Origin of the sequence: Chryseobacterium indologenes (assembly GCF_001295265.1) — a bacterium.
GTDB lineage: Bacteria > Bacteroidota > Bacteroidia > Flavobacteriales > Weeksellaceae > Chryseobacterium > Chryseobacterium indologenes_A.
The window spans coordinates 1-57,671 of sequence record NZ_LJOD01000016.1; the positions used below are offsets into that span (position 1 = coordinate 1).

The following is a 57,671-nucleotide window of genomic DNA, read 5'->3' on the forward strand; positions in this document are numbered from 1 at the left end:
TTAATCTGCGCATTGATTCCTGCCGCTAAAAAGAGGAGGACTGCTAAAAACCAGTTTCTAAATTTCATTTTACTTTTCATTAAAAATTTTGAGAATACGCTTCGTTTTCTCACTTTTTGCATATCTTCTGTCTTGTCTTAGCGGAATAACTCCGAGAACGGAATTACTGTTGTCGCACAGGATCCAGATTTTTTGCCTCGCTAAAATAGATAATTTTTCGTCCCTAAAAAACTTAGAGACTTTCTTTTTGCCTGAAAATCCCGAAGGATAAATTTCATCACCGTCCTGTTGTTTTCTTAAATACACTGGGAACTGAATTTTTTCAGCATCAAAATCCCAGCTAAAATTATTATTGATTCCGTCAATATCTTCAATATAGCCTTGAAGATTGATGGAGAACAAGGCTTCATTACGGTCAATATTTTCGGCAAGAATGATTTCTTTTCGGACTTCCGGTTTTGGCGTCAGACTGATAAAAATGAGTTCACCTCGGCTGATGGTCAACTGATACTCTTTTGAAAAAAAAGAGCTTCCGTTTTCAGCTTTAAAAATTTTGGCAATTTCATTTTCCTGATCGAAACCATATTTTTTTAAAATCTCAAACTTCACGAAATCACTTTCCAGATCAAGTTTTTCCTTTGATAAGATTTTATGGTCGGGGTTAAATACGGTGAGCTTATTTTCAATGTCCTGAATCTGTTTTTCAGCAAAATCTTTGGTTTGGTTAAGATAATACAGGCTTCTTTTGAAATTGTCAAGGAAATGATCATTTGTTTCCAGAAGCTTCGGAACAATCTCATTTCTGATCTTATTTCTCAAATAATCACTTTTTTTATTGGAGAGGTCTTCCCGAAAAGCAATACGGTTTTCCTCAGCAAACTGATAGATTTCGTCTTTTGTAATATTCAGAAGAGGACGCAGGATCTGGTTGTCATTCGCAGGAATTCCGCTAAGGCCTTTAATGCCGGATGCTTTGGATAAATTGATGATGAAAGTCTCCAGCTGGTCATTTAAATGGTGTGCAGTTACCAGAAAATCAAGCTGCTCCCGTTCTTTAATCTTTCTGAAAAAATCATAGCGGAGCTCCCTGGCCCAGAGCTGAATGGAATTTTCGGGTTTAGTGTCTTTTTCTGAAACTTCATAAAGATGAAACGGAATGTGATTTTTCTCACAAAAATCCTGTACCGTTTTCCGGTCAAGATCAGAGTCTTTTCCACGTAGTCTGTAATTGATATGGGCAACATGAATTCTGAATTCCGGATTCTGAATTTCAGCGCTGAAATCCCTGAACAGCGAAGCTAGCACCATTGAATCTGCGCCGCCGCTCACAGCTATAAGATAACTGTGTTTTTCCGGATGGCTGACCAGGTTTTTCAACTCATTTTTTAAACTTATTTTTTCCAAGACTTCGTTTAGGAATTTCTTTTATGCAAAGATAATCCATATAATTCAATTGAATTTCCCTAACTTTGATTCGTCTAAAAATGATTACTTATGAAGATTTTTAAAATTTTAGCAGTTTCTGCAATGGCGCTGGGATTGACATCTTGTGTCAGCAAAAAGCAGTATGATGCTTTGAGCACAAACTATAAGCAGTGTATTGAAAATATTGGAGAAAGACAAAGGGAAATTCAGGATTTAAAGTCTCAGAATTCAGCATTGGCCGGTGAAAACAATCTGTTGAAAAGCCAGCACGATGCTTTAAAATCATCTTTGGATGCATGTCTGTCCAATACAGGAAAAAGTTCGGCTAATATTGATAAACTGGTAGGAGAAATCAATGCTTCCAACTCGTATATCAAACAGCTGATCTCCAGCAATGCTAAAAATGACAGTCTGAACCTTGCATTATCCAACAAGCTTAAAAGATCTCTTGATAATGTAGCAGATGATGATGTACAGGTAAAAGTACTGAAAGGAGTGGTTATGATCTCGCTTTCAGATAAAATGCTATACAAAACAGGAGACTACAATGTATTACCTGCAGCTCAGGAAGTATTAGGAAAAGTAGCAAAAGTGATCAATGATTACGATAAATATTCTGTACTGATTGAAGGAAACACAGATAATGCTCCGCTAAATTCACCTAACCTGCCTAAAGACAATTGGGATCTTTCGGCATTGAGAGGTACCGCTATCGCGAAAATATTACAGACGCAGTTTGGGGTAGATCCTGCAAGAATTACAGCGGGAGGGCGTTCTGAATACAATCCTAAGGCAACGAATATGAGCGTTTCCGGAAGAGCGGAAAACAGAAGAACAGAGATCATCATTATGCCTAAACTTGATGAATTCATGAAGCTGATGGATATTGCTCCTAAGAAATAATAGAGATAACTTAAAATAAAAACAGATCCTGAAGAAATTCGGGATCTGTTTTTTTAATCAAATTAATTCTTCTTTTTTCAATAATGAAATAATTCGCTGCAAAAATGAGCTGGATATTTCGGTTTTAGTTTTCTTTAATGAAGAAACCGCTCTGCTGGTTGGCTTTGCGGTCTTCTGATTCTCTTGGTTAATTTGTTTTTCAGCCACATTCATTGTTTTTCCTTTAGTGTTTTTACCCTTTGTTCTTTGCAAATGTATCGTTATTATCAATAGCAGGGTATCCGTGTTTTTACGGTATTTTCACCGTGACTACCCCTGTGTCTTGATGAACAGCCCCGGAATAGAGGATTATTCTTAGATTTTAAGTACATTTGAATAACAAAAAAATTGCAGCATGAGCTTTTTCGAAGAAAAAAATCCTGAAATGGACCGGTATCTGGAAACCCACGCTTCTTCAGAACCTGAAATTTTGAAAAAATTAAGAAGAGAGACCTATCAGAAAACAACACAGCCTCACATGATCTCCGGATATCAGCAGGGAAGACTTTTAACCATTATTTCCCAAATCATGAGGCCTGGGAATATACTTGAAATAGGAACCTTTACAGGATATGCTACCTTATGTCTGGCCGCCGGATTATCCGGTGAAGGGAAAATAACAACGCTGGATGTTAATGAAGATCTGGCCTATCTGCCGAAAAAATATTTTGAAAACAGCGAATATGCCGGTCAGATTGACTTCAGGCTTCAGGATGCAAAAGAATTTCTGAAAGAAACAGATGAATTTTTTGATCTGGTGTTCATTGATGCCGATAAAGAAAACTATGCTGAATATTTCAGACTCATTAAACCGAGAACAAAATCAGGCTCCGTAGTGTTGTTTGATAATGTTTTGTGGTATGGAAAAGTTTTAGAGGAAAACCCTAAACAAAAATCAACACAGTCTATTAAAGAACTGAACGATTTAATTGCAAAAGATGATGATTTTGAAAATCTTATTTTACCTTTGCGGGATGGAGTAAATTTCCTTCGCAGGAAGTAATTAAAAGATGTAGAGATTGGAGAAGTCAGAGAGGTTATATCTCCTGAATTATTCAATTTCTTAACTTCTAAATGAATAAAATGAACAAAGGAATTTGTATAGTCACTGTAGCACCGGTACGGGCAGAAGCTTCTGACAAAGCGGAAATTGTTACGGAAATATTGTTTGGAGAAAGTGCAGACATTCTGGAGGTGAATAAAAACTGGACCAGAATAAAAATGCATTATGACGGATATGAAGGATGGATGGACACCAAACAGCTGAAACCTGTAACGGACGAAGAACTGGAAAAAAGAAAAATTACCGTAATTACTGAAGATTTTTCTTCCGTGTTGACAAACGATGGAAAAACACTGCTTTCCATGGGCTCAGAAGTTGAATTTCCTGCAGTTGCTTCCAGAAGGAGTCATGATCTGCGTGAAAGCATTGCTCTGGCTGCTAAAGAATTTCTGAATGTTCCGTATCTGTGGGGAGGCAAAAGTTTTTTTGCTGTAGACTGTTCCGGTTTTACACAGCTGGTATATAAAATTCATGGCATTAAGCTTCCAAGAGATACTTATCAGCAGGCAGAAGTAGGAGAGCCTTTAACTTTTGTTGAAGAAAGTCAGCCCGGAGATTTAGCATTTTTCGAAAACCCTGAAGGGAAAATTATTCATGTAGGCATCATGCTGGACAACCAGAAAATTATTCATGCTTCAGGAAAAGTAAGAATTGATATTTTAGATTCTACCGGAATCTTCAATAAAGAAATGAATAAGCACACTCATAAGCTGCGGGTGATTAAAAATGTACTTTAGACTTTAAAATAAGCCTGAAATGGAACATATTCTATTGACTGCTTTCGATATTTTAAATTTTGGACTGGTTATCTTCTTCTGGAGATTCACTCTGAAGCAGTACAAAACGCTTCCGGAAAAAATTCCAGTTCATTTTGATTTTTACGGAAAAGCAGATCATTTTGGCGGACGTAAGTTTGCCTTTTTGATGCCGGGAGTGGCATCTGCTTTATTTATAGCCATCACTTTTATAATAAGGTATGCAAATGCTGTTAATTTTCCGGTAGAAATTACTGAACAGAACAAAGATGCCCAGTTTCTGATTATGGAAATCTTTGTCCGATGGATCATTACTTTGGTATTACTGATTCTGATGAATCTACAGGATTATATGTTCCGTTATACATTGGATGAAAATGTAAAGCCGCGGGTTCCGTTTGGAGGGGCTATTCTGGCTATTTTCGGAAGTATGATCATCGTGTTTATTTTTATTGGTTTGTTTAAATGACGTCCTCTCAATATCTTCAAAAAATTAATTTTTAAAAATAATCGAGATGTCTTTCCTTTATAATCTGTTTGTCAGTCTTCTTATCTTCGGAATGAAGGTTTTCTCTTTATTTAATGATAAAACTAAAAAAGGAGTTGATGGAAGAAAAGAATCTCTGGATAAAGTAAAAAGAGCTTTTTTACCTTCCGATAAAGTTATCTGGATGCATGCCGCCAGTCTCGGAGAGTATGAGCAGGGACTTCCGGTTTTAGAAAAGCTGAAAGAGAACTATCCGGATCATAAAGTTCTGGTGACTTTCTTTTCACCTTCCGGTTATGAAAATGTGATTAAAAAGAAACACATTGCAGATGTAATATGCTACCTGCCCTTTGATAAAAAAAATGCTGTAAAAGACTTTATATCACAATTCAATGCTGAACTATTTTTTACGGTGAAGTATGATTATTGGTATAACCTTCTGTCTGAACTTAAAAATAAAGGAACTAAAATCTATGTGGTTTCCGCCCTGTTTTATGAAAGACAGTCCTTCTTTACATCTTATGGAAAATGGTTTGTAAAGCAGCTAAAGAAGAATATTGACTGGTTTTTTCACCAGACCCCGTTCTCTATGGCGCTTGCCAAAAGCATAGGACTTACAAATTCTTCTGTAGCGGGTGACACGCGATTTGATCGTGTAAAACAGCTTAAGGTGCGTGATAACCATGTAGAATATATCAACAAATTTATCGATGGAAAACAAGCCGTAGTTTTTGGAAGCAGCTGGCAGGCAGAAGAGAAGATTGCAGCAACGGTTTTCAGAAAAAATGCAGACCTGAAACTGATCATAGCTCCTCACGAGCTGAAAAGGGTAGAATATTTAAAGAACATCTTTCCTGATGCTTTGGTATACAGTGAAATTAAAAACGCTGAAGCAGCTGTAAAAGAATCTCAGATTTTAATTATAGACAGCATCGGATTGTTGTCAAAACTCTATTCCTATGCAGATATAGCAGTCGTAGGCGGAGGTTTCCATGATGCAGGGCTTCACAATATTCTCGAAGCAGCAACATTTGGAATCCCGGTAGTTTTTGGAAATCACTACAAAAAAAATCCGGAAGCAGATGACCTGATTGCTGCAGAGGGAGGAAAGTCTTTTTCTGAAGAAAACGCAGCCGCAGACTTTGTTCTATTCCTTCTAAATAATGAAGAAGAGCTTGAATCAATGTCTCAGAATGCCGGAAAATTTGTGGAAGAAAAGCCTAATTCTACAGAACTTATCCTTCAGAAAATTTTATTTTAAAAATCCTTGGCTTTTAATCCCTTTCATGATCTGTTCAATATTTTCCGGAATGCTTTCACAGTCGCGGAGCCAGTTCATATCCAGGCCGTTGTTGGTGGATAATTTCAGCAGGTAATGATTTTCTTCTATACCGGATTGGGTTGTTCTCAGAAAGTCATCAATTTCCAGCCAGTAATCTTCATCCAGTTTTTTAGCAAGTATCAGGGCTTTAAATACCTTATTGATGATATAAAGGTATAATTTATACACATGGTCAAACCTTTGTCTGCTGAGATCATCATTATACTCTAAAATTTTGTTGATAAGAAGCAGATTAAGCGAGACATCCCCAAATTTATCGGTGGTTATTTTTACATGCTCAGTGATCTCTGCACTTATTTTCCGGATGACACTCAGGAAATATTTGGAATTGCCGATGTATTTGGAAGCCAGAAGAACTTTTTCCGCAACGCTTTCTTCCATGGCATTCCTTTTATCATCCGTAGTTTCCGGATCAATCAGTTCAAAATATAATTTTTTAGACAGAAGCTTATCTTTCTTCAGCAGTCTGAAAATAAGCCGGTCTTTTTCTATATTTGAGAAAGCACTCAGTGCCGCTTTGAATTCTTTTGAATACTCCATCAGTTGAAAATTTTAGAATACTTAAGGAATCCGTTTACAGCCCAGTTGGCGGTATAATAGAGGGATTTTATGGTAGAGAATTCCATGAAATCCTTATACACAAGATACTGATCAATAATGATGTTTTTTTTCTTTCTGGAAACGCTGTTTTCGCGCATTCTGTATTTGGCCAGGGTCTTTTTTAAGGGCTTGCCTTCCGGGATTACTTTTAAAAGGTTCAGCCACATCACATGGTCTTCCCGCTTGCTTTTAATAGGGAAGAAAAACTTACCGACTCTCTGGGTGTCATACATTGTAGAAACCGGAGCCAGTCTGCAGGTTTTCAGAAGATTGGAGAACGTAACAATCTTGTCTGCTTCAAAATCTTTAAGTACAGGCTCAAGCTGTTCATTACACCTTGAATAATTACAGTATACAAGCTCTGCATGATGTTCCTGCATATAACCGGTCATCGTTTCCAGATATTCAGGATACCAGTAATCATCAGAATCCAGGAAGGCAATATATCTTCCCGTGGCTCTTTCAAGGCTTTTATTTCTGGCATTTCCAGCTCCTCCGTTTTTCTCCAGAACTTGTAGCTTTATTCTCGGATCGGTATATTTTCTGATGATTTCAACGGTGTTGTCCCTGGATAGGTCATCAGTAATCAACCATTCCCAGTTCTGATAGGTTTGGTTAAGAACAGACTGTATCGTTTCTTCGATAAATTCTGCAGAATTGTAACAGGGAGTAATGATGGATACAAGATCTTGCATTTGTGTCGTTATATCGTTCAAAATTATAAAAATTTCTTTTCATACAGATGCCATGAAGCAATTCCTACTCCAATCACAACAAACATACATACAAAACTCATGATGTACGGATTGTAATCAGCAAAAAGACCTGTTGTTTGAAATACCCTGATGATAGGGAAATGAAATATATAGATTCCGTAAGTGAAATCCCCATACTTGCCGAAATTATTCAGGAATTTAAAAGAGTAGGCAATATACAGCACAATGATGCTGATCATGATAGGAGAGAATAGTTTTATGCTGAAAAACAGATCAATCCATACCGTAATTATAGCGATGATGAAAAGAGTATTCTTGTGTTTGATGAACTGATCAAAATTAAAGTAGATCAGCATTCCTCCAATGAAATAGCACAGTGATCCCGGCAACTGCTTGGACATTGAAATTTTCCCTGCCATTTCAAAATAATTGAGATAGATAAGCGAAAGAAAATACAATACAATCAGACTGGTATTTCTGTATTTATTATTTTTCCCGAATAGTAAAAACATCAGAGGAACGGCAATGTAAAAGCACATTTCTACTTTCATGGTCCATAGCGCTCCGTTTACAGCCTGATTGCCGAAGACTCCCGGAAGCCATGGAGCTTTAAAATTCAGGAAAAGGGAATTCCAGAACAGATATTTATAAACCTGGGTATTACCAAAATATTCCGAAAAAGAAAGGGTGCTTACCAGACTGAGGAGGATAGCACAAAGAAATACAACCAACAGGTACGCGGGAACAATCCTGTTAAATCTTTTCTTTGCATAGCTTTTCAGACTGGATGATCTGTCATAGCTTCGAGCAATTAAAAATCCGCTGACCACAAAAAACGAAAAAACAGCAATTTCTACGGGGCTGTTTTCTAAAACAGAGAGCTCTTTGGAGAAGCTTAATGCCCCGAGGTGACCAACAAAGACTATGAAGGCAAGGAGAACACGGATAAAGTCAAAATTATTTTTCGTTATGTTTTGCATTTTTTTTCTTTGCTACAAAAATAACTTTTTTAATAGAATACAGCTGTTTCAGCAGGTTCAATATTTATTAAATAAGGTAGATTTTGATCTGTCTTATACCAGAATTTGCAGAAATATAGAATTGTAAAATAATTTTTCACAAAAAATAGTAATATAAATCAAAAAAATTATAATTTTAGCGCTTGAAAATTTGAGTATATGAAGAAATTAGCATTACTATTTGCAGGTTTATCATTATTTGTAGCTACAGGATGTAATAACGACAACGATAATGAAATGGAATATCCGCTGGTAGGCGTATGGCAGCCATACAAAGAAGTTGTTACCACTATAGAGACAGGAGAAACTCCGGTTTCAGACGAGATTACGTATACCACCTGTCAGAAAGATTCCAGATGGAGATTCAATACGGAGACCGTAGGAAAAAGAACAGACTGGGGAGATTCTGCAACCCCGGGGCAGTGTGCTATATCATCAGACCGTAATTTTACGTACACCTATGATAAAAGTGCCAAAACAGTGATCATTAAATATCAGGGAACTGTGGAACCTGATAATGGAAAAATCATTACTCTTAATGAAACTACCCTGAATCTTGCGATCAGAGAAAATACAGAAAATCCAAATGTATTTAAGACAAGAACATATACTATGAAGAGAATTCCTCAGTAATAATATATTTTACCATAACATAAAAATCTCATCTCCGGATGGGATTTTTTTATGAAATAAAGTAAAGGAATAAAAGTCGCGAATGAGAGGCTGGAAATCATCGCTCTGCATTGGGGTAAATGCGTCTCCTGCAATTAATTAAAAATTAAATCTCCATTTCCTTTAAAATCATTATTTTTGTGAATCCTGATTTCAGAACTCAACAATACCTGAAATCCGGAGTTTAACATATAATATCTATAATAAAGTGTTTTACGATCATCAGCAGATAGAAAAAAAGTGGCAGAAATACTGGGAGGAAAATCAGACTTACAAGACTTCCAATAACACAGACAAACCTAAATTTTATGTTCTCGATATGTTTCCGTATCCATCCGGGGCCGGCCTTCACGTGGGGCATCCGCTGGGATATATTGCATCAGATATTTATGCGAGATATAAAAGACATCAGGGGTTTAATGTGCTCCACCCGGTAGGTTATGACAGTTTCGGTCTTCCTGCTGAACAGTATGCCATCCAGACAGGGCAGCATCCCGCCGTAACTACTGAGCAGAATATCAACCGATATGAAGAGCAGCTGAAAAAAATCGGGTTTTCATTCGACTGGAGCAGAGAAGTGAGAACTTCCGATTCTTCCTATTACAAATGGACCCAGTGGATTTTTATCCAGCTGTACCATTCATGGTATAATAAAGATACAGACAGAGCCGAATCTATTGATACTCTGATCCGTCATTTTGAGGAAAAAGGAACAGAAGGATTAAATGCCAATCAGAACGATGAATTAAATTTCACCGCAGAAGAATGGAAAAATGCTTCTGATTTAGATAAAGAGGACATTCTTTTAAATTACCGTTTGGCTTACAGAGCTGAAACAACCGTAAACTGGTGCCCGGCTTTGGGAACAGTACTGGCTAATGATGAGGTAAAAGACGGAAAATCTGAAAGAGGAGGATTTCCGGTATTCCAGAAAAAAATGATGCAGTGGAGCATGAGAATTTCTGCTTACTCTGAAAGACTATTACAGGGACTTGCTACTTTAGACTGGCCGCAGCCTTTGAAAGATTCCCAGGAATACTGGATCGGAAAATCCCAGGGAGCGCAGGTGAAGTTCCGGGTAGAAGGACATAATGAGTTTGTTGAGGTATTCACCACAAGACCCGATACTATTTTCGGAGCAACTTTTATGGTATTGGCTCCTGAAAATCCTTTAGTGGAAATTATCACTACAGATGCACAAAAAGCAGAAGTAGATGCTTATATAGAAGAAACTTCCAAAAAAACGGAGAGAGATAGAATGGCTGACGTGAAAAACGTGAGCGGTGCTTTCACTGGAAGTTATGCCGTTAATCCGTTCAGCGGAGAAAAAATGCCAATCTACATTTCAGATTATGTGCTGATGGGCTATGGAACAGGAGCTGTAATGGCTGTTCCTGCACATGACGAAAGGGATCACAGATTTGCAAAGAAATTTAATCTGGAAATTAAAAAAGTTGTAGAAACTGAAGAAGATGTTCAGGAGAAATCATTTGACTCTAAAGATTCGGTTTGTGTAAACTCTGATTTCTTAAACGGTCTGAATTATAACGATGCCAAATCAAAAATAATTTCAGAGATTGAAAATAAAGGAATTGGCCACGGAACCACCAACTACAGACAGCGTGATGCTATTTTCTCAAGACAGCGTTACTGGGGAGAACCTGTTCCTATATATTATAAGGATGGAATGCCTTACACTTTGCCGACTTCTGCTTTGCCATTGGAACTTCCTGAAGTTGAAAAATATTTACCGACTGAAGACGGAGATCCTCCATTAGGAAACGCAAAAACTTTTGCATGGGATGAGGTAAACCAGAAGGTTGTTGCTACAGATTTAATTGATGACAAAACGGTTTTCCCTTTAGAATTATCTACAATGCCGGGATGGGCAGGAAGCTCATGGTACTTCCTTAGATATATGGATCCGAATGATCAGGAGGCCTTTGTTAAAAAAGAGCTATCAGATTATTGGGGGCAGGTAGACCTGTATATAGGAGGAAGCGAACATGCTACCGGGCACTTGTTGTATTCCCGTTTCTGGAATATGTTCTTAAAAGACAGAGGATATATCAGCCATGATGAACCTTTCCAAAAACTGATCAACCAGGGGATGATTCTTGGGATGAGTGCTTTTGTCTACAGAATTGACGGAACTAACCAGTATGTTTCTAAAAATTTAGCGGGAAATTATTCAACACAGCAGATCCATGTTGATGTATCCTTATTAAAAGGAACTTCAGATGAATTGGATACCGAAGCTTTCAAAGCATGGAGACCGGATTATGCTGATGCCGAATTCATCCTGGAAGACGGGAAATATATCACAGACCGTGAAGTAGAAAAAATGTCCAAGTCAAAATACAATGTAGTCAATCCTGATGACATCTGTAATGAATACGGAGCAGACGGTTTAAGATTGTATGAAATGTTCCTTGGACCATTGGAGCAGTCTAAGCCATGGAATACCCAGGGGTTAAGCGGAGTTTATGGTTTCCTTAAAAAATTCTGGAACCTGTATTTCAACGGAGATGTTTTTGAAGTTTCTGATGAAGAACCTTCAAAGGCAGAATATAAAGTTTTACACACCCTAATAAAGAAGGTGGTTTACGATATTGAAAACTTTTCTTTCAATACATCAGTATCGTCATTTATGATTGCTGTGAACGAGCTGCAAAAAATAAAATGCAACAAACGCAATATTTTAGAACCATTAGCCGTTATCATCTCTCCATATGCTCCGCACATCTGTGAAGAACTTTGGAATTTGCTGGGGCATAACAATTCTATTGAATTTGAAAAGTTCCCGGTATTGAATGAAGAATATCTGATTGAAGATGAAATTGAATATCCGGTAAGTGTAAATGGTAAAATGAAGTTCAAAATTTCACTTTCAGCTCAATTATCTGCCAAGGAGGTAGAAGATTTGGTGATTGCAGATGTAAAAATGCAACAGATTTTAGAAGGCAAAACCCCTAAAAAAATCATTGTTGTGCCTCACCGCATTGTGAATATCGTAATTTAAAAAAAAATTAACATTGGCAAATTAAAAAAAATGAAGGGCTTATTTTTTTAAGTTTTTAACCCAAATGTTAAAATTGGGGAAAATAAATAAAATTTTTAAAAATAATTATTATATCGAAATCGTATTAAATTTTCTTTATCAAAAAAAAGCAAAATGTTTATTTAAGACTCTTGCATTTTAATTAATTTTGCCTTTAATTTACACCCTGTAAAAATTTAAAACAATATAATTTAGTTAAATATGGAAATGAATGTTTCAAAAAATGATGAGCAAGTAGTTGCTAGAAAAGCAGGAGGTTTAAATCCAGCTGTTATTATTCCTATTCTATTTGCTATAGGAGTATGTATTTATTTATTCGTTCTTGGAAGCCCAGGAAACTTTAAAGATGCAGAGAAACTAGGAAGCGGATCTGTAGCTTTTTCAAGTGTTGAAGGAAAAGACATTCACCCAGAGTCGTTTTTAGGTATTATCTACAAAGGAGGAGTTATTGTACCAATCCTGATTACTTTCATGATTACTGTAATCGTTTTCTCTTTTGAAAGATATTTCGTACTAAGCAAAGCTGCTGGTAAAGGAAACTTAGACAACTTCGTAGTTCAGGTAAGAAGCTTATTGAACAAAAACAAAATTGATGAAGCTTTGGAAGAGTGTGACAGACAACAAGGTTCTGTTGGTAACGTAGTGAAAGAAGGTCTTACTACTTACAAAGCTCTTTCTCATGATACTACTTTAAATAAAGAGCAAAAAATGGTAGCTCTTAACAAAGCTATCGAAGAAGCTACTACTCTTGAGATGCCAATGCTTGAGAAAAACATGATGATCCTTTCTACTTTAGGAACTGTTGCAACACTAGTAGCACTTCTTGGAACAGTAATCGGGATGATCAAGGCATTCTTCGCGTTAGGTTCAGGTGGTGGTACTCCAGATGCTGCTGCACTTTCTACAGGTATCTCTGAAGCATTGATTAACACAGCTTTAGGTATTGGTACTTCAGCAATCGCTATTATCCTTTACAACTTCTTTACTTCTAAAATTGACGGATTAACTTATAAGATCGACGAGATCGCTATGAGCATCCAGCAGTCTTTCGCTGAATTCAACTAAGATTTAGCAAGAATTTTGCAGTAAGTAAAAAGAAGTTTAATTAAAAATCATTAATAATAATGGCGAGAGTCAAACCAAAAAGACATGGAGTAATTACAGACATGACTGCAATGTGTGACGTTGCATTCCTACTCCTTACGTTCTTTATCTTGACCACTCAGTTTAAAAAACCTGACGTGGAGCAGATTAAACCGCCATCTTCAATATCAGAAAAACTTCTTCCTGATGCCAGTCTTATGACAATTAATGCTACTCCGGACGGGAAATTCTATTTCCAGCCAGTAGAAAACGCATCAGAAAGATTAGCCCTTCTAGAAAAAATGGGAGAAAAGTATCACATGACTTTTGATACCAAACAAAAAGCGGCTTTCCAGAAAGTACAGGCAATCGGCGTTCCTATGAACCAGCTGAAAGGTTATCTGGATCTATCTGAAGATGAGCAGAAAAATTATAAGAGTCCTACAGGGATTCCGATGGATAGTACAAATAAGCAGTTAATCGACTGGGTACAGCAGAGTTTAAGCGTTAATCCTGATTACAAATTAGCAATCAAAGGTGACGTTACTACAGAATACCCTAAAGTTAAAAGCCTGTTTGAGGGTTTGAGAGATATTGATTTTCTTAAATTTTGGTTGATTACATCACAAGAAGGAAAACCGTAAATCATTAGAAATGGCAGAAGTACAAGTACAGGATAAGGGCGCCAAAGGCGGCAAGGTACGTTCCAAGAAACAGAGTACCAGAGTTGATATGACTCCGATGGTGGACTTGGGTTTTCTATTGATTACCTTCTTTATGTTCACAACTACATTTAGCAAACCGAATGTTATGGATTTGGGTCTTCCGGCTAAACCGAAAGATGAAACTAAAAAACCACCTCCAACAGAAATTAAACTTTCAAACTCTATCTCTATATTATTAGGTAAAGACAATAAAGTATTCTGGCATCAGCAGGATAATACTTCCCTGAACGATCAGAACCTTAATGAAACTACCCTGGACAGAGAAGGAATCAGAAAAGTTATTGAGCAGGCAAAAGCAAGAGCAGCAGATCAAAGTAAATTTACTGTGATCATTAAGCCGACTGACGATGCTGTATATAAAAACTTCGTGGATATTCTTGATGAAATGGCCATTACCAAAAGTGAACAGTACGGGGTAACCGACTTGAAACCTTGGGAGAAAGCTATTTACGAGAAAAAAATAGGAGGTGCTGCTGCACCGGCTGCCACAAAGTAGTTTAACCATTAAATTGTATATCTATGGCAGATGAAAATGTATACGGTCAGAATCTTACTTTAGATGAAATCGTATTTGAAAATAGAAACAAGGAATATGGTGCCTATGATCTTAGACATCAGTATCCCAGACTTTTGACAAAATCTTTTATTATAGGAACCGCATTGTTCCTGCTTATGGCTTTGTCTCCGTTCATCTATCTTACGATTAAGAATCTTACAGCTCCGCCTAAACAGGAAGTTAACGCAGATCTAGTAAATATTATCGAAGAAGATCCGATTATCGAGCAGCCTAAAGAAGAAGAACCACCTCCGCCACCTCCACCTCCAAAAGAGGAAGAGAAAATTGAGGTTATTCAGAACGTTGTTCCTGAGCCTGTAAAAGCTCCGAAGATTGAAACGCCACCACCACCGATTTCTAAGCAGTTGGAAACAACAACTGGTTTACAGAATCAGGACGGGGTAAGAGCTCCGGCTTATACACCACCGCCACCACCACCATCTACAGGTACTAAAGCCAGTACTGCAGAGGTGAAGACCAATAATCCTAATGAGATCTACAAAGACGTAGACCAGTCTGCAGAATATCCTGGAGGTATGGGAGCGTTGAGAAAATTCCTTGGGGAAAACTTTGATACTTCATTAATGGAAGGAGGTGAAGGTACGCTTAAAGCTAAGCTTAAATTCGTTGTAGAAAAAGACGGTACAGTTTCAGGAGTTGTTATTGAAGAGAAATCTCCAAACAGCGACTTCAACAATGAAGCAGTTCGTGTAGTTAAGAAACTGAAAAAATGGACTCCTGCGAAAAGAAACGGGGAGAGTGTTAGATCTTACTATAGCGTTCCGTTTACAATGAACTTTGAATAATAATTCTTATTCACTTATAAAGAAAAAGAGAAGCATATGCTTCTCTTTTTTATTTTTTTTGGTATTTTTGTTACATGATGTTCAATTGGTTATCCTTAATTACAGGATTGTTTTATATCGTATTGGGAGGTGTAGTTATTGCCTACAAATTTTTCTTTACGATTCTGGAGCCTGCCGTTGCTTATGCACTGGGAGCGCTGCTTATTCTTTATGGAATTTTTAGAATCTATAGAGCGGTTGCAAAAATTAAAAATTCAGGAAATGAAGAATAGTTGTAAAGCATTGATGCTTGGTGTTTTAAGTATCATCGCTGTAGGCTGCAAAAAAGAAGAAAAATCTCCGTCTTACCATAAAGGAGACCTTACCATTCTCGCTGATGAATCATTCAAAAGCGTTACAGAAGCTTTGGCAGAAGGATATATGATTAATTATCCGGATACACGCATCAAAGTGGTTACCAAGAAAGAAGACCTGGGATTTATGGACCTTCTTAATGATAAAGCGAGAATAGCAGTGATGTCCAGAGATCTTACTCCCGAAGAAAAGAAAGCCTATGAAGAGCAGGTAGATCTGAAGTTTCTTCCTGCTAAATTTGCGGCAGATGCTGTAATTTTCGTTGTTCCTAAAGATTCACCGAAAGAAAGTATTTCTATGGATGAAATCAGAAACGGACTGGAATCTGATGATAAGAGTTTCATTTTTGACGGAACCAATTCCAGTAACCTGAACTTTGTCGCTCAGAAATTAAAGAAGCAGCCTAAAAACCTTAAATTCTCTATCATTCCGGGTAATCAGAATATTATTGAAGAGCTGGGAAAATATCCTGGAAAAATTGGGGTTATTGGTCTTAATACATTTAGCCGGCCTTATGATAAAACCTCTCAAAGGTTAAGGGAAATGGTAAAAGTACTTCCGGTACAGGATAAAGGGAAATTATATACCGCCGACTCTGATGGAATGCGTGAAATGATATATCCCTTCACACGTGTACTGTATTTTTTAACCAACGAAGGTAATTTTAACATAGCCAATGGCTTTATCAGATATTCCTGTACCCAGCTGGGGCAGATGATCGTAGAAAAAGAGGGACTGCAGCCTTATAACCTCTACAAAAGAGAGGTGCAAATGCGTTAAAAAATAATAAAATAATATTTTACCCTTCAGAAAAACTTTATTTTGGTCTGAAAATTGTGTAGAATATAACTCAAATATAGAAAAATATAAAATGAAAGATATAATGATTATGAATGTAAAGAAGATTGCTTTTGGAGCAGCAGTAGTATTTTTTGCTGGTTTCGCTTCTGCACAAACACTGCAGGATGGGATCAACAGCATAGACAGTGATAAATTTGCACAGGCTAAGACTAATTTCACGAATATGATCGCGAAAGAGCCAAGTGCTGAAAATTACTTCTATTTAGGAAATACCTATTTAAAGCAGGGGGAACCTGACTATGCTAAAGCAATTGAGAGTTTCAACAAAGGTCTGGCTGCAGATGGCAAAAGCTTTTTAAACAAAATAGGTCTGGCTACTGTAAAATTAGGTAAAGGTGATAAAAGTGCCATCACGGAAATTCAGAAAATTGTAACCGATTCTAAAGAAAAAGATCCTGAAGTATTATTCAGAGCAGCTGAAGCATTAACTTTATTTGAGAAAAACAGTGCTCCTGATGCAGCAATCCAATATCTTACAAAAGCAATTGAGAAAGCTGAGAAAAAAGGAGTTCCTGCTCATTACTATTATACCCTTGGAGATGCCTACAGATTGAAAAGAGTTCCTGGGGATGCAATGTCTGCTTATGACAAAGCACTTCCTTTAGCTAAAAATAAAGCGTCCGTATATACAAGAATGGCAACTTTATGGATGGCTGCACAGCAATGGCAGCAGGCTAAGCAGAGTATTGATAAAGCGATTGGAGTAGATCCAACTTATGCCCCTGCATATAAAGCTTTGGCATCTTATGACATCAGATACCAACAAAATGCTAAGGCAACTCAGGACCTGATCAACTATACAAAATATGCTGATGAAGATCCGTATACACAATTAGAAATCTCTAAATTATATTTCACCAACGAAGATTATGCAAACTCTAAAACGGTATTAGATAAGATTTTCGATAAAATTGAAGATCCTATTAAATTTAAGTTGAGAGCATACCAGTCTTATGCTGATGGAAACTATGCTGAAGCAAAACAAAACATGGATACTTTCGTTTCTCAGGCAGAGAAAACAAGAATTCAGCCTGCTGATCAGGGACTTCAGGGACTTATCGCTGCAGGATTAGCTAAAACAGAAACTGATGCGGCTAAGAAAACAGCTTTAACAAACGAAGCTCAGCAGAAAATTGCCATTGCTAAAGCTGCAAAAGATGAAACAATGAAGTGGGATGTGGAACTGGCGAACATTGCAGGAGGAGGAGCTTCTCAGGCAGAAGCGGATAAAGGTCCTACAACTCCGGAAATTGAGGCACTTAAGAAAAAGGTGGCAGAAAACTCACAGGATTCAGATTCACTATTCAAACTGGCAACTGCTTATCAGGATGTGAAAAACTGGAACGGTGCGGTTCTTACATGGCAGAAAATGATTGCTCTTCTTCCGGACTGGGCTCCGGCTTATTACAGCCAGGGGTATTCTTACCAACAGGCAGGAAATAATGAGGCGGCAAAACTTGCTTATGAAAAATTCATCAGTACAGTAAAACCTGCCGATAGAGAGGCTAACAAACAAACTCTTGCTTATGCTTACTTTGCTGTAGCGTACATGGTAAAAGATTCTGATGTTGCAAAAGCTAAAGATTATGTTGCTAAATCCTTACAGCTTGATCCAAGTTATCAGGATGCAGTAAAGCTGAATGCAGAGCTCAATAAATAATTTAAATTACAGATATTAAAACTTCCCATTCGCAATGTTTGGGAAGTTTTTATTTTAAAGCTTATCTTTGATATTATGAAAACAGATATACTTGCTTTTGGAGCACATCCTGATGATGTAGAGCTGGGGTGTGGAGGAACGATAGCCAAAATGATTTCGGAAGGGAAGACCTGTGTTATTGTAGATCTTACCAAAGGAGAACTCGGAACAAGAGGAACAGATGAAACAAGAAAAGAAGAAGCAGCAGAGGCTGCAAAAATCTTAGGGGTTGCAGCAAGAGAGAATCTTGGAATGAAAGACGGCTTTTTAACCAACTCCGAAGAATATCAGATGAGGATCGTAAAAATGATTCGCAGATATAGGCCGGAAATCGTTTTAGCCAATGCCATTGATGATAGACATCCGGACCATGCAAAAGGAGCGAAATTAGTATCGGATGCGTGCTTTTTGTCCGGACTGAGAAAAATTGAAACCGTACTGGATGGAGAAAACCAGGAAGTGTGGAGACCAAAGCATATTTTCCATTACATTCAGTGGAAACACATCCAGCCTGAATTTGTTATTGATATCTCTGAACATCTGGATAAAAAAATTGCAGCCTGCATGGCCTTCAAAACTCAGTTTTATGATCCTAATTCTAAGGAACCTGTTACTCCGATTGCCACAAAAGACTTTTTTGAGAGCCTGACCTATCGCGCTCAGGATTTAGGGCGATTATCGGGAGTCGCTTATGCTGAGGGCTTTACAACAGAAAAATTAATTGCTTTGAAAAATTTTGATGGAATTGTTTTGTAATTAAAAAATCTTTCCTATATTTGCACTCACAAAACGGTGATTGTAGCTCAGTTGGTTAGAGCGTCGGATTGTGGTTCCGAAGGTCGTGGGTTCGAGACCCATCATTCACCCAAGAAAAGTACACTTTTAAAGTGTACTTTTTTTTATTTCTATATACTCGCTAAAACTATTTTAATACGTTAATTGTTTGTTTGATAATCCATAAAAAAAGCATATTTTTGTAGCCGGCATACGTTATTATGATAACTATTGTCTCTAAAACTAAAACCTGAAAACCATTATACCCATGAAACTACTTCCTGAATTTTATTCTGTTCATTTATCAATACACATTTTTCCGGCAATTTAGAATCAGAGCATTCCTCACAAAAGATAAAAGTTGTGCAGCCATTTTAATTATTTCACTACTTCATATATAAACTGTCTATGCTGAAAGTGACTATAAATGTTCTGCCGGTAATGATGCATTATGGCTGTTAAAAAAAATACTTTTAAATCAGAGTGCGATAGCGCCTGTACTTTTTCGTGAATTAATTTGATTTTGAAAAGCTTACATTTTATATGGAGTTCAGAAACCATCCAAACGAAGCGGAACCGAAAAGCTAAACGAGTAGGAGAAATATTACGAAACTTAAACATGATGAGATTTAAAACCATGAAAAAACTCTACTTTTTATTTTTAATCCTCAGTTCAATTTCTGTATTTGCACAAACGTATAGTTACACAACATACAATACTTCAAATTCAGGAATAGGAAGCAATTATATTGCGGATATTAAAACTGATGCCAACGGTTTATTATGGCTGGCAACTTCTAACGGGATTTCAACTTTTAACGGAACGGCCTTTACCAATTATAATACAGCTAATTCCGGTATTGCATCCAATTCAATTATAAAAATTCAAATTGACGGTTTAGGCAGAAAATGGATTGCATCTCAACTCAATGGAATTATTTTGTATAACGGTACAACCTGGACGAATTATACAACTTCCAATTCAGGGTTACCAACTAATGCGATTAATGATATAGCGGTTGACGGACAAAATAACCTTTGGATTGCAACTGATTCAGGACTTACAAAATTCAACGGGAATACCTGGACTAATTATACTTCTGTAAACAACCTGAATTCTGTAGCAACTGACAGTAATAATGGCGTTTGGGTTACAAATGGGGGTGTATTGTATAAATTTAACGGAACTGATTTTGATTCTGTAGCTCAGGGAACCGAACGAATATTAAGAATTGCCAACAGTACAGTGTATGTGAAAGGTTCTGATAGCTTAATTACATTAACAACGGAGGGGACTAACCTTACATTTATCTATCAGAGTACTTCTTGCCTTGCAGGATACAATCCGAAAGCTCTGGATGTTGATAGTAACAGCAAAGTGTGGATTGGTTTTAATGGAGCAGGTTTGCAAAACTTTACGAATTGTACGACTTATACCAGAGCAAATACAAATTTAGGTTTGCCGGATGATTATTTCAGTGCAGTTAAGACAGCTTCTTCGGGGACTATCTGGCTGGGAACATTGCAGCTTGGTTTGACGAAAATGACGCCAGGTAATGTTCAGAACGGCTGTTTTCAAAAAATAAGCACGGGCAGCTTACATAGTGTAGCTATAAAAACAGACGGAACATTATGGGCCTGGGGGAATAATTATTCAGGACAATTAGGAAATGGTACCACTAATAATTCGTCAACCCCAAAACAAATAGGGACAGGTAATAACTGGAAAGAGGTAGCTGGCGGAAGCAGCCACACAATTGCTCAAAAAACAGACGGGACATTATGGGCCTGGGGAGCAAATTCAGGTCAGTTAGGAAATGGTACAAATACAGATCAGCACACACCGGTTCAGGTAGGAAGTGCTAATGATAATGACTGGAAAACTTTTGACAGTGGAATGTATCATACAGTTGCTATACGAAATAACGGTACACTGTGGGCCTGGGGGCTTAATCCGTATGGACAGTTAGGTACGGGCAACACTACGACTAGTTTAGTACCCGTTCAAATCGGAACTGCCTCTAATTGGTTAGCTGTTCAGTGCGGACATGATTTTACCGTTGCATTGAAAACAGACGGAACACTTTGGGCCTGGGGTAGTAATGCTTACGGTACTGTTGGAGATGCCTCTAATACCCATAGATTAGTACCTACTCAAATTGGGACCGCCAGCAATTGGCAGAGTCTTGGTGCAGGAGCACTTCATGTTGCCGCTTTAAAAACAGACGGAACGCTTTGGGCCTGGGGATATAATGCGAATGGACAGCTTGGGGACGGAACAAATACAGATAAGAATATCCCGACACAAATCGGAACAGCTGCTGACTGGCAGAATATTGCTTCTGGAGGAAATCATACTATTGCTATAAAATCCAACGGAACACTCTGGGCTTGGGGAAGGAATCAATATGGTCAGTTAGGAAACGGACTTACCACAAATAGTAACGTTCCTCTACAGATAGGTAGTCTTACAACTTGGAAAACTGTTGCTGGTGGAATATCCCATACTTTTGCTTTAAAAAGCGATGGAACTGTCAGTACATGGGGATTAAATCTTTATGGTCAATTAGGTGACGGTACTAATGTTGATAAAAAAATACCAACAGCTATCGCTTGTCCGACTTTAGGTGTTGATGATTTTACCCTATCGAAGAATACCATAAAAGCTTATCCGAATCCAGTTCATGACAAGCTGACTATTTCATTTGATCAGAAAATTTCTGTAGTATCAGTTTATAATGTATTGGGGCAGGAGGTATTGAATAAAGAAGTAAATGCTAATGAAGGTACAATAGATCTTTCCGGTTTAGCATCTGGAGTGTATTGGGTTAATGTAAATTCAAATGGTAATATAAAGGCCGTAAAAATCATTAAAAAATAAATTGAAAATATTCATAATGGGAATTAGGTCAGTGAATTATCAAGCTGATGAGATCTGATTTTTAAATGTGATTTGCCAAGAAAAGTACACTTTTAAAGTGTACTTTTTTTATTTTCAGGCTAATCTATGAAGTTTTGATGAAACAGGGAACAGGCGCAAAACTTGTGGGAGATATATGAAACTTAGAATAAGTTCCGATTTTCGTTCCTTTCGACATAAAATAGTAAGTTCAGATGTAACATAGTATTTAATTCTTATCAGAATCATTGTTTCTGATTAAGATCCCTGATTTGTTTGTTGGTAAATTCAACTACGGCTTTCAGGTATTTTTCTATAATAGCCAGCTCATTTTCAGTAAAATCATTGTACAGGTGTTCCAGGTCTTTTTGCATTGCCTTAAACGCTGGTCCTATTCGTTTGAATGCTTCCTCCTGATCCAGGACTACTACCACTTTCCTTCTGTCATCAGCACTTCGTTCGCGTTTAACCAGTTTGCTTTTTTCAAGTCTGTCAATCATGGCTGTAACGGCTCCGGTAGTTATACCACTTAACTCGGCGAGTTGTCCTGCTGTCATAGAGCCATGTTGTAAAAGAAGATCAATGTATTTATGGTCTGTACCAACCAGTCCCGCTTTCTGCGCAATTGCCTGGTGCATCACTACTGTACCCGTTGAAAACTCTCTTGCCAGGTTATTTAAATCGGCTAGAAGTTCACTTTTTTCTGGTTTTTTTTTGCTGCTCATAAAAAAAGAATTTATCTTTGTCATAAAGATACTTAATGGTATTAACAATTTACTTTGCAATAAAGATACTGATAATATAGTATTTATAAATCTGAAAAAATGAAAGATATGGTCAATAAAACCCCGGAAGCAGACAGATGGCTGTATGTGGCTACTGCTCTTTATTTTGTCATGAATGGTGCTCAGTTATGGGAAACTGCACTGATGGTTCCTGCATGGACGGCAGGTCCGCCTGCTTCTTTATTTTTTTTTAAAACTGAATATGGCCTCGATTTCAGGCTCTTCTGGATAATCGTTCATTCAGTACATGAAGTCTTCCTGCTTCTGGCCCTTTTTTTTAACTGGCAGATCAGACAAAGTAGAAATAGTATGATAGTACTGTTGGCCATGCATATTGCCTTGAGGGTATGGACATTGCAGTATTTTGCTCCCACACTGATGACATTTATGGCTGTGGAAGTCCGCCCTGTTGTTGATCCTGTCCTATTGGAAAAAGCTACTTTATGGAAAAACCTGAACTATCTCCGCGTTGGATTATACATTCTGGTCAATCTGGGTTTTGTTTTTATTTGCGGCATTAAAAAAGATTATCCACTTCAAAAACCAGCATTATGAATCATAAGAAAATATTGATTGTAGGAGGGGGCATTGCCGGTCCGGCACTTGCCATTAAACTGATTGAACAGGGAGCACATGTTAATATTATAGAAGCCCGTACGCAGGCTGAAATGAATGAAGGACTGTTTTTTGGAATATCGCCTAACGGAATGAACATCCTTTCCGGACTTATTGATATTTCCGGGATTTATGAAGAATATGTTCCGGGATCGCTCCGCTTTTATAATGCAAAAGGAAGACAGATCGCTGAACTGGATGTATCCAGCCAGAAAAGTATGTATGGAATTGCCGGCATTCAGGTGAAAAGATCGGTTATAAGCAACCTATTACAAAAGAAGTTAGCTGATTTAGGTGTTCCGGTAGAATACAACTGTAAATTACAGTCTATCGGAAATTCAAGAGCAAAAATAGAAGTTGAAACCAATAAAGGTCAATTTACAGATTATGATCTGTTGATAGGAGCAGACGGTATTCATTCATTATGCAGAAGACTGGTGTTTCCCGATGCTCCGGAACCCGTTTATACAAAAATGTTATCAACAGGAGCTATCGTGAAAATCCCGGATTGGGATGAAGCTTCAGAAGCGATAGAAATGACTTTTGGTAAACAGGCATTCTTTGGTTTTTCCACGACAAACAAAGGGAATGTATGGTGGTTTAATAATTACGACTGGGAACAGGAACCAGACCATAAAGCGCTGAATGACCCTTACATGAAGCAAAATATAAAAAAAGATTTGTTGGAAATTCATAAAGCGGATCATCATAAAATCAAAGAGATTATTACCGCCAGTCAGGATCTGTTTGCTTATCCCATTTATGATATGCCTGCTTTGGAAAAATGGCATACGGAAAAAATATGCCTTATCGGAGATGCTGCTCATGCAATATCGCCACATACCGGACAGGGAGCTTCTTTGGCCCTGGAGGATAGTGTGATCTTAGCAAAGTGCCTGGCTAAATACAAAAATCCGGAGCTGGCCTTTTCCCGTTTTCAGCAGCTGAGATATGACCGGGTAGCCAAAATTATAGCACAGGCAAGGAAAGTGGGCAAATCCAAATCCAGACCTAATCCTGTTGCTGTTTTTTTCAGAGATATCATGGTAAAGCATTTTATCAGTATGGAGCAGAAAAAAATGCACTGGATATATGAATATAATGCCAATAATCTGGAAGTATAATATAGTTTTGGAATGGAGTAAGCTTAAATAATTCGTTTAGTTTAAAGATCTGTCTTCTTGCAGATTTTATTGAATTGAGTATGTTCCGGTTGCTTACTTAGGGCAGGCCGAGAATTACGGCATTGATTTTCCCATCCCTTTAAAATAATGTTGAAAAGATAAAAGAAGCTGCCCCATTTTTGAGACAGCTTCCATTTATATTTCTGTATTTTTATCTGTTATTTTCTGATGGTTTTAATTATACTGTTTCCATCTTTATAATGAATTTTTACGAAATAGATTCCAGACTGAAGGTGGCTGATGTTAATACTGTTTTTTGCAGGCTTAAGAGTAGATATCATCTCAATTCCGCCAGAGTTAATTACACTTACCTGATTTATTTTTCCATAATAGCTTTCCGGCGCAAAGTTGATCATATTGTCAGACACTATTACCGAAAGGGTACCTTCTTTACTTGTAAGTGCTGCTGAGCAAGCCGGACCTTCGCTGCAATCACTTATTGCTTTCCAGACAGGATCTGCCCCTGGAGCTTCCCCCGGATTCGCATACCATTTGTTTTCCCATATCTTACATGCGTAGAATACTCTTGTTCCGGCTGTTGGGTAAACCTTCGTGGGATTATATTCCTGAGATCCGCAATAAGTAACAGGAGGATTAGTCATACAATTTGGACCCTCGTTGCATATGCTTACCTCTTCCCACACCATATCCGTTCCCGGAAGCTCGCCTGGATTTGCATACCATTTGTTTTTCCATATTCTGCAGGAATAGAATACTTTTGTCCCGGCTACAGCATATGCATTGGCAGATTTGTACTGCTCTGCCCCGCAATATATCTGGCCATCGCCAGGGGATGCTTTCTTAGTCGTGATTTTTAATTCATTGCTGAATTCAGATAACTGGTCATTCATTGCAACAGCTCTTACAGTATAGCGGTATTCCGTATCTTGGGATAAACCTGAACGTAAAAAATGGGGCTGTACCGTTTCTCCAATTTTAATATTGTTTTCAAAGATCTGATAATTTTTAATTCCCTGTGTGTGGCTTGAAGCAGTCCACATTATTGAAACGGAGTTTTCTGTTACGGCCATTGAATGAAGGTTTGACGGCGCAGCAGGCTTTTCCGGAATCCCTTCACTATTTGTTTTTACAGTAAGAGGAGTACTTTTTCCTGACATCAATCCGTTAGAACCTTTTGCCTGTACTTCATAAGTATAAACCGTATTGGCCGATAATCCCTGGTCTTCAAATTGCGCCACACTCACTTGCTGTACACTTTGCCCGTTCCGGAAAACAGTATAGGAGACAGCATCTGTCTGTTGTGCCCAGCTGATTTTAGCTGAAGAGCTTGTTACTCCCACTTGCGTAAGGCCTGTTGGTACTGCCGGCGGTGTGGAAACTCCGGTTCCGGACGTTACATTTACATCAATTACATTATAAAATGCATTTCCGGTATCTGCAACATCCCATACTGCTAAGATAACATGATATCCCGTACGGTTAGCCGGAACTGTAATATGGTGAGGAACATTGTCCTGTGGTGGTGTACCATTATGTGTTACCTCTCCAATAAGTTCAAGATCCTGACGGGTAAGAGGTTTATTGGGATTCCATCCGGGTTTGGTCATATAATAATGCCATTTTGCTGTTGCGTGATAAGCAAGATATTTCCAGATAAAAGTATTCACACCCGCTGTAATATTTGTTTTCTTCCAACGGTCAGCCGTTTGGATGTCCAATAGAGTGTTTCCTCCTATACTTCCATTTGCTGAAGCAATTTTTCCATCTGCGGGTCCAAGCGCGGGAAAGCCTTTAAGGGCTTCTAATGATCCGGGTTCATTAATAACTGTTCCGTATAATGCCAGTGCTGCATCATAACCAATTGTAGCTTTATCCAGGCTTCCCTGATATCCCCGTGAAGCAGGGCTTACTACATATCCGTGGGCTGAAAGATTAGCAAAAGAAGGCACAAGTAGGGCCATAATTAATAATACCGGAAAAAAGAATTTACGGTTAATCATATTTATATATTTTAAGTTGGTTTTTTTATCAATCTTGGAATTAAATCATAGCTCTCACAATATTTTAAATATCCAAAAGACAGAATTTTCAAATTTACAGAAACTTTTTAAATTAAATGATTTTCAATAAAAATTAAATAAAATTGAAATAAATTATGAAAAATAGATCACTGAATATGAAATAAATAATTATAATGTATTTAATTAGAATATTTAAATAGGATTTTTTTTCGGGTTAAAACAATAAAAAACCAGCATATCTTCCAAATTTGTCATGAAAAGACATACAAAAGAAGAGTGAAAAGCAAAGAAACACTGATAGTGCATGATGATTTCCTTTCACAGGTTTAATCCGTTTTTATATTATATAGATTATTAAAAATTGCTGATAATAATCGGAAGCACGAAATAATATAGCTTTTTCATTTTGATTTTCTTAAAAATAAATGGATTGCATAATATCTTTTTCAATGTAAGCTGAGGTTTGACATGCGGTAAAAAGGAAGACAGGAGGCATGACAGCGGAAAATTTCCCTATATTTAGTCCACACTAACTCATATATGGAAATAAAGGTCATTATAAAACAATTAGGAAAGAAACATCCCGTTCTTGCCGAACAGAAACTTGAAATAGAGTACTCGGCAAATAATATTGCCCTGGAAAAGCTCTTAAAGCTTATTGTTCAGCAGCAGGTAACAGCATTCAATGCGAAATCATTTGAACTGGAAGATGAAGATTATGCTAAAATTCCCGAAGACCATTATCTGAATATCCTTACAGACACAGGAAAAGTAGGATTCGGAAGTATCTATAATCAAAAGAAAGCCGATCTGGAAAAAGCCCAGGAAAATGTGATTCAGGCATTTGAAGATGGCCTTTTTGCAGTATTCTATAATGATGAACAGCTTGAAAACCTTACCCAGACCATTGATTTAAGCCAGAAACATACATTCACTTTCATCAGGCTTACCTTCCTGGCAGGAAGCTATTGGTAAAATAATTACACTAAGAACAAAATAATGGAAATTACAGAAAAACTAAAATCAAAGGCGCTCGTCAACAATTATTATGAAAAAGTAAAAAAAGATCTCAAAGCACTGGCGGAAGGAAATATTTCATCCCGTGTTTTTCAGGATAAGCCTGCCCTTAAAAAAGCAGTGGCAGAAATGGCTTTATTACTGGGGGGCAAAACCAACTACTACCAGGAAGTTACTTTAGGTTCTAAAGAAGCCGAAAAATTGAAAGAATACATCAAGCCGGATATTTGGGAGGATAAAGACTATTATGAACTTCTGGTGTATTATTTTGGAGCCTATGCTGACCTGGTAAAATATGCCTGGAGCAAAATGGCTTATAAAATGTACCAGACCGGATATGACCGACGTTCATTCCGGGCACCGAACAACGAGTTGTATTTATTGCTTAACCAGGTTAACCTTATACGGGAGCTGATAAAGTTTCCGGTAGTTTATAATTACAGCAGCGGTAATCAGTATTACGATCTTTCACTGGAAGAACAGATCATTTATGATCATGCAATAATCAATAATTCGTACCAGTTTTATATATGGTCGGCAGCAATTGATACCGGAAATAATGGGGTTTACCAGCTGATTGAAGACATTATTTTCAATAAGCATACAGATGGGAAAGTATCCAGAAACATCATCAAAGCTTTGCTGAACAGCGAGCAGAAACACTGCTGGGAATTAGTGGAAAAATTATTACTGGCAGCCCAGAGGCAGGAAGGGCTCCGTCAGACCATACTGGAAGCTCTTGATGAAACCAGTATCGAAGCCCTTCAGTATATGGTTCATGTAATCCTTGAGCACAAGCTTACCCGTTTTTCATCTGTTGTACGGGCTATTGATACCTGGACCGGTTTGGGATGGGATGCAGAAAAAGAATCGGTAGTAAAAAGCATTGTGTCATTAGCAGATACCTATTTCAATAATCCGGAACAGATACCTAATGCTATAAAAAGTAAAAACAATAATGAAGTTTATATGGCGCTTTGGGTACAGGCAGTCTGGGATGTGGAAAAAACAGTGCCTTATCTGCATCAGCTCTTTGATAAAGGAAATACGGAAAAGAAATGTCTGGCTATAAAATTTGCTGTGGAAACCAGAGACCCTTATATCCAGATGCCGTTATTCTATAAAGCAATACAGGAAGATGATCTGCAGGTTCTGGCATTTGTGGGGGATTCTTTATCTTCACTGTTAAGTGCCAATACGGTCTCAAAATTCTATATCAACAATGCAGATTACCCGGATTTTTTCGATAAACTTCATGAATTAACCCGGAAGATAGACGTAAAAGAAAAGAAATTTGAAGGGAAAATATTCTCATGGCTCAATGCTACTTTCAATAAAAGCAATTTCTATTCTTCCATGTTTTATCTGGTTGGGGAAGATCAGGCCAAACTGGATCTGGTACTTTCTTATTTTGACCAGTTTGAACTTTCATTACGTGAACAGCTAACGAGAGTGCTTTTAGAAGACTTTTACTGTTATTCATTCTCTTATGGAATGGGGAAAAAGAAAAAGACTGTTACTGCTTTTCAGAAAGAATTTGCTTTCAGAATAATAAAAGACAGAGGAGAATCCCTGATTGCCTCGGGCATCAATGTACTCCTTCAGAATCCCCTGAATAAAGAGGAAGTGATGACCTTCTTCGAGATGTTCAAAAGAAAAGGAGGCACACTTCGTAAGAAACTGATTGAACTGGTTATCCAGCAGGAAGATGAAGCGGTTGTTCCTTTTGTGGATGAACTGATGACAAAGGGAGATGTAGAACAGAGAACAGCTTCACTGGATCTCATGTTGCAGCTTCAAAAGAACAGAAGAGTGCCGGCCCGGATTAAAGAATGGACAAAACAATATTCGGAAAAAGCAAAGATTTCTGAAAGAGAACAGAGTCTTCTTGATCAGCTTAACCCTTCCGGGGATAAAAAACAGCTCTCTCCTGAAAATGGCTTCGGATTCTATGATCCTAAGGTTATTTCCAAATTTGAACTGCCGGAAGTAAAAGCAGATTCGGTATATGCAAAAGCCGTTAAAAAAGAGAAGTACGGTTTTACACAGCCACTCAGCCGTATAAAAGCTGAACTGAAAAAGCTGAATGATTTGTTCCTGAAACATAAGGATTACGAATACGAATTTGAAAACTGGGATGGAGCCATGCAGAAGCTGCTGCTGGGGAATAGTTTTGTACAGATGAAAAGAAATACCGATGGTTTTACAGGAGTACAGCTGGCAGAGAATTACCCTTTACATGAAGTCTGGGAGCAATGGTATAAAGATTCTGGGCTTGAGCCAAGAGATCTTTTCCTGATGACTTTCGCGGAAAGCTGTGACCGTAAAAAATTCAGGGATTTCCTTGAAAAGTATGTGTTCTATTGCAAAGATGTTCTTCCGAATCCTAAAAAAGGCGGATATTTCTGGGATAATCCCATTAAATACATTCTGGATTCCCTGCAGCACAAATTTGTGTTTGAAGAAAAAACAGACTTCTTACTGGACATCTGCAGTACTATGTTTGCCAATCTTCCGGAGGAAATCATCAATCATAAAGCAAAAGAAAACGACTACTATTACAGGTATGACGGGAATGGCTGGCAGCAGACTGGCTTCTTCAACCTGTTTCTGGATGCGGTTCCGTATAGAAAAATTACAGATGAACAGCTGATTAAGCTATGGAATTTATACCGCTGGATGCAGTTCAACGGACTGCCGGAAAATATAAAGCATACTGTTCCTGATTTCTATTTATTCTGTAAAGCGTATGAGCTGAAGGTTATTACCAGAGATGAACTATACGAAGGAATTTTCACAGGAGATTCTGTCATAAGAAACCTTACAACCGTTAAGTTTTACCAGAACAGTGAGAAGCTGCTGGAAATTTTCCCTTTCCTGAAGCCGATTATCAAAGAAATACAGGATAAATTCCTGGATGTAGAACTCATCCGAGGTGATGCGAATACCGCTGTTTCCCACTTTGTACAGGAGTTTCGTGCAATTTACGGAGCAGACAGATTTGTGCAGATTCTGAAAGGGTTGGGCAAATCCGGATTATATGCCAATTACATATACAGTTATGGGAATGAAAGCATGACTAAGCAAAAACTCTTTTCTTATCTGCTTTCTCAGTGCTATCCTTTAGAAACAGACACCCAGAAATCATTCAACGAGATGGTGAAAAGGGAGAATATTACAGAACTCCGCCTTATACAGGCCGCTGTGTATGCTCCGCAATGGCAGAAGCTGATCAGCAGCTATTTAGGCTGGAAAGGTCTGGATTCAGCAATCTGGTGGATGCATGCCCATACTAAAACCGGGGCCTATCAGGAGCAGAATTCAGAACTGGAAAGTGAAGCTGCAAAATATTCATCGGTGGATATTCAGGAATTTAAAGACGGGGCAGTAGATAAAGACTGGTTTACCCAGGCATATAAAGAATTGGGGAAAGCCCGATGGGAAATGCTTTACGAATCAGCCAAATATATTTCGGACGGAAACGGGCACCGTCGCGCAAGACTTTATTCTGACACCCTTACCGGAAATCTGAAAATAAAAGAAGTAACGGCTAAAGTAAAAGACAAGCGAGATCAGGATTTCCTCAGGGTGTACGGGCTTGTTCCGTTAAGTAAAACCAATCCGGAAAAAGATGTACTGAACCGGTACGAATACATACAGCAGTTTAAAAAAGAAAGCCGTGAATTCGGATCAATGAAACAGTCCAGTGAAGCGCTGGCGGTAAGGGTTGCTTTAGAAAACCTGGCCAGAAATGCAGGTTATCCTGATCCGGTTCGCCTGACCTGGGCAATGGAAACCAGACAGATTCAAAACCTGTTGTCAAAAGAAATGCAGGTAACCATAGATGGCGTAACAGTAGGTTTAATAATAGAAACTGACGGAAAAGCTGAACTTGTAGTGTTCAGGGATGATAAACAGCTGAAATCTATTCCTCCCAAAATTAAAAAGGATAAAGCCATAACAGAGCTGGGGAATTATCGTAAAATCATGCGGGAACAATGGACCCGTTCCCGAAAAGGTCTGGAAGAAGCAATGATCAGAGGAGATGAATTTCTTTTTGCTGAAATTCAAAACCTGTTTGAGCATCCGGTTATTGTAAAACATCTGGAAAAGCTGGTATTTATTTCCAATGATGGGAAAATAGGGTTCTTTCATGACGGAAACCTGGTGAATGCCCATGGGGAAGTTCAGGAGCTAAACAAAGACAATACCCTGCGGATTGCCCATTGTGTGGATCTGCACCAGAATTCAGTATGGAGTGATTACCAGCATTACTGTTTTACAGAAAAACTGATCCAGCCGTTCAAGCAGATTTTCAGAGAGCTGTACGTGCCAACCCCTGATGAATTGAAGGAAAAATCAATATCACGCCGGTATGCCGGGCATCAGATCCAGCCAAAGCAGACTTTAGCCCTTCTGAAAACAAGAGGATGGAAAGTAGATCATGAAGAAGGATTACAGAAGGTTTATCACAAAGAGGGTTTCCAGGTGAAACTTTATGCGATAGCCGACTGGTTTTCACCGGCTGATATAGAAAGCCCGACTCTGGAGACCATAGAATTCCATTCATTAAAAACGTATAAGAATATTCCTTTTGAAGAAATCAATCCGAGGTTATTTTCTGAGGTGATGCGTGATGTAGATCTGGTGGTATCTGTAGCCCATGTTGGAAGCGTAGATCCGGAAGCCAGTCATTCTTCCATTGAAATGCGTGCGGTGCTGATGAAAGAAACAGCAAAGCTCTTTAAGCTGGATAATGTAAGAATTGAAGGTTCACACGTACTGATAAAAGGTAAAATGGCGGAATACAGCGTTCATCTCGGCAGTGCGGTTGTACATCAGGTTCCGGGTAATTATCTGTCTATACTTCCTGTTCATTCACAGCACAGAGGAAGATTATTCTTACCTTTTGCCGATGATGATCCGAAATCTGCGGAAGTTCTTTCTAAAGTCTTATTACTGGCCAAAGACAATGAAATACAGGATCCAACCATACTTTCCCAGATCAAAAGAGAGTTTGTATAAAAGATCAATTGTAAAGCTTTTATAAAACTAAAAAGGTACACTTTCAATGGTGTGCCTTTTGTTTTATCAGGGCAAGTAAGTTTTTTACAACTTGTCTTATTTTGTACTTTGATCTGCTGATTTTCGGGTATAAAAAAAGCACCTTTTTCAGATGCTTGTGTTTTTAGATATTCTTTTTTTTAAACTTCGTCGTCAGAATCAATCGTGTATGTTCTGCTTTTGAAGTCTTTGTCATGTTTTTCTGAAATTACATCCTCACCCTTTTCGTTAATGATGAAATCTGTGGACTCATTAAACATCTCCTGAAAACTTTTAAAATCTTCTTTGTAAAGATAAATTTTGTGCTTCTCGAATGTAGCTTCCCCATTCTCCCCGAAATTCTTTTTACTTTCGGTAATCGTAAGATAATAATCTCCTGCTTTCGTCTCGCGCACATCAAAGAAATAAGTTCTTCTCCCTGCTTTTAACACCTTAGTGAAAATTTCATTTTCATGGCGTTCCTTGTATTCACTCATTGTTAGATATTTTTTAATCTTGTTAAGAACAAATATAAAAGAATTCTTTTAATCACAAAATTTTTTTTATGATTTATTTAACAATTGGGAATGAAACGGCTATGCGGTTACAGAATTGGCAATTTCGGTAAGGTTGAGAATTTTGTCTGCTTTTTGAGCGCTAGACTCTCTGTGTGTGATAATTATGGATGTAGCGTTCCTGATTTTTTTATCAATATTTTCCAGAATATTTTGCTCTGTTTTGGTATCCAGAGCAGATAAAGAATCATCAAAAATGATAATATTCGGGTCTTTTATCAGGGCTCTGGCGATACAGATTCTCTGTTTCTGGCCTCCCGAAAGCATCACTCCGCGCTCCCCTACAAGTGTTTTATACTGCTCTTTAAACTCAACAATATTTTTATCTACATCGGCAATTTTTGCATATTCCACCACTTTCTCATGAGAAGGATTATCAATGGCAAAGCCAATGTTATTTTCGATAGAATCTGAGAATAAATAGCTTTCCTGAGGAATATAACCGAGGAATTTTCTGTAATTGTCCAGATTATGTTCTTTAAGATTTTTTCCATCAATAAGAATTTCTCCTTCTGTAGGATCAATCAATCGGCAGAGCAGAAGGGCAATGGTAGACTTTCCGCTTCCGGTTTTTCCCATGATGGCCAGTGATTCACCTGCGTTGATTTTAAAGCTTAAGTTGTCAAGTGCTTTGATTCCTGTATTAGGATAAACATACGTCACATTTCTGAATTCAATATCTCCTTTAATCGGATAATTCTCAAAGTTAGTGTTCACAATCTCTGATTTTTTATCCATAAATTCATTGATTCTCTGCATCGAAGCTTCAGCCCTCTGATTAACTGAAGTAACCCATCCAACCAAAGAGAAAGGCCAGATCAGGATATTGATGTACATAAAGAAATCTGCAATTTTACCTACACTTAATTCTCCTGCAATATATTTCTGTCCTCCGATCCAGATCACCGCAACATTCAAAAGGCCGATTACAAATAGAATAATGGTGAAGAAGTAGGCTTCTGTTTTGGCTAAATCCAAAGCTTTGTCCTGATAATCCGTTACTTTGATGCCGTAATTTTTCTCGATGTATTTTTCTTTAGCAAAAAACTTCACCACACGGATTCCTGAAAAGCTGTCCTGAACAAAAGTAGAGATGGCAGACTGGCTTTTCTGCATCACTTTCGATTTCTTATTGATAATAGAGCTTACCTTAAATATAAGATAAGACAGTACAGGAAGCGGAAGAAGGGTCCACAAAGTCATGGATACGTCTGTACTTACCATATATATAGCCGTAATCACGATAAGAACGATGATGTTCACCACATACATTACACCGGGACCAAGATACATTCTTACTGCTACAACATCCTCGCTGAGCCTGTTCATAAGATCTCCGATGGTGGTCTGCTTATAATCCGTTAAAGAAAGATCCTGATAATGTCTGTAAATTTTATTTTTCAGCTCATATTCAATTCTCCGTGAGGCTACGATAATTGTCTGCCTCATCATGAAAGTAAAAAAACCTGTTAATAAAGAACAGCCTACGATAATACCAACATTTTCCAACACTTCATAGCTGAATCCTATCTTACCCTGTTTCTTCAAATTTTCAACAAGTACGTCTACAGATTTTCCGATAAACTGGACTTTATAAATATTAAAAAAATTACTGGCAATGATAAATAAGAACCCCCAAAACAAAAGTATTTTGTGTTTCCAAAAATAGGGATTTAAAGTTTTTAGCGCTTTCATAAAGTTTTACAAAATTACGAAAATGTGACCATACTACGAATTTCATCAATTTTAAATTTTGTATCTTTGCAGCCATAAAAAAGCTCTTTGAATGTTAGGAAGACGACAAATCCGTGAAAAAGTAGTACAAACAGTGTATTCTTACTACCAGAATCCTGTTAAGTTTGATGTTTTAGAGAAAAATATGTTCTCCGGAATAGAGAAAATCTATTATCTATACATCTATCAGCTGAATTTTTTAGTGGCCCTGAAAGAACTGGCAGAAAACCAGATCGAAATCGGGAAAAATAAATTCATTAAAACTGATGCTGATATCAATCCTAACCAGAAATTCATCAACAACCAGGTCCTGATTAAGCTGGAAGAGAACCCTGAAAGGTTGTTTTTCACAGGCCAGCATAAACAGCTGAAATGGGATATGCACGATGATTTATTGGTGAAAACTTTCCAGAGAATCACTGCAGGAAAAAGATATCAGGATTTCATGAAAGAAGATGGATTCTCCTTTGAAGATGATCAGAAATTCATCGGAAAACTGTTTTTAAGATATATCGCTGAAAATGATGATTTTCATGATTATTTAGGAGACAAGGAACTTTCATGGTATGATGATATTCATATTGCCAATTCCATGGTACAGAAAACCATTGGTTTCCTGAAAGAAGATGAAGAAAGCAGAACCCTGATCAAAATGATCAAAGATGAAGATGATAAAACTTTTGCCAGCAAACTGCTTAGAGATACCCTGAATAACTGGGAGGTCAATGAAAAGAAACTGGAAGAGAGATTAGAAAACTGGGATCTGGAAAGAGTTTCTTTAATGGATAAAGTAATTTTGTCAACGGCCATCTCCGAACTGGATAATTTTCCTTTTACGCCTTCAAGAGTTATTATTAATGAATATATTGAAATTGCGAAAGTATTTGCTACAGACCGTTCCAATATTTTCATTAACGGAATTTTGGATAAATATTGTAAAGATCAAAATAGAATTTAACATGAAAAAGACGTTATCAATTATCGCTTTGTCTATCATAGGCTTTGGTTTGGTTTCCTGCAAAAAAGAAAACAAAGAAACTCAGATTTCTGAGACTACAACAGATTCAACAGCTTCAGCAGCTGGAGCTCCGTCAGATTCAGCAGTAACTCCCGTAACTACTGAAGCAGGTGTTCCTGCACAGGTTTCTAACCAGCCATCAACAACAGTGGCTCTAGGAGAAAGCAACTTCGATTTTGGAAAAATCAAAAAAGGAGATAAAGTAGAGCACGTATACGAAATTACCAATACAGGAAACAACCCGTTAGTAATTTCTGAGGTAAAGCCAGGGTGCGGATGTACAGCTCCTGATTTTACAAAAGACCCTATTCTTCCTGGTAAAAAAGGAAAAATCACATTGCATTTTGATTCTACCAACTTCGACGGAAACGTTCAGAAGTATGCAGATGTATTTGCCAATGTAGAAAAATCCCCAATCAGATTAACGTTCACAGCGAACATTCAACCTTAATTTAACCTATATGTTAACAATCTTTTTACAGGCACAGCCACAAGGATCTTCATCAATGATGCTGATCATGATGGGTGTGATGTTTGTAGGTTTTTATTTCCTGATGATAAGACCACAAATGAAAAAGCAGAAGCAGGAAAAGAACTTCCAGGAAACTTTAAAAGTAGGGACCCGAGTAGTGCTTACTTCAGGTCTTCACGGAAGAATTGCCCAGGTTCAGGATGATGGTTTCGTGATTGAAACATTATCCGGAAAGCTGAAATTCGAAAAAGCTGCAGTTTCAAGAGAATTTACTGAAGCGCGTTTCGGAGATAAGGCAAAAGCTGCTGAAAAAACAGCAGATAAAAAAGAAAATGAAGCTGAAACGAAATAATTTTTCAGTCTGAAGATATTTTTCCGGCGCGGTGAGCTTTGCTCACCGCGCCGGATTTTTTATTTCAAGAAAAATTTATTGAAACCTGACAGATTTAAGATGACCTATATATTTAAGCTACAATAAAAACAAATAAAATATCTTTGTGCCATGAATCAGAATACAGGTAAAAACGTGCTCATTTTGGGAGCTAATTCAGATGTGGCTAAGCAGTGTATAAAACAGTATATCGGAAAAGGATTTTCAGTAATTGCGGCATCACGGGATACCGGATCATTGGAGAAATTTATGACAGAAAACGGACTGGACTCCTCAAAAGTCAGCATTTTGTATTTTGATGCTGTAGATTTTGATTCTCATCAGTCATTTTATCACAATCTTCCTGTAAAACCTCATATTGTGGTATATGCTGCCGGATTTTTAGTAGATAATGAAAAGGCATTAAAAGATTTTAACGGAGCCAGCCGGATGATGAAGGTCAATTATATGGGGGCGGTATCTATTCTGAACATTATTGCAATGGATCAAAGTAACAAAAACCTGGAAAGGATCATTGGATTATCTTCGCTGTCCGGTGTGAGGGGAAGGAAAAGCAATTTTGTATACGGAAGTACAAAAGCAGCGTTTACCCAGTATTTGGCGGGCTTACGTCAGGAGCTTGCTTCAAGAAAAATTATTGTGAATGCTTTAGTGATTGGCTATATCAGAACCAAGATCAATGAGGGACTGCAACTGAATGAATCCCTGATTATGGAGCCGGATTATGTGGCAAAACATATCGTTAATGCCGGAAATTCTTTTACCATTGTCCCGAATTTTAAGTGGAAGATTATTTATTTGATTTTGAAAATATTGCCGGAAAGCCTTGTTGCAAAACTTCCTTGATTATAGAAATCAGGAAAATACTTTACTAATTTATGACTGCAATAATTCCAATGCTTTCATCATATCAATCCCTTTTCCCAGAACAGGTTTAAACAGGTCACCTTTTCCCTTGATTCTATCCAGAGCATTATGAATATTGAAGTCAATAGGTTTTAATCCCGTTTTCAGCTCATCCCATTCCAGAGGCATAGAAACAGAGGCCCCTTCTTTGGGTCTTATACTATAAGCGCTCGCTAAAGTCTGCCCGGTTCTGTTTTGTAGATAATCCAGATAGATTTTTTTATCATCTCTTTTCTGGAGACTTCTTTCCAGAGTAGTGATTTTAGGAAGCTTTTCATTCACCTGCTTCATCAGGATGTGGGCAAAATCTTTTACCTGGTCAAAATTATATTTTCCACCCATTGGAATGTAAACATGAATGCCTGTGCTTCCGGAAGTTTTACAATATCCTTTTACCTTAACAGATTCCAGAACTTCATGTACCTGAAGAGCGGTTTCAATCACATCATCAAAAGTGTTTTTCTTTGAAGGATCAAGGTCCAGGACAAGATAATCGGGATGTTCCAGATCCGGCAGGGAACTGTTCCAGGGGTTGAGGTCAATACAGCCTAAATTATTCAGATACGCTAAAGTTGCTTTGTCGTTGCAGTAGATGTAATCAATATATTTATCATTGGATTCCGAATAAACCTGTGTTGTTTTGATCCATTCCGGAATACTGTCTCCGGCATCTTTCTGATAAAAGCCCTGCTCTTCAATGCCGTTCGGAAAGCGGTTCAAAGATAAAGGGCGATTTTTAAGATAGGGAAGAATATAAGAGGCAACAGATTGGTAATAGGCTACCACATCCCCCTTGGTAATGCCGTCTTTCGGGAAATAGATTTTATCCTGATTGGTAAGCTTTACTTTGTGCTTATTCAGGGTGATTTCTTTTTCTTTTTCGGAGTTTTCAGTTGTTTCTGATGAAGTTTTGGCTTTCATTACTTTTTGATGTTTAGTATTTTTATCTGTTTTATTTTCAGCATCTGAAATTTCTTCAGGCTCTTTATCTTCACGGAGGGCTACAAAAACAGGATGCCGGTAGATCCCGTCTCTGGTGATTTCCGAATATTTAATTTCGCAAACCAGCTCAGGCTTTGTCCAGGTAACGGGCATATTGGTTTTAGGAATGATTTCAAACGGAGAGGTTTTTATAATCAGTTTCTGAAGCTGCTGATAAAGTTGTTTTAAGGATTCATTAGTAAAACCGGTTCCTGTATGGCCGCAATAGGTCAGCCTACCATTAATGAATTTTCCTAAAATCAATGCCCCGAAGCTTTTTCGTGAGCCTCTGGGTTCCGTAAAACCACATATGATGGCTTCATCCGTATTGTTGAATTTTATTTTGAGCCAGTCACTGGTTCTGTGGTTTTCAATATACCGGCTGTCTGCTTTTTTGGCAATCATGCCTTCCAGTTTCATTTTTTTCATCTGTTCAAAAAAGGCAGTCCCTTTCTCCGGAATATGATCACAATATTGAATAACATCTGTTTCAGTTAAGGCTTCTTTCAGCAGCTCTTTCCGTTGTAAAAGAGGCAGCTCTTCCGTAGAATGGCCATTTAGCCAGAGAAGATCACAGACCTGATAAACGAGAGCAGGATCGGGGGTGTCTCCTATCTGCTGCAACAGCTGAAAATTAGGTCTTCCGTTATGATCATAGGCTACAATTTCGCCATCCAGGATCATCTTATATTTCTGAGTGCTGAAGTCTTCAGCGATTTTTCCGAATTTTGATAAAAATGAAATTCCGTTTCGGGAGTAGAAGAGAGGGGCATCCTGACTGAGGTCTGCAATAGCTCTGTAGCCGTCCCATTTTATTTCAAAGACCCATTCTTTATCATCAAATGCTTTTTCATATGATTTGGCAAGCATAGGTCTGATGAAAGATTTAAGTTTCTTTTCATTCGTTAAAGAATTGAAGTTTCTGAATCTTTTTTCTGAAATTATGATCTCTTTCTTCCGGTGCTTTTCAGGCTTTTTTTTTCCTCTAAAAATTTCGTTACTAAAGATTTTGGTGAAGTATTTTCTTCGGCATCATAAGGACTTTCAGCAAATTCATCTTTATGCTTGATAAGCAGCCAGGCGTTATCTTCACTGTTTTTCATTTTAACAAGGGCAAATTCGCCTTTCAGTTTCTTTCCGTGCAAAATAAACTTTAACGATCCGGCATGAAGTTCTTTCAGCAGCGCCTTTTCATCAGAAATTCCGGGATTTTCTTCCAGGGGCTCATAGGTTCCGCTGTCCCAGACCTCTACCTGTCCTGCACCGTAATTGCCTTCCGGAATATTACCTTCAAAATCTTTATAATCATAAGGATGATCTTCAACCATCATGGCAAGACGTTTATCTTTAGGATCAAGTGAAGGTCCTTTCGGAACAGCCCAGCTTTTCAGCACCCCTTCCATTTCCAGTCTGAAATCATAATGAAGCCGTGTTGCGGCATGCCTCTGAACTACAAAAATAAGCTTGTCTCTGCTTTTCCTTGTTTTTCCTTTCGGTTCGCTGGTTTCATCGAACTTTCTTTTCTTTTGATAATCTTTAAGAGCCATCAGGATGCGGATTTGGATTTGGAATGTTGCAAACTGGCCTTCAGCTGGGCCATCAGGTCAATCACTTTGCCTTCTTTGGCAGGTTCTGCTTTTCTGGCTTTAATATTTTTACCTTTCGCTTTCTGCCTGATGATTTTCATCAGCTCATCAGAATAGGTGTCTTTATACATTTGAGGATCGAAATCCTGTGAAAGCTGTTTGATAAGGCTTACAGCCATTTTAAGTTCGGTGGGTTTGGGCGCTTTTTTAGCCGGTATTTTCAGATCTGCATAATCCCTGATTTCCTGATCAAATCGTAGCCGGTTCAATATCAGGATATCCTCATGGTAAGGGCGGATCAGTCCGATAGCCTCTGCATCACGGAGGACAAATGTACCGATACCGGCCATTCCGGTTTCTTCAAGGGCTTTCAGAAGAAGTCTGTAAGCATTTTCACCGTTTTTCTGGGGTTCAAGATAATAAGGAGTCTCAAAGTAAACACTGTCTACCTCATCTTCCTTTACAAACTGGTCTATAGAAAGGATCTTGGTTTTTTCCGGGCTTGCCGCCGCATAGTCTTCATCGTCCAGAACGACGTATTTATCATCCATGAGATAACCTTTCACAATGTTTTCCCATTTCACTTCTTTTCCCGTGTTTTCGTTTACTCTTTTGAATTTGATGTTAGAAAAGTCAGATCTGTCGAGCATATCGAGGTCCAGTTTGCTGGTTTCGGTGGCAGAGTAAATTTTAACGGGGATATTTACTAAACCGAAGCCAATGGCGCCATTCCAAATTGCTTTCATTGTCTTACATTTTTAAAAATCAATCAATTAACATGCCGATAAAAGCACGTGTGGTACATTTTCTGTCCTTTATTGCCAAATGACAATGGCTTTTACAGCTGGTTTTTCTACCTTTAAATTTCCAAAGAACTGTTTTTAAAATATGGAAGAACTGTTGAATTACATCCGGAAATTCGGAATACTGAATGAAAGAGAAGAACAGCTTATTGTTGGAGGAATCCAGGAAATTGCCATTCAGAAAGGCGATGTTTTTGTAGAAGCCGGAAAAGTCAGCCGTAAGATCGCTTTTGTGAAAGAAGGAGTATTCAGGTCTCTGTATTATAATAAACAGGGGGATGATTTTACCCGTTTTTTTATTTATGAAGGCCGGTTTATCGGGGATTTTCATGGATTTGCAGATCAGGTTCCATCCAATGAATATATTGAAGCCATTACAGATGCCGTTTTGCTGGAAATAGATTTTGATCATTTCAAAGTGCTGGAAAATGAAATTTCAGCCTGGCCGGTTCTTTTTTCAAAGCTTCATGCCTTTGTTGCCGAAAATAAACTGAAAGTAGCCAGTACCATGCTCAATCTGGATGCCAGATCACGGTATATCCATTTTTTAGAACATTATCCGGGACTGGCAAACAGAGTTCCCCAATCCATGCTGGCTTCCTATCTTGGCATTACGCCCTCCTCACTGAGCAGAATAAGAAGAAATATCCTTTAAATTCCGGATAAAAGCCAGTGATAATCTATAACAGACACTCGTAACTTCCATTCTCGCCCTTCCTGCTTCCTTCTTAAATAATCCTTTTTTGCCAAATGACAATGGCCTGCTTCCCGAACGGTCATAGCTTTGTACCATAAAATTTTAAATATGGATATTGTATTAGGATTGCAGTGGGGAGATGAAGGAAAAGGAAAATTTATAGACCTCATTAGTGAAAATTACGACATTACAGCACGTTTTAATGGCGGAGCAAATGCAGGACACAGTATTGAGAGGAACGGAAAAAGAATCACTCTTAAATCGATTCCTTCCGGAATTTTTATGAAGGGAGTGCAGAATGTTATCGGAACAGGCGTAGTTTTAGATCCTGTGAGCCTGAAAAAAGAGATTCTGAATCTGCAGCTGTTTGATGAAAGCATTCAGCCGGAAAACCATCTGATGATTTCCCGAAAGGCCCATTTCGTATTTCCCACCCATAAACTTCTGGATGTTTTTATGGAGAGAAATCCGGATTATACCACGATAGGGACAACTAAAAACGGCATTGCCCAGGCATATTCCAATAAGATTTTAAGACAAAATCTGAGAGTGGAAGATATGTTTTCCCCCGATTTTAAAAGCAGATCGGAACAGATTCTGAAGAGGGATTACCGGTTTCTGGCAGGAGGAGATATGGTTTTGCCTTCGCTTGAAGAAATTAGCAGCGAATTTTTTGAAGCCGTGGATTTTCTGAAAAAATTCAGATGTACAGATACGGAAGTCTATCTGAATCACGCTTTGTCTGAAGGTAGAAAGGTCCTGGCGGAAGGTTCGCAGGCTGTGATGCTGGATATTGATCATGGAACTTATCCTCATGTTACTTCTTCTTCCACTACGGCGGCAGGAGCATGCAGCGGGTTAGGTATATCACCGAAGAAAGTCGGTGAGATCTACGGCATTGCAAAAGCATATTGCACGAGGGTAGGTAACGGAGTATTTCCAACGGAGATCTTTAATGAAGATGGGGGAAAGATAAGAACGGCCGGTCATGAATTCGGTTCCAATACAGGACGTCCGAGAAGGATTGGCTGGCTGGATCTTCCTGCTCTGAAATATGCGGTGATGGTAAGCGGGGTTACTCAGCTGGTTCTGACAAAGGCAGATATTCTGAGCGGTATGAAGTCAGTGGCCATTTGTACTCATTATCAACTGGAAGATGGAAGTATGGAATCTGTTTCAGGCAGACTTTCTGAAAATATAAAACCCGTCCTGAAGTGGCTGAAAGGCTGGGATGCAGATGTTACAGCAATAAAAACTGCTTCAGATTTACCGGATGAATTAAAAGACTTTATTTCCTTTCTGGAAAGTGAGCTGGGAATTCCTGTGGCTTATCTTTCTACCGGGCCGGGGAGAGAGGAGATTTTGAAGATGGTTTAATAATTAAAGATAAAAAATAGGCTGTCTTAAAAGGTCAACTAGCATTATGAGAATTTCCTAAAAGAAAGCTGAGAGAGGAGGCTTTTGAGACAGCCACTTAATTTTTACGAAAAACGTCAGTGGGAATCCAATCAAACTGAATGTCTGCATTTAATTTTTTTTGGACGCTTCTTGTGCTTTCATTTAATGAGTGAAGTGTGTAATGAACGGGGTTAAAATCTCCCAGAATAGCAATTTTTTGTATCATAGTATTTGTGTTAAAAAAAGCGGGGCAATAATTAATTACCCCGCTTTAAATTTATGCTTTTAAATTCAATTGAATTTCCAGTTCATCCAGCTGTGCGTCTGCAATAGAAGCCGGAGCATCAATCATCACATCACGTCCTGAATTGTTCTTAGGGAATGCGATATAATCTCTGATCACTTCATTTCCGTCAAGGATCGCCACTAAACGGTCGAATCCGAATGCTAAACCACCATGAGGCGGTGCTCCGTATTTGAAGGCATTCATCAGGAATCCGAACTGTGCTTCTGCTTCCTCTTTGGTGAATCCTAAAAGATCAAACATCTTAGACTGAAGATCCTTATCAAAGATTCTGATAGAACCGCCTCCGATCTCGTTTCCGTTAAGAACCATATCATAAGCGTTGGCTCTTACTTTACCCGGATCAGTTTCAATTAGGTGGATATCCTCAGGTTTAGGAGAAGTGAATGGGTGGTGCATTGCGTGGTATCTTCCGGTTTCTTCATCCCATTCCAGAAGCGGAAAGTCAACAACCCAAAGCGGAGCGAATTCATTTCCTTTCCTTAGCCCCAAACGGTTTCCAAGCTCCATTCTTAAAGCAGAAAGCTGGGCTCTTACCTTATTCTCATTTCCGGAAAGAATCAGCATTAAATCTCCTTCTTTTGCCCCGAACTTTTCGATGATCTTCGCTAAATCCTCTTCATTGTAGAATTTGTTTACCGATGAAGTCTTCACACCATCATTCTGGAATTTCACCCAGACCATTCCTGAAGCTCCGATCTGCGGACGTTTTACCCAGTCTACCAATTCATCAATCTGCTTTCTTGTATATTCAGCACATCCTTCTACATTGATTCCTACAACAAGTTCAGCCTCATCAAATATTTTGAAATCTTTTCCTTTTACCAGCTCATTAAGTTCTGTGAATTCCATTCCGAAACGGATGTCCGGCTTGTCGTTCCCGTATTTTCTCATCGCATCGGCAAACGTCATTCTCGGGAAATCTTCGAATTCTTTTCCGGTAATATCTTTTAAAAGGGTTTTTGTCATTCCCTCAAAAACGTTCATTACATCTTCCTGTTCTACGAAAGCCATTTCACAGTCTATCTGTGTAAATTCCGGCTGTCTGTCAGCTCTTAAATCCTCATCACGGAAACATTTTACGATCTGGAAATATTTATCCATACCGCCTACCATCAGAAGTTGCTTGAAGGTCTGCGGAGATTGCGGAAGGGCATAAAACTGTCCCGGGTTCATTCTGCTTGGTACTACAAAGTCTCTTGCCCCTTCCGGAGTGGACTTGATCAGTACCGGGGTTTCCACCTCGATGAATCCTTCGTCTGAAAGATAATTTCTTACTTTCTGAGCCATTTTGTGACGGAAGATCAGTTTATCTCTTACCGGTGCTCTTCTGATATCCAGGTAACGGTATTTCATTCTGAGTTCCTCGCCGCCGTCCGTTTCATCTTCAATGGTGAAAGGAGGAAGCTGAGAGTCATTAAGGATGGTCAGTTTTTCAACTAAAATCTCAATTTCTCCTGTCGGAATATTAGGGTTCTTGCTTACTCTTTCTATCACTTTTCCGGTAACCTGAATCACAAACTCACGGCCTAATTTTTTGGCTTCTTCCATCAGCTGTGCAGAAGAACGCTCCTGGTCAAAAACCAGCTGGGTAATTCCGTAACGATCCCGAAGATCTATCCAAATCATAAATCCTTTATCCCGGATAGTCTGTACCCATCCTGAAAGTGTAACTTCTTCATTTAGATTTTTCAGAGATAATTCTCCGTTGGTGTGTGATCGAAACATAATTATTTGTTTAAAGTTCAATGATTAAGATTCAAAGCCCGGCTTTTTCAGAGTTTGATTATCGGACTTGAATTCAGGGTGCAAAGATAGGATTTTTGAAAGTTTTATAAACAAAAAAACTCCCTTTCGGAAGTTTTTTGAATTTGTTGGATGGTAAAATGAAGTGTGTTGCCTCAAAATTGTTCCCAAGGACTTTAAGATCAGCTTTTGATCCATTCAAGGGCTTTGTCCAGTACCTCATCTTTATTATTTCTGATTCCTTCAACGGTAGGTTTTATTTCTACATCAGGAACAATTCCTATTCTCTGGGTTTCTTTTCCATCCGGATAGTAAATTCCGATACCGCTGATCATGGTACTGATATTTCCGGGAAGAAGAATTCTCGAAACATTTCCGTCTGCACCGGCAGTAGTAGAGCCAAAAACTTTGGCGGTAGGAGCAGTTCTGAACGCCATGGTATGATATTCAGCGCTGCTTTGAGTTGTTTCATTGATGAGAATGGCAATTTTTCCTTTATAATAATCCGCACCGTTTCCGTCTACATCAAGACTTGGGGTAAAAGTGAAAAGACCTGGCATCTGATTGGAGGTCTGGGTGAACTTTACAAAGTCGGTGGAGTTTTTCTTCAGAAGTTTTCCCATAGAGAATACAACAAAGTCAGGCGGGTAGCTTCTGAGATCTATGACGATTCCTTTGGTACTTTTCATCTGTTCATAAATCTCTGGGAGTTTCTTGCTGTCTGAGCTTCCCATATAAAAATAACCGGTCTCATCATCCAGTAGTTTAAAGAACTCTCTTCTTTCTTTTTTAGGATCCAGATCCTTGAATTCATAGGTTTTTATCGTTTTGTTTTCCGATTTTCCGTTTCTTGAGATTTTAACTGTGACAGTTTCCGCATTACTCTTCAGAAGTTTTTTGGCAATATCTCTGAGCTGGGTAGGATAGTTGGATGCAGGAGTAAGCTTCAGAAGATCTTTGATAATCTGATCAACAGGTTTTCCATTAACCTCAGTAATAACATCCCCGGTCTGTAATCCTGTCTCTGCTCCCAGCTGGTCATTATAAAAGCCGTTTACTACCGCTTTGTTTTCGGCAAATACAAGCTTTACAGGAGAATATCTTGCGCCAAAGTATTTTTCAAGAGCTTTATTATTTCCCCATACATTGGCATGGGTATCATGGATTCTTGCAATGATCTCTAAGGCAGAAAGTGTATATTCTGTCTCATTTCCGGCTTTTGTGAATTTAGGAATAAATTCAGTTAACACCCCTTTCCAGTCTTCCTGAATAAGATTTTTGTAAGGGAAGCAATACTGAATGATATTCCAGTATTTGTAAAGGGATAGAAGGCGGAAACCTGCATCGGGATACAAATTGTTTTCATAGGGTTTTTCATGCTCAAAATCAGGATTCCCTATCCCGTCAAAAAAATCCAGATAATAATTGACTTTAGGTCTTTTGGCATCTTTTAGCTTAAGAAGAAGATCCGAAAGTTCTTTGGAGAATCCTGAGCCGGTAATCCAGTTCAGATCCGGGCTGATTTTTACGTTTTTAGAGTTAACAGGTATTTTTTCAGTCTGGAAAGCTCCCAGTCCTTTAATCCATTCTGTAAGAACTTTATCTCTCTGTTGTGCTGAGGCTCCGCTGATTTTAGGCAGAATCCTGAAAAGCTCGTAATCCCAGTTGTATTTTCCTTCGGCAACATTAGGGTGATAGTATTTTAAATATCCCCAGATCAGTCCAAGATTTTTTAAATTATAAAGGTTCTTTTTGCTCACATCAATACTGCTGATTTTGGATCCGTTGTCAAATTCCTTATCAAGATCGGCATTGAACAGCTTCTTCTGGAAGACAGCCGCATCCTGGATATCTTTGCCGTCAATGGTTATTTTAATATCATCAAACCAGGCTTTTCCTTTTCCTGTTAAAAGCGTACCGATGAAGATTTTCTTGGTATTTTCAGGAGACAGATCAAGGGTAGTTTCATATCTTGTCCAGGGTGTGGTACCTTTAATCTCTTTTTTCTGCATGTTGTCGAATCCTATTTTCGGATCAATACGCATCCAGAATCCGGCAAAACCATCAGCTACATCTTCTGTTTTGATATAGCCGGAAATCGTAATTTTTTTACCTGCATAATTTTCAGGAAGAATACGCATGAGCCCTACCATCCCAGGTTTTTCTGAAGCCTGAGCTAAAACAGAGTATTTTCCTTCGTATTTTTCCTTGTCGTCTATGGAAACAGATGATTTGGGCGCGTCAATAACACTCCACGATTTCGGAAGATTATTCTCGTTATTTTCAAAATTCAGATTATCAATTTTCGTTTGGCTTTGATAGCTTGTGAAAAACAGAAGCAGAGTGAGTGCTGTAATGTTTTTTTTCATGGTATTTTTCTTTTTCCCAAATCTAGGAAGTTAAAAAAATATAAGGTAGCCGGAACCTATTTTTTAAGGAAATTTTATAAGTAGAGGTTTTATTTTAAGGAAATTTTAAGAAATAAAAAACTTTTCATATGCGAAGAGCCATTCAGTTTTGAATCAATATTTTTGCTTAAAATAAATCAGGCAGAATGTCAAAATATATCAGTTTTATTAAAAAAGCATTAAGCGGGGAGGAAGCAGACTATACAAAAGCGGATATCAGAAGTGCCGTACTTCTTTTAGCCATTCCGATGATGTTGGAAATGGCGATGGAATCTGTTTTTGCGTTGGTGGATCTATATTTTGTAGGACATTTAAAAGAAAGTGGCTATGCGATACAAACGGTTGGTCTTACCGAATCTGTACTTTCTGTAATGTATTCTATTGCGATTGGAATGAGTATGGCGGCAACAGCTTTAGTAGCAAGAAGAATCGGGGAAAAAAATCCGGAGCAGGCTTCCAGAAGTGCAGCGCAGGTTCTGCTGGTGTCATTTGCTGTTACTTTTATTCTGAGTATCCTGGGTGTTATTTTTGCTGAAGAAATCTTAATTCTGATGGGTTCAAAACCGGAAGCCGCAGCTTATGGAAAGGATTTTACAAGGATTATGATGGGAAGCAGTGTGATCATTATGCTTTTGTTCCTGATCAACGGTATTTTCAGAGGAGCCGGAAATGCTGCTATTGCCATGAAATCTCTCTGGATTGCTAATATTGCCAATATTATCCTCTGTCCGGTCTTGATCAAAGGTTTCGGACCGGTTCCGGCTATGGGACTGACGGGAGCAGCTCTGGCCACTACTATCGGAAGGAGTATAGGCGTTATTTATCAGTTATATCATCTTTTAGTTGCAGATACCCAGATCAGGATCAGGCTGTCCTATTTTAATCCTCAGTTTGATCTGATAAAGTCCATTGTGAAAATTGCTACGCCCGGTATTTTTCAGTTTGTAATTGCTTCATGCAGCTGGATTTTCCTTGCCCAGCTGGTGGCTACTACTGGTGGAGAGGATGCTTCCGCAGGTTATCAGACGGCTTTGAGGCTGATGATGTTCTTTATGCTTCCGGCATGGGGATTAAGCAATGCTGCATCTACACTGGTCGGACAGAATATGGGAGCGGGCGAAATGCTGAGAGCAGAACAGTCTGTGATGAAAACCGTGAAGTATAACGTCATTTTCATGCTGGCTGTAAGTCTTATTTTTTTCCTGCTGGGAGATTTTCTGGTAGGATTTTTTACCCAGGAAACAGAGATTAAGGCTTTTGCTAAAAATGCCCTGCACATTATGAGTACCGGTTTTATTTTCTACGGAATAGGAATGGTCATGATCAATGCATTTAACGGAGCCGGGGATACCTGGACACCTACATGGGTGAATTTTTTCGGATTCTGGCTGTTTCAGATCCCGCTGGCTTATTTTCTTTCAAAGCATCTGGGAATGGGGCCAAAAGGTGTTTTTATATCTATTCCGGCAGCAGAAACTTTAATTACCGTGGTCGCTTTTATTCTGTTTAAAAAAGGAAAGTGGAAGACGGTGAAAGTGTGATCAGAGAGGACGCTGGAAGCTTCTAAAGGTTAAAATGATGGTTTAAGTTCAATATATTTTAAAGTTAAACTAAAGAAAGCGGTTGTAAATAATACATTACATCCGTTTTTATTTTCTGTGCTGCCTGAAATATGGCTGATAATCGGGATTGTCTTATCCTTCAATTCTCTCTAATATTGATTCCTGAAATGAACAGAATTTTGAAGTCGGAAAATAGGGCTCTGTTAACCCCTTATATATCCTTTAATTCAGGATGGAGAAGGGTTAAACTTAATTCAGGGAAAACTATTTATTGCTATATTGGCATTCATTCAAAAAGAATACAAAGAGAGTTAAATAATACGTTGAAAAACATGAAAGCTATGATTTTTAGAAAGCTATTATCTGTTGCCGCTTTTATTGTAAGTACACTATCTTTTGCTCAAATAAGGACAGGAGTATATTTTTCTTCAGATAAAAAATACAAGGAGATTATTGATGAGGTTGGAAACCCATTATCCGGAAATCCGGTAATGATTGTACAATCATTTGTCCCTAATCATGGAAGTTATATTTGGTTTCTGAATGAAAGCAAAGCCGGAAAACCTTCTTATTTAGCAGAAACCCCAAAGGATTTACATGCGGGTATTTTTCTGGAAGATCATGGCGGATTACTCCAACAGGTAACCTTTAAAGACTTTGCACAAGGCCTGGCACAGCCCAGATACCTGGTTAACTTCTGTGAAGTAGGCGATGCTGATAAGAATGGTTTCCCTGAATTTTACCTTACTTATTTTGAAGAATCAGACGGTCTGGATGCAAAACCTCTTAAGGTGATTGTTTACACGGATATGGGTGGAAAAACATTATCAAAATCAAAAATTACCGGATGGATCCCATTTCAGGAAGAAGATCAGTATCGTGAAGTAAAAGATGCCAATTTCAGCTTACTGCCTAAAGAGATAAGGCTGAAAGCTGAAAAAATACTGAAAGAAGCCGGAAAAGAAATGAATTAAAATACCCTTGAAATCTAAATATAATTTATCATGCTTTCATCTGTAGATTTAAACCTGGAAAGGGCATTGTTTTTGGCTGTATTGATTCTGTTTTCCGGGGCCGGATTCTCATGTACACTCATTATTTTTATGATTAATTCTATCCGAAAGAAACATAAAAACGGATGGTATTATATATTTTTATTTCTGGTTTCGGGAATTATTGCCTTAATTTTAGCTGCATCTTATTTTTATATTACCCTTGAACGGGCCGGATTCAATACATAAAAACCACTATTATCAGGGATATTTTTAACCAACACCTTTTAATACCTTTAATTCAGATTTTTTAATACAAAATAAGCAGTAAAGTTTCTCGCGATTTTTTGGAAAATTTACAATTGTGAGAGGGATTCAAAAACAAGGAGCTCAGCATTGTATCCTAATTTTGGGTGTTATTTTCTGACAGAATGAGACGCTTTTACGAAAGAATATTAAAAGAAGAGTGGCTGAAGGTTATTGAATTACTGTTACTGACAGCCATTAGCCCGGATAAACATTAATTTTTATAACTTTTATAGCTTTCTTTTTCACATCGGACTAAAATGATAAATTCTTATTTCGAACAAACACACAATAAAAAAGAATGGGTAAAAACAGTAACAAAAGAAAGCTGAGTGAAGAAGAAGCTGTAAAAGTAATCACTGATCCCGACCGGATTGTCGTTTCACTCAATAAAATCCCCAATCTGGAATACCGTATTGAAATCGAAAGTTTTGCGGCCGGAAAATCCCGGACTTAATCTTTTCATAAGAAGGCTTCCGGAATTGGTCAGAGGTATTTTGTCTATATTTACATTCTCTGAGATAATACAATTTAAAAGATATAAGGGTTTGATGTACAGGTTGTTATTGATATTTACTTTGCTGGTTTTTCCGTTTTTTGCTCACGCACAGGATGCTTTAAGCAAATTGGAGAAGGAATATAACAATACCTCAGACCAAACAGCAGAACGGTTAAACCTGGCTCCCAAATATGCTAAAGCGTTATTTCTACACAATGACAAAGATCAATCGTACCGGATTTTAAAAGCCAACATTCCCATTGCCGTCAAACAGTCAGATGGAAAATATGCCACCATCCTGTATGCAGTTCAGGCAATGAACTATCGGCTTGATAATAAAGAGACAGAATCTTCAAAAAGTCTGGATCAGGCAAAGATATATAGCTTAAAAACGAATAATACCGAAGCGAAAGGGTATTTTGAATATGCAAAGGGATGGATTCTGGTTCGTAATAACAAAACCACCCATGCCGTTGCCTCTTACCTGAAAGCGATTGACTATTACGAAAATTCACCAACAACTTCTACTCTGTACGGAAGATTTGCTACCGTAGTTAAAGAGCTGTCCACCATTTATTCTAACCTGAATGAATACCAGCTGGAAGAAAAATACAGTAAGCAGTTTCTGGTACTGGCATCCAAACAGAATGATCCCAATCTTATTTTCGACGCATATATGAGGATGGGCTATGTTTACGAACAGAAATATGTGCAAAATCCTTCAAATATCGACTGGAGAAACAAGGCAGAACAATATTATCTGCAGGCAGTTACTACTTTCAATAAAAGTAAGGGTACCATGTTCAACAAGAGTAATCTTTCCTACGCAGCCATTAATTTAGCCAACCTGTACACCGGTTTTGATAAGGATAAAGCAATGAAATATGCTAGGCTGGCCAATCAGGTGAGTCTGGAAACCGGCGATGCCATTCATATTGCTTCTTCATTTGGAATTCTGGCAGAGCTGGCCATTCAGGATAAAAATTATGATTTAGCCAGGTCTTATTTCTTAAAAGCTTCTATGGAAATCGGGAAAAGCCCGGTGAGAGATTACAACATAGAACTGTCAATTCTTGAATCGCTGTCCCGGATCAGCGAAGAGCAGGGCAATTACAGAGAAGCACTGACTTATTATAAAAGTTACGTAGATAAGTATAAAAGTGTTTACGATCAGGAAAAACTGGATATTACCAAAAGACTGGAGTCACAGTTTGAGAAAGAACGGCAGGAACAGAAATATATAAAACTGCAGCTGGAAAGCGATAAAAAAGCTCAGCAGATTAAGCTGATCAATATTCTTCGGGCACAACGTGAGCAGGTTTATAACAACTTAAAGCTGGTGGAGGAAAATCAGCGGGAACGGTTGAAATTTTCAGAGCTTGAATCTGAAAAAAGAGCACAACAACTTCGGTTGGCAAAATTAGAAACCAGACAGAAGAACAATGACATCAACACCTATAAAAAGCTGCTGGCCTTTAAAGAAAAGATCAGCACTTACTATATCATTTTTATTGTGATTTCCATTGTACTGATCATCTTATTGCTTTATGCCTATAAGCAGAGAGCTAATTCCATGAAGCAAAGGGACGAGCTGCATGCCCTGGCCCTGGAAAAAGAGAAGCAGAATTCAAAAATATCCACGCTTACGGCATTACTTGAAGGACAGGAACAGGAGCGTGGCCGCTTAGCCCGTGATCTTCATGACGGATTGGGCGGCCTGCTTTCAGGAACTAAACTTCAGCTGTCTTCTTTAACTCCTGATCAGCCAGGAAATATAAAGGACGGAATTTCAAAATCAATTACCCAGATTGACGGGGCTGTAGAAGAACTGAGACGTGTAGCCCATAATTTAATGCCCGATTTACTTATGAAATACGGTTTGGAAACAGCTATTAAGGAGTTTGCTTCCCGCATGTCCAGCAGCACATTAGACATCCATACCGAATTGATCAGTTACACAAATTCCATATCAGAAGAAAAGCAGCTGATACTGTACAGAATCATTCAGGAATTGGTCAACAATGCCATAAAACATGCCGAAACTTCCGAAATTATTATTCAGATCAGTGAAGAAGAGAATGTTTTAAACCTTACGGTAGAAGACAACGGCAAAGGTTTTGATCCTGTAGCTTTAGATGTAAGAAAAACAGCCGGTTTTCATAATATAGAATCAAGAGTTCAGTTTTTAAAAGGAACGATGAACATCAGGTCCGAACAGAATATTGGTACCAGTATAGAACTTCAAATACCTATTCATTAAACAATGATAAAAGTAGCCATAACAGACGATCACCCGCTTCTATTGGAGGGGTTGAAGAATATTTTAGAAAACAGCGATACCATAGATGTGGTAGACTGCTTTAAAAATGTTTCAGAAATGAATGAAGGCCTGGCAAAACAGCCTGTCGATATTTTGCTTTTGGACATCAATCTGGCAGATACCAACAGTATTGAACTCATCAGACCTTTAAAGAAAAAGCATGAAAACCTCCGGATTATTATGCTCAGCGTTCATAATGAGCTTCCTGTTATCAACAGTACTCTGGCTGAAGGCGCTCTGGGATACATTCAGAAAAATGCTTCTGTTTCCGAAATTCTGGAAGGTATTGCTGCTGTATATACCGGCCAACGGTTTTTATGCTCGCAAACCAGATCTGTTTTAGAGAAAAAATCACCGGACGGTTTAAACCATGTTCCGAAACTGACAAGAAGGGAAAAAGAAATTTTAGCCGAAGCAGCGAAAGGGCTTACAACCAATCAAATGGCAGAAAAACTTTTTATCAGTCCGCATACTGTAGAAAGCCACCGGAAAAATCTTATTGAAAAATTTCAGACCGCTAATCTGAGTTCAGCCATTAAGCGGGCCATAGAATACGGCCTGATTATCGAATAACCTGTTCATCCATCCAACAAAAAGGTCTGCTTACATCGTAAAAGCAGACCTTTTTTATATAAAATCAAATAATTAGGTGTCTATCATTAATCTTTAAATCTCAACGCAGCCTGGAACAGGTTTTTCTTTCCCGTTAAATCATATTCATCGTTATATACAGGCTCATACATCAGCAGGTAAACTCTCCCGTCAAAATCTTTCAGGTTGATAGGCTGATCTACCATGACGTCATAAAATCTCGTAATTGTACGCGTGCCTGTCCACTGTTTTAAGCTGCCTTTAGGATTTTTATCAAATCTGTGATCTTTGGCATCGGTATAATACCAGTACGATGGGGCCTGGTCCATCAGAAACAGCTCTTTGTCCTTGTTATACAGTTCCTCCGCCATACCCGTATTCTGAAACCATGGCACTTCGGCATTGTAAACACCTAAAGCAGCTGCATAAATATCTTTATTTGTGGTAGCTCCCACTAAAAAACCTTCAAGATTTGTAGAGGTAATTTCAAACTGGAATGCAGATTTTTTCAGATCATAAACATCATTAACAGGCTTGATGATTTTTCCGTCCTGCTTAATAACTACTTTTAACGACTGGGCAAAAGTCATTAAGCTTAATAAAGAAAAAAGGAGGGTTAAACTTATTTTTTTCATTGTACATCTTTAAATAACTGCTGCAAAGATATTGGACTTTAATCCACTAAACACTGGCTGATTTCAGGGGTTTTTAAGCTTCGTTAACTCCTCTCAGTACGGGATCATAATTCCGGATTCAGGCAGGTTTGAAGCAGGAAGCTGAGGGAGAGGAGGTTTGAAAGTCAGGTAATTTGATTTTATAATGGACCTTAAGTACCTAACCTTCTTCTAGTATTCAGATCAATAGCCAACAAAACGGCCTGATACGGGGCGTAAATGGCTGAAAACAGGGATATATATAACGGGGTATTTTAGACAATTTTACAAACAGTAAATTAATTATTGTAAACGATTGTATAGAGATGAAAAACGTAATAATCAGCTTTTCAGTAGTGATCACTTTTCTGGCTTCCTGCTCACCTTCAGCAGAAAAAAAAGTGAATCGGACTGATTCTGCGGAGGCAAAAAAAACGGATACGGCTGCTGTGCCTACTCCGGTAAAGAAGACGATATCAAACCCAGAGCTGCCGGGCGACTTTTCAGCGCTAGTTCCTATTGATGTATTGAACAGTAAGAGTACTAATGTATATGAGAAATATGGGATAGAGTTCTCCGGTAACTGCTACTCCTGCGATCTGGCAGGCTTATCCGTGACAAAAAATAAGATGGTATGGACCAACGTCTGCGATGAGAAAGATATTTTCGAAATCACTGACTTTTCTTTTTTTAATGAAGGAAACAAAACGATTCTGAAAACGCCGGAAAGAATTTATATTTTAACCCCAATAGATAAGGCACCCGTTTACGAGCTGGTTGTAGAAGGCCGGAAACTGGAATTGAATAACAAAAGAGTTTCCAGATATTTTACCACACAAAAGGCTATGCCTCTTTTCAAGGAGCATGACTGCGGTGATTTTGAAGGATAATAAAATGCTTAAAGAATGTCAGTTCAGAATAAAAAGTTTTTATTGATGAAGTTTTGAAGAATTAATCTGTTTTTTACTTCCAGCCTTTTAATTTAAGTCAAAATAAATAGATTTCCAGTTGAACGGGGTAGTATTAAACTTCCATCTTCCCACTTTTATAAAAATTTTAACAGCTTTATTTCCTGTGTTTTAAGCCGTTTTTTGTAAATTCGTTTTAATCAACAAATACTTTACTATGGGAAAAGGAGACAAAAAATCAAGAAGAGGAAAGATCAATTCGGGAAGCTATGGAAAAAGAAGACCGAGAAAATCCTCTAAAAGGGCTGCCGAAAACAAAGCAAAGTCGTAAAAGTAAAAAGGCCGGAGAAACTTCTCCGGCCTTTTCAGATATACAAATTAAATTATTTTCCTCCTAAAATATTTCCAAGAATACTGCCTAAGCCTCCTCCTTGCTGTTGATTGCTTCCACCTCCAAGTACACTTCCTAAAATGTCATTCAGCGGATTTCCTGAAGACTGAGACTGCCCTCCTCCTAAAACGCTTCCTAAAATATCATTCAAAGGATTAGACTGTTGAGCCTGAGCCTGGTTGGATGCATTTCCAAGGATTCCTCCTAAAAGATCTCCCAAACCGCCAGCACCTACGTTACCCTGTTGCTTTTCTTTACCGATATAGCCCATCACAACAGGAGCAAGCATCGCAAGGATAGGTCCTATTTTGTCGATGGAGATTCCTGTATTCTGAGAAAGCTGGTTCTCTACATTGTTTTTCTGTCCTCCAAAAATATGGTCAAGGATAGATCCGCCTTCAGCCTGTCTTGATTCAATTTGTGAAGCATCGTTAAGAATGCTTCCGTCGTGGTCTTTATCCAGTGCATTGTTCAGGGCTTCTGCTTCTTTGGCGTCCTGTGATTTGTTTCTAAGGTAAGAAATAATCAGAGGGGCAGCGACTGCCAGTAGAGCGATAATCTGGTTTCTGCTGATTCCAAATTTGTTTTCAGCCTGCTCAGCAACCTGATTGCTGGTGTTCCCTGTAAGTAGGTCAATTAAACTCATGTTTGTGTTTATTTAAAAATTAAGTGAACCAAAGTTATCAAAAAATATGCCTGATAAAATTTCTATGGTTCATAATTATTGTTAAAATTTAGAATCATTAGAACCAGGCAGCCATAGGTTCAGATTTTTGAAAAACTAATTCTTTACAATGGGCACATTAGAACATGCCTCTCCAAACATTAAAGATTTTACAATAGGCTTTAGCTGCTCAACCAGTTCTATATAAGCATTTTCCGGAATTTCTTTATCTGAACACCCTTTTACCAGCACTCTTTTTCCTCTCATTTCATCAAAATCATACCGTTGGATAGCATTATGCATCAGGATAACTTCAAGATCTTCACGATTTCCGAAAACGATTTTTTTAGTAACATCTGTCAGTTTAGCCGTCAATAAAAAATAAGCCCAAAGAGGGACGATAGCCTCCGCGGAATTATAAATATAAACATACGCGTCCCGATATTCTTCAACATCAATGGCCGCTACTTTTTCGCGGAAATCCTTTTCCTTGAGAATCATTTCCATGAACAGGAAATCTTTAAGGTCAATGCCTTTTCTTACGCCTTTCGGAACAAGATCGGTAAGGTCAAAATTGATTAAACCGCTTTCCGCAACTTTATTTCGGATTTCAAATTCTTCTGACATTTTTATCATTATCTTTGAGCAAATTTACAAATTAGATCTATACCAGACTTAATTTGTTCTCTATCCTTATTATAGAAACCTCCCATGATAAAAGTGAGGTGGAAATTATACAAATAAAACAGATTTCGAAAGAAATGAAATATTACGTTATTGCCGGTGAAGCTTCCGGAGATCTGCATGGAAGCAATTTAATGAAAGCCCTCAAACAGAAGGATCCTGATGCAGAATTCAGATTCTGGGGGGGAGATCTTATGCAGAAGCAGGGCGGAACAATGGTAAAACATTACCGTGATCTTGCATTTATGGGATTTCTGGAAGTGGCCATGAATCTTAGAACTATCCTGAACAATATCAAATTCTGTAAAGAAGATATTAAGAGATATACACCTGATGTACTGATCCTGATTGATTATCCGGGGTTTAATTTAAGAATTGCAAAATTTGCGAAAAAACTCGGTATTGAAGTTGTGTATTATATTTCTCCTCAGCTATGGGCCTGGAAAGAAGGAAGGGTAAAAATCATTAAAAAATACGTGGATGAAATGATGGTGATTCTTCCATTTGAGAAAGACTTCTACAAAAAGCACGGAGTACATTCCCATTTTGTAGGACATCCGCTGCTTGATGCTATTTCCACGCTTCAGGATATTAATATTGAAGATTTTAAAAAAGAA

At 38.1% G+C, this 57,671-nt stretch carries 51 protein-coding genes and 1 tRNA gene (1 of these 52 running past the window's edge); 36 read left to right on the plus strand and 16 right to left on the minus strand.

Annotation, left to right across the window (positions count from 1 at the left end; genetic code table 11):
• Positions 1 to 69: 69 nt before the first annotated feature.
• A complete protein-coding gene (gene tilS, locus AOB46_RS18765) occupies positions 70 to 1,404 on the minus strand; it encodes a tRNA lysidine(34) synthetase TilS (protein ID WP_062702253.1) in 1,335 nt (444 codons plus the stop codon).
• A gap of 90 nt (positions 1,405 to 1,494) precedes the next feature.
• Between tilS and AOB46_RS18770 the strand changes: the two genes are divergently transcribed.
• The 5 genes from AOB46_RS18770 (at position 1,495) to AOB46_RS18790 (ending at position 5,933) form a co-directional block, all read left to right on the plus strand.
• Complete coding sequence (locus tag AOB46_RS18770; protein WP_062702255.1) at positions 1,495 to 2,328, plus strand: OmpA family protein; 834 nt, start codon at positions 1,495 to 1,497, stop codon at positions 2,326 to 2,328.
• Positions 2,329 to 2,722: 394 nt separating this feature from the next.
• Positions 2,723 to 3,370, plus strand: a complete 648-nt coding sequence (locus AOB46_RS18775; protein WP_062702257.1) for an O-methyltransferase — start codon at positions 2,723 to 2,725, stop codon at positions 3,368 to 3,370.
• A gap of 80 nt (positions 3,371 to 3,450) precedes the next feature.
• Complete coding sequence (locus tag AOB46_RS18780) at positions 3,451 to 4,167, plus strand: C40 family peptidase (RefSeq protein WP_062702408.1); 717 nt, start codon at positions 3,451 to 3,453, stop codon at positions 4,165 to 4,167.
• 19 nt (positions 4,168 to 4,186) lie between these two features.
• A complete protein-coding gene (locus AOB46_RS18785; protein ID WP_062702259.1) occupies positions 4,187 to 4,654 on the plus strand; it encodes a DUF1648 domain-containing protein in 468 nt (155 codons plus the stop codon).
• Between the two features lie 46 nt (positions 4,655 to 4,700).
• Complete coding sequence (locus AOB46_RS18790; RefSeq protein WP_062702261.1) at positions 4,701 to 5,933, plus strand: 3-deoxy-D-manno-octulosonic acid transferase; 1,233 nt, start codon at positions 4,701 to 4,703, stop codon at positions 5,931 to 5,933.
• Here AOB46_RS18790 and AOB46_RS18795 read toward each other — a convergent pair.
• The 3 genes from AOB46_RS18795 to AOB46_RS18805 are packed head-to-tail and all read right to left on the minus strand — an operon-like array spanning position 5,925 to position 8,310.
• The gene (locus tag AOB46_RS18795; protein WP_062702263.1) at positions 5,925 to 6,554 is read right to left on the minus strand and encodes a hypothetical protein; all 630 of its coding nucleotides are present in this window, start codon (positions 6,552 to 6,554) and stop codon (positions 5,925 to 5,927) included. The genes AOB46_RS18790 and AOB46_RS18795 overlap by 9 nt on opposite strands.
• Positions 6,554 to 7,309, minus strand: a complete 756-nt coding sequence (locus tag AOB46_RS18800; protein ID WP_062702265.1) for a glycosyltransferase family 2 protein — start codon at positions 7,307 to 7,309, stop codon at positions 6,554 to 6,556. Before AOB46_RS18800 ends, AOB46_RS18795 begins: the two co-directional genes overlap by 1 nt.
• Before the next feature lie 23 nt (positions 7,310 to 7,332).
• Complete coding sequence (locus tag AOB46_RS18805) at positions 7,333 to 8,310, minus strand: acyltransferase family protein (RefSeq protein ID WP_062702267.1); 978 nt, start codon at positions 8,308 to 8,310, stop codon at positions 7,333 to 7,335.
• Between the two features lie 198 nt (positions 8,311 to 8,508).
• Between AOB46_RS18805 and AOB46_RS18810 the strand changes: the two genes are divergently transcribed.
• From AOB46_RS18810 to AOB46_RS18870, 12 genes are all read left to right on the plus strand, one after another.
• Positions 8,509 to 8,982, plus strand: a complete 474-nt coding sequence (locus AOB46_RS18810; RefSeq protein WP_062702269.1) for a lipocalin family protein — start codon at positions 8,509 to 8,511, stop codon at positions 8,980 to 8,982.
• A gap of 247 nt (positions 8,983 to 9,229) precedes the next feature.
• Positions 9,230 to 12,043 carry a leucine--tRNA ligase gene (leuS, locus tag AOB46_RS18815; RefSeq protein WP_062702271.1) on the plus strand — a complete coding sequence of 938 codons (2,814 nt, stop codon included), beginning with the start codon at positions 9,230 to 9,232 and terminating at the stop codon, positions 12,041 to 12,043.
• Positions 12,044 to 12,283: 240 nt separating this feature from the next.
• The gene (locus AOB46_RS18820) at positions 12,284 to 13,147 is read left to right on the plus strand and encodes a MotA/TolQ/ExbB proton channel family protein (RefSeq protein WP_062702273.1); all 864 of its coding nucleotides are present in this window, start codon (positions 12,284 to 12,286) and stop codon (positions 13,145 to 13,147) included.
• Between the two features lie 59 nt (positions 13,148 to 13,206).
• The gene (locus AOB46_RS18825; RefSeq protein ID WP_062702274.1) at positions 13,207 to 13,809 is read left to right on the plus strand and encodes an ExbD/TolR family protein; all 603 of its coding nucleotides are present in this window, start codon (positions 13,207 to 13,209) and stop codon (positions 13,807 to 13,809) included.
• 10 nt (positions 13,810 to 13,819) lie between these two features.
• Positions 13,820 to 14,386, plus strand: coding sequence for an ExbD/TolR family protein (locus AOB46_RS18830; RefSeq protein ID WP_062702276.1), 567 nt, complete (start codon positions 13,820 to 13,822; stop codon positions 14,384 to 14,386).
• Between the two features lie 23 nt (positions 14,387 to 14,409).
• A complete protein-coding gene (locus AOB46_RS18835; RefSeq protein WP_062702278.1) occupies positions 14,410 to 15,252 on the plus strand; it encodes an energy transducer TonB in 843 nt (280 codons plus the stop codon).
• Between the two features lie 74 nt (positions 15,253 to 15,326).
• A complete protein-coding gene (locus AOB46_RS18840; protein ID WP_185113888.1) occupies positions 15,327 to 15,524 on the plus strand; it encodes a C4-dicarboxylate ABC transporter in 198 nt (65 codons plus the stop codon).
• Positions 15,514 to 16,386 carry a PstS family phosphate ABC transporter substrate-binding protein gene (locus tag AOB46_RS18845; protein ID WP_062702282.1) on the plus strand — a complete coding sequence of 291 codons (873 nt, stop codon included), beginning with the start codon at positions 15,514 to 15,516 and terminating at the stop codon, positions 16,384 to 16,386. Before AOB46_RS18840 ends, AOB46_RS18845 begins: the two co-directional genes overlap by 11 nt.
• A gap of 91 nt (positions 16,387 to 16,477) precedes the next feature.
• On the plus strand, positions 16,478 to 18,127 hold the full coding sequence (locus AOB46_RS18850) for a tetratricopeptide repeat protein (protein WP_062702285.1): 1,650 nt from the start codon (positions 16,478 to 16,480) through the stop codon (positions 18,125 to 18,127).
• Positions 18,128 to 18,202: 75 nt separating this feature from the next.
• Positions 18,203 to 18,922: a bacillithiol biosynthesis deacetylase BshB1 gene (gene bshB1, locus AOB46_RS18855; RefSeq protein ID WP_062702288.1), complete on the plus strand. Its 720-nt coding sequence runs from the start codon at positions 18,203 to 18,205 to the stop codon at positions 18,920 to 18,922.
• Between the two features lie 35 nt (positions 18,923 to 18,957).
• Positions 18,958 to 19,033, plus strand: a tRNA-His gene (locus AOB46_RS18860).
• Positions 19,034 to 19,577: 544 nt separating this feature from the next.
• Entirely contained in the window at positions 19,578 to 21,821 is a 2,244-nt protein-coding gene (locus AOB46_RS18870; RefSeq protein WP_185113889.1) for a T9SS type A sorting domain-containing protein, read from the plus strand.
• 263 nt (positions 21,822 to 22,084) lie between these two features.
• Here AOB46_RS18870 and AOB46_RS18875 read toward each other — a convergent pair whose 3' ends face one another.
• Entirely contained in the window at positions 22,085 to 22,564 is a 480-nt protein-coding gene (locus AOB46_RS18875; protein ID WP_206542266.1) for a MarR family winged helix-turn-helix transcriptional regulator, read from the minus strand.
• 99 nt (positions 22,565 to 22,663) lie between these two features.
• On the opposite strand from AOB46_RS18875, the gene AOB46_RS18880 reads away from it, so the two are divergent.
• Positions 22,664 to 23,179 carry a hypothetical protein gene (locus AOB46_RS18880; RefSeq protein ID WP_062702294.1) on the plus strand — a complete coding sequence of 172 codons (516 nt, stop codon included), beginning with the start codon at positions 22,664 to 22,666 and terminating at the stop codon, positions 23,177 to 23,179.
• Positions 23,176 to 24,363: an FAD-dependent oxidoreductase gene (locus AOB46_RS18885; protein WP_062702296.1), complete on the plus strand. Its 1,188-nt coding sequence runs from the start codon at positions 23,176 to 23,178 to the stop codon at positions 24,361 to 24,363. Before AOB46_RS18880 ends, AOB46_RS18885 begins: the two co-directional genes overlap by 4 nt.
• A gap of 218 nt (positions 24,364 to 24,581) precedes the next feature.
• On the opposite strand, the gene AOB46_RS18890 is transcribed toward AOB46_RS18885, so the two are convergent.
• Positions 24,582 to 26,345: a lytic polysaccharide monooxygenase gene (locus AOB46_RS18890; RefSeq protein WP_185113890.1), complete on the minus strand. Its 1,764-nt coding sequence runs from the start codon at positions 26,343 to 26,345 to the stop codon at positions 24,582 to 24,584.
• A gap of 600 nt (positions 26,346 to 26,945) precedes the next feature.
• Here AOB46_RS18890 and AOB46_RS18895 point away from each other — a divergent pair.
• Positions 26,946 to 27,380: a hypothetical protein gene (locus tag AOB46_RS18895; protein WP_062702301.1), complete on the plus strand. Its 435-nt coding sequence runs from the start codon at positions 26,946 to 26,948 to the stop codon at positions 27,378 to 27,380.
• Positions 27,381 to 27,404: 24 nt separating this feature from the next.
• Complete coding sequence (locus tag AOB46_RS18900; RefSeq protein ID WP_062702303.1) at positions 27,405 to 32,447, plus strand: DUF4132 domain-containing protein; 5,043 nt, start codon at positions 27,405 to 27,407, stop codon at positions 32,445 to 32,447.
• A gap of 179 nt (positions 32,448 to 32,626) precedes the next feature.
• Here the strand turns inward: AOB46_RS18900 and AOB46_RS18905 are convergent, their stop codons facing one another.
• Entirely contained in the window at positions 32,627 to 32,962 is a 336-nt protein-coding gene (locus tag AOB46_RS18905; RefSeq protein WP_029295477.1) for a DUF3276 family protein, read from the minus strand.
• Between the two features lie 99 nt (positions 32,963 to 33,061).
• Complete coding sequence (locus AOB46_RS18910) at positions 33,062 to 34,735, minus strand: ABC transporter ATP-binding protein (protein ID WP_062702304.1); 1,674 nt, start codon at positions 34,733 to 34,735, stop codon at positions 33,062 to 33,064.
• Between the two features lie 91 nt (positions 34,736 to 34,826).
• On the opposite strand from AOB46_RS18910, the gene AOB46_RS18915 reads away from it, so the two are divergent.
• The 4 genes from AOB46_RS18915 to AOB46_RS18930 all read left to right on the plus strand — a co-directional run bounded on the left by AOB46_RS18915 (position 34,827) and on the right by AOB46_RS18930 (position 37,501).
• Entirely contained in the window at positions 34,827 to 35,732 is a 906-nt protein-coding gene (locus tag AOB46_RS18915; protein ID WP_062702306.1) for a transcription antitermination protein NusB, read from the plus strand.
• A gap of 1 nt (position 35,733) precedes the next feature.
• Positions 35,734 to 36,243, plus strand: a complete 510-nt coding sequence (locus AOB46_RS18920; protein WP_062702308.1) for a DUF1573 domain-containing protein — start codon at positions 35,734 to 35,736, stop codon at positions 36,241 to 36,243.
• A gap of 10 nt (positions 36,244 to 36,253) precedes the next feature.
• Entirely contained in the window at positions 36,254 to 36,616 is a 363-nt protein-coding gene (yajC, locus tag AOB46_RS18925) for a preprotein translocase subunit YajC (RefSeq protein ID WP_062702310.1), read from the plus strand.
• A 150-nt stretch (positions 36,617 to 36,766) separates the two neighbouring features.
• Positions 36,767 to 37,501 (plus strand): SDR family NAD(P)-dependent oxidoreductase, encoded by a 735-nt coding sequence (locus AOB46_RS18930; RefSeq protein ID WP_062702312.1) that lies wholly within the window; start codon positions 36,767 to 36,769, stop codon positions 37,499 to 37,501.
• Between the two features lie 30 nt (positions 37,502 to 37,531).
• Here AOB46_RS18930 and ligD read toward each other — a convergent pair whose 3' ends face one another.
• The 3 genes from ligD to AOB46_RS18945 form a co-directional block, all read right to left on the minus strand.
• On the minus strand, positions 37,532 to 39,412 hold the full coding sequence (gene ligD, locus AOB46_RS18935) for a DNA ligase D (RefSeq protein WP_062702314.1): 1,881 nt from the start codon (positions 39,410 to 39,412) through the stop codon (positions 37,532 to 37,534).
• A 71-nt stretch (positions 39,413 to 39,483) separates the two neighbouring features.
• The gene (locus AOB46_RS18940) at positions 39,484 to 40,089 is read right to left on the minus strand and encodes a DNA polymerase ligase N-terminal domain-containing protein (protein WP_062702317.1); all 606 of its coding nucleotides are present in this window, start codon (positions 40,087 to 40,089) and stop codon (positions 39,484 to 39,486) included.
• Positions 40,089 to 40,874 (minus strand): Ku protein, encoded by a 786-nt coding sequence (locus AOB46_RS18945; RefSeq protein WP_062702320.1) that lies wholly within the window; start codon positions 40,872 to 40,874, stop codon positions 40,089 to 40,091. The genes AOB46_RS18940 and AOB46_RS18945 overlap by 1 nt, the downstream gene beginning before the upstream one ends.
• 142 nt (positions 40,875 to 41,016) lie before the next feature.
• On the opposite strand from AOB46_RS18945, the gene AOB46_RS18950 reads away from it, so the two are divergent.
• Positions 41,017 to 41,586 carry a Crp/Fnr family transcriptional regulator gene (locus tag AOB46_RS18950; RefSeq protein ID WP_062702322.1) on the plus strand — a complete coding sequence of 190 codons (570 nt, stop codon included), beginning with the start codon at positions 41,017 to 41,019 and terminating at the stop codon, positions 41,584 to 41,586.
• Between the two features lie 150 nt (positions 41,587 to 41,736).
• On the plus strand, positions 41,737 to 43,005 hold the full coding sequence (locus tag AOB46_RS18955) for an adenylosuccinate synthase (protein WP_062702324.1): 1,269 nt from the start codon (positions 41,737 to 41,739) through the stop codon (positions 43,003 to 43,005).
• Between the two features lie 298 nt (positions 43,006 to 43,303).
• Here the strand turns inward: AOB46_RS18955 and aspS are convergent, their stop codons facing one another.
• Together aspS and AOB46_RS18965 are read right to left on the minus strand one after the other, a co-directional pair.
• Entirely contained in the window at positions 43,304 to 45,058 is a 1,755-nt protein-coding gene (gene aspS / locus AOB46_RS18960; RefSeq protein ID WP_062702326.1) for an aspartate--tRNA ligase, read from the minus strand.
• A gap of 200 nt (positions 45,059 to 45,258) precedes the next feature.
• Complete coding sequence (locus AOB46_RS18965) at positions 45,259 to 47,445, minus strand: S41 family peptidase (RefSeq protein ID WP_062702327.1); 2,187 nt, start codon at positions 47,443 to 47,445, stop codon at positions 45,259 to 45,261.
• Positions 47,446 to 47,630: 185 nt separating this feature from the next.
• On the opposite strand from AOB46_RS18965, the gene AOB46_RS18970 reads away from it, so the two are divergent.
• The 6 genes from AOB46_RS18970 (at position 47,631) to AOB46_RS18990 (ending at position 53,736) form a co-directional block, all read left to right on the plus strand.
• Positions 47,631 to 49,025, plus strand: coding sequence for an MATE family efflux transporter (locus tag AOB46_RS18970; protein WP_062702329.1), 1,395 nt, complete (start codon positions 47,631 to 47,633; stop codon positions 49,023 to 49,025).
• A 353-nt stretch (positions 49,026 to 49,378) separates the two neighbouring features.
• A complete protein-coding gene (locus AOB46_RS18975; RefSeq protein WP_241489241.1) occupies positions 49,379 to 50,020 on the plus strand; it encodes a hypothetical protein in 642 nt (213 codons plus the stop codon).
• A gap of 30 nt (positions 50,021 to 50,050) precedes the next feature.
• Positions 50,051 to 50,287 carry a hypothetical protein gene (locus tag AOB46_RS18980; RefSeq protein WP_062702331.1) on the plus strand — a complete coding sequence of 79 codons (237 nt, stop codon included), beginning with the start codon at positions 50,051 to 50,053 and terminating at the stop codon, positions 50,285 to 50,287.
• Positions 50,288 to 50,645: 358 nt separating this feature from the next.
• Complete coding sequence (locus tag AOB46_RS23475; protein ID WP_157845085.1) at positions 50,646 to 50,801, plus strand: hypothetical protein; 156 nt, start codon at positions 50,646 to 50,648, stop codon at positions 50,799 to 50,801.
• Between the two features lie 94 nt (positions 50,802 to 50,895).
• On the plus strand, positions 50,896 to 53,103 hold the full coding sequence (locus AOB46_RS18985) for an ATP-binding protein (RefSeq protein ID WP_062702333.1): 2,208 nt from the start codon (positions 50,896 to 50,898) through the stop codon (positions 53,101 to 53,103).
• Positions 53,104 to 53,106: 3 nt separating this feature from the next.
• Positions 53,107 to 53,736 (plus strand): response regulator, encoded by a 630-nt coding sequence (locus tag AOB46_RS18990; RefSeq protein ID WP_062702335.1) that lies wholly within the window; start codon positions 53,107 to 53,109, stop codon positions 53,734 to 53,736.
• Between the two features lie 86 nt (positions 53,737 to 53,822).
• On the opposite strand, the gene AOB46_RS18995 is transcribed toward AOB46_RS18990, so the two are convergent.
• Positions 53,823 to 54,389 carry a hypothetical protein gene (locus AOB46_RS18995; protein ID WP_062702337.1) on the minus strand — a complete coding sequence of 189 codons (567 nt, stop codon included), beginning with the start codon at positions 54,387 to 54,389 and terminating at the stop codon, positions 53,823 to 53,825.
• Between the two features lie 344 nt (positions 54,390 to 54,733).
• On the opposite strand from AOB46_RS18995, the gene AOB46_RS19000 reads away from it, so the two are divergent.
• Entirely contained in the window at positions 54,734 to 55,297 is a 564-nt protein-coding gene (locus tag AOB46_RS19000) for a hypothetical protein (protein WP_062702339.1), read from the plus strand.
• A 235-nt stretch (positions 55,298 to 55,532) separates the two neighbouring features.
• On the plus strand, positions 55,533 to 55,646 hold the full coding sequence (locus tag AOB46_RS22990) for a 30S ribosomal protein THX (RefSeq protein WP_082377253.1): 114 nt from the start codon (positions 55,533 to 55,535) through the stop codon (positions 55,644 to 55,646).
• A 52-nt stretch (positions 55,647 to 55,698) separates the two neighbouring features.
• Here AOB46_RS22990 and AOB46_RS19005 read toward each other — a convergent pair whose 3' ends face one another.
• Entirely contained in the window at positions 55,699 to 56,352 is a 654-nt protein-coding gene (locus tag AOB46_RS19005; protein ID WP_062702341.1) for a DUF937 domain-containing protein, read from the minus strand.
• A 135-nt stretch (positions 56,353 to 56,487) separates the two neighbouring features.
• Positions 56,488 to 56,997 carry a DUF2480 family protein gene (locus AOB46_RS19010; RefSeq protein WP_062702342.1) on the minus strand — a complete coding sequence of 170 codons (510 nt, stop codon included), beginning with the start codon at positions 56,995 to 56,997 and terminating at the stop codon, positions 56,488 to 56,490.
• A 134-nt stretch (positions 56,998 to 57,131) separates the two neighbouring features.
• Here AOB46_RS19010 and lpxB point away from each other — a divergent pair, with 134 nt between their 5' ends.
• Positions 57,132 to 57,671 carry the start of a lipid-A-disaccharide synthase gene (gene lpxB, locus AOB46_RS19015; RefSeq protein ID WP_062702414.1) on the plus strand. The gene runs 573 nt beyond the window's last position, so the window shows 540 of its 1,113 coding nt (coding positions 1-540); the start codon lies at positions 57,132 to 57,134; the stop codon falls past the right edge of the window.

Coding starts and splice junctions, on each gene's coding strand:
- AOB46_RS18770 (WP_062702255.1), top strand. CDS start 1,495: ATGAAGATTTTTAAAATTTTAGCAGTTTCTGCAATGGCGCTGGGATTG.
- AOB46_RS18775 (WP_062702257.1), top strand. CDS start 2,723: ATGAGCTTTTTCGAAGAAAAAAATCCTGAAATGGACCGGTATCTGGAA.
- AOB46_RS18780 (WP_062702408.1), top strand. CDS start 3,451: ATGAACAAAGGAATTTGTATAGTCACTGTAGCACCGGTACGGGCAGAA.
- AOB46_RS18785 (WP_062702259.1), top strand. CDS start 4,187: ATGGAACATATTCTATTGACTGCTTTCGATATTTTAAATTTTGGACTG.
- AOB46_RS18790 (WP_062702261.1), top strand. CDS start 4,701: ATGTCTTTCCTTTATAATCTGTTTGTCAGTCTTCTTATCTTCGGAATG.
- AOB46_RS18795 (WP_062702263.1), bottom strand. CDS start 6,554: ATGGAGTATTCAAAAGAATTCAAAGCGGCACTGAGTGCTTTCTCAAAT.
- AOB46_RS18800 (WP_062702265.1), bottom strand. CDS start 7,309: ATGCAAGATCTTGTATCCATCATTACTCCCTGTTACAATTCTGCAGAA.
- AOB46_RS18805 (WP_062702267.1), bottom strand. CDS start 8,310: ATGCAAAACATAACGAAAAATAATTTTGACTTTATCCGTGTTCTCCTT.
- AOB46_RS18810 (WP_062702269.1), top strand. CDS start 8,509: ATGAAGAAATTAGCATTACTATTTGCAGGTTTATCATTATTTGTAGCT.
- AOB46_RS18820 (WP_062702273.1), top strand. CDS start 12,284: ATGGAAATGAATGTTTCAAAAAATGATGAGCAAGTAGTTGCTAGAAAA.
- AOB46_RS18825 (WP_062702274.1), top strand. CDS start 13,207: ATGGCGAGAGTCAAACCAAAAAGACATGGAGTAATTACAGACATGACT.
- AOB46_RS18830 (WP_062702276.1), top strand. CDS start 13,820: ATGGCAGAAGTACAAGTACAGGATAAGGGCGCCAAAGGCGGCAAGGTA.
- AOB46_RS18835 (WP_062702278.1), top strand. CDS start 14,410: ATGGCAGATGAAAATGTATACGGTCAGAATCTTACTTTAGATGAAATC.
- AOB46_RS18840 (WP_185113888.1), top strand. CDS start 15,327: ATGATGTTCAATTGGTTATCCTTAATTACAGGATTGTTTTATATCGTA.
- AOB46_RS18845 (WP_062702282.1), top strand. CDS start 15,514: ATGAAGAATAGTTGTAAAGCATTGATGCTTGGTGTTTTAAGTATCATC.
- AOB46_RS18850 (WP_062702285.1), top strand. CDS start 16,478: ATGAAAGATATAATGATTATGAATGTAAAGAAGATTGCTTTTGGAGCA.
- bshB1 (WP_062702288.1), top strand. CDS start 18,203: ATGAAAACAGATATACTTGCTTTTGGAGCACATCCTGATGATGTAGAG.
- AOB46_RS18870 (WP_185113889.1), top strand. CDS start 19,578: ATGAAAAAACTCTACTTTTTATTTTTAATCCTCAGTTCAATTTCTGTA.
- AOB46_RS18875 (WP_206542266.1), bottom strand. CDS start 22,564: ATGAGCAGCAAAAAAAAACCAGAAAAAAGTGAACTTCTAGCCGATTTA.
- AOB46_RS18880 (WP_062702294.1), top strand. CDS start 22,664: ATGAAAGATATGGTCAATAAAACCCCGGAAGCAGACAGATGGCTGTAT.
- AOB46_RS18885 (WP_062702296.1), top strand. CDS start 23,176: ATGAATCATAAGAAAATATTGATTGTAGGAGGGGGCATTGCCGGTCCG.
- AOB46_RS18890 (WP_185113890.1), bottom strand. CDS start 26,345: ATGGCCCTACTTGTGCCTTCTTTTGCTAATCTTTCAGCCCACGGATAT.
- AOB46_RS18895 (WP_062702301.1), top strand. CDS start 26,946: ATGGAAATAAAGGTCATTATAAAACAATTAGGAAAGAAACATCCCGTT.
- AOB46_RS18900 (WP_062702303.1), top strand. CDS start 27,405: ATGGAAATTACAGAAAAACTAAAATCAAAGGCGCTCGTCAACAATTAT.
- AOB46_RS18905 (WP_029295477.1), bottom strand. CDS start 32,962: ATGAGTGAATACAAGGAACGCCATGAAAATGAAATTTTCACTAAGGTG.
- AOB46_RS18910 (WP_062702304.1), bottom strand. CDS start 34,735: ATGAAAGCGCTAAAAACTTTAAATCCCTATTTTTGGAAACACAAAATA.
- AOB46_RS18915 (WP_062702306.1), top strand. CDS start 34,827: ATGTTAGGAAGACGACAAATCCGTGAAAAAGTAGTACAAACAGTGTAT.
- AOB46_RS18920 (WP_062702308.1), top strand. CDS start 35,734: ATGAAAAAGACGTTATCAATTATCGCTTTGTCTATCATAGGCTTTGGT.
- yajC (WP_062702310.1), top strand. CDS start 36,254: ATGTTAACAATCTTTTTACAGGCACAGCCACAAGGATCTTCATCAATG.
- AOB46_RS18930 (WP_062702312.1), top strand. CDS start 36,767: ATGAATCAGAATACAGGTAAAAACGTGCTCATTTTGGGAGCTAATTCA.
- ligD (WP_062702314.1), bottom strand. CDS start 39,412: ATGCTTGCCAAATCATATGAAAAAGCATTTGATGATAAAGAATGGGTC.
- AOB46_RS18940 (WP_062702317.1), bottom strand. CDS start 40,089: ATGGCTCTTAAAGATTATCAAAAGAAAAGAAAGTTCGATGAAACCAGC.
- AOB46_RS18945 (WP_062702320.1), bottom strand. CDS start 40,874: ATGAAAGCAATTTGGAATGGCGCCATTGGCTTCGGTTTAGTAAATATC.
- AOB46_RS18950 (WP_062702322.1), top strand. CDS start 41,017: ATGGAAGAACTGTTGAATTACATCCGGAAATTCGGAATACTGAATGAA.
- AOB46_RS18955 (WP_062702324.1), top strand. CDS start 41,737: ATGGATATTGTATTAGGATTGCAGTGGGGAGATGAAGGAAAAGGAAAA.
- aspS (WP_062702326.1), bottom strand. CDS start 45,058: ATGTTTCGATCACACACCAACGGAGAATTATCTCTGAAAAATCTAAAT.
- AOB46_RS18965 (WP_062702327.1), bottom strand. CDS start 47,445: ATGAAAAAAAACATTACAGCACTCACTCTGCTTCTGTTTTTCACAAGC.
- AOB46_RS18970 (WP_062702329.1), top strand. CDS start 47,631: ATGTCAAAATATATCAGTTTTATTAAAAAAGCATTAAGCGGGGAGGAA.
- AOB46_RS18975 (WP_241489241.1), top strand. CDS start 49,379: ATGAAAGCTATGATTTTTAGAAAGCTATTATCTGTTGCCGCTTTTATT.
- AOB46_RS18980 (WP_062702331.1), top strand. CDS start 50,051: ATGCTTTCATCTGTAGATTTAAACCTGGAAAGGGCATTGTTTTTGGCT.
- AOB46_RS23475 (WP_157845085.1), top strand. CDS start 50,646: ATGGGTAAAAACAGTAACAAAAGAAAGCTGAGTGAAGAAGAAGCTGTA.
- AOB46_RS18985 (WP_062702333.1), top strand. CDS start 50,896: ATGTACAGGTTGTTATTGATATTTACTTTGCTGGTTTTTCCGTTTTTT.
- AOB46_RS18990 (WP_062702335.1), top strand. CDS start 53,107: ATGATAAAAGTAGCCATAACAGACGATCACCCGCTTCTATTGGAGGGG.
- AOB46_RS18995 (WP_062702337.1), bottom strand. CDS start 54,389: ATGAAAAAAATAAGTTTAACCCTCCTTTTTTCTTTATTAAGCTTAATG.
- AOB46_RS19000 (WP_062702339.1), top strand. CDS start 54,734: ATGAAAAACGTAATAATCAGCTTTTCAGTAGTGATCACTTTTCTGGCT.
- AOB46_RS22990 (WP_082377253.1), top strand. CDS start 55,533: ATGGGAAAAGGAGACAAAAAATCAAGAAGAGGAAAGATCAATTCGGGA.
- AOB46_RS19005 (WP_062702341.1), bottom strand. CDS start 56,352: ATGAGTTTAATTGACCTACTTACAGGGAACACCAGCAATCAGGTTGCT.
- AOB46_RS19010 (WP_062702342.1), bottom strand. CDS start 56,997: ATGTCAGAAGAATTTGAAATCCGAAATAAAGTTGCGGAAAGCGGTTTA.